General features: G+C 72.0%; 52 protein-coding genes, 1 tRNA gene, 1 other RNA gene and 1 pseudogene (2 of these 55 only partly in view). 11 read left to right on the forward strand and 44 right to left on the reverse strand.

The window, feature by feature from the left end; translation table 11 throughout:
- The 8 genes from I2501_RS30845 to clpS form a co-directional block, all read right to left on the reverse strand.
- Positions 1 to 649, reverse strand: the 5' portion of a protein-coding gene (locus tag I2501_RS30845; RefSeq protein ID WP_196197595.1) for an MBL fold metallo-hydrolase. It extends 98 nt beyond the left edge of the window; the window shows 649 of its 747 coding nt (coding positions 1–649); its start codon is at positions 647 to 649; the stop codon falls past the left edge of the window.
- A gap of 173 nt (positions 650 to 822) precedes the next feature.
- Positions 823 to 1,014, reverse strand: coding sequence for a MarR family transcriptional regulator (locus tag I2501_RS30850; RefSeq protein WP_196197596.1), 192 nt, complete (start codon positions 1,012 to 1,014; stop codon positions 823 to 825).
- 163 nt (positions 1,015 to 1,177) lie between these two features.
- A complete protein-coding gene (locus tag I2501_RS30855) occupies positions 1,178 to 2,146 on the reverse strand; it encodes a PLP-dependent cysteine synthase family protein (protein ID WP_196197597.1) in 969 nt (322 codons plus the stop codon).
- A gap of 1 nt (position 2,147) precedes the next feature.
- Complete coding sequence (locus I2501_RS30860) at positions 2,148 to 2,426, reverse strand: MoaD/ThiS family protein (RefSeq protein ID WP_196197598.1); 279 nt, start codon at positions 2,424 to 2,426, stop codon at positions 2,148 to 2,150.
- A gap of 118 nt (positions 2,427 to 2,544) precedes the next feature.
- On the reverse strand, positions 2,545 to 2,652 hold the full coding sequence (locus I2501_RS40795; protein WP_328806765.1) for a putative leader peptide: 108 nt from the start codon (positions 2,650 to 2,652) through the stop codon (positions 2,545 to 2,547).
- A gap of 122 nt (positions 2,653 to 2,774) precedes the next feature.
- Positions 2,775 to 3,203, reverse strand: coding sequence for a Mov34/MPN/PAD-1 family protein (locus tag I2501_RS30865; protein ID WP_196197599.1), 429 nt, complete (start codon positions 3,201 to 3,203; stop codon positions 2,775 to 2,777).
- A gap of 49 nt (positions 3,204 to 3,252) precedes the next feature.
- Positions 3,253 to 3,840: a DUF2017 domain-containing protein gene (locus tag I2501_RS30870; protein WP_196197600.1), complete on the reverse strand. Its 588-nt coding sequence runs from the start codon at positions 3,838 to 3,840 to the stop codon at positions 3,253 to 3,255.
- 20 nt (positions 3,841 to 3,860) lie between these two features.
- Entirely contained in the window at positions 3,861 to 4,211 is a 351-nt protein-coding gene (gene clpS, locus I2501_RS30875) for an ATP-dependent Clp protease adapter ClpS (protein WP_196197601.1), read from the reverse strand.
- 92 nt (positions 4,212 to 4,303) lie between these two features.
- On the opposite strand from clpS, the gene I2501_RS30880 reads away from it, so the two are divergent.
- The 3 genes from I2501_RS30880 to I2501_RS30890 all read left to right on the forward strand — a co-directional run bounded on the left by I2501_RS30880 (position 4,304) and on the right by I2501_RS30890 (position 7,149).
- Positions 4,304 to 5,662, forward strand: coding sequence for a nicotinate phosphoribosyltransferase (locus I2501_RS30880; RefSeq protein WP_196197602.1), 1,359 nt, complete (start codon positions 4,304 to 4,306; stop codon positions 5,660 to 5,662).
- Positions 5,663 to 5,827: 165 nt separating this feature from the next.
- A complete protein-coding gene (locus tag I2501_RS30885) occupies positions 5,828 to 6,421 on the forward strand; it encodes an isochorismatase family protein (RefSeq protein WP_196197603.1) in 594 nt (197 codons plus the stop codon).
- 407 nt (positions 6,422 to 6,828) lie between these two features.
- Positions 6,829 to 7,149 (forward strand): hypothetical protein, encoded by a 321-nt coding sequence (locus tag I2501_RS30890; protein WP_196197604.1) that lies wholly within the window; start codon positions 6,829 to 6,831, stop codon positions 7,147 to 7,149.
- Positions 7,150 to 7,174: 25 nt separating this feature from the next.
- On the opposite strand, the gene I2501_RS30895 is transcribed toward I2501_RS30890, so the two are convergent.
- The gene (locus I2501_RS30895) at positions 7,175 to 7,855 is read right to left on the reverse strand and encodes an RDD family protein (protein WP_196197605.1); all 681 of its coding nucleotides are present in this window, start codon (positions 7,853 to 7,855) and stop codon (positions 7,175 to 7,177) included.
- Between the two features lie 118 nt (positions 7,856 to 7,973).
- A complete protein-coding gene (locus I2501_RS30900) occupies positions 7,974 to 9,614 on the reverse strand; it encodes an RDD family protein (RefSeq protein ID WP_196197606.1) in 1,641 nt (546 codons plus the stop codon).
- Positions 9,615 to 9,896: 282 nt separating this feature from the next.
- Here I2501_RS30900 and I2501_RS30905 point away from each other — a divergent pair, with 282 nt between their 5' ends.
- Positions 9,897 to 10,349 carry an SsgA family sporulation/cell division regulator gene (locus tag I2501_RS30905; protein ID WP_196197680.1) on the forward strand — a complete coding sequence of 151 codons (453 nt, stop codon included), beginning with the start codon at positions 9,897 to 9,899 and terminating at the stop codon, positions 10,347 to 10,349.
- A gap of 90 nt (positions 10,350 to 10,439) precedes the next feature.
- Here the strand turns inward: I2501_RS30905 and I2501_RS30910 are convergent, their stop codons facing one another.
- The 4 genes from I2501_RS30910 to I2501_RS30925 form a co-directional block, all read right to left on the reverse strand.
- Complete coding sequence (locus I2501_RS30910) at positions 10,440 to 11,843, reverse strand: glycosyltransferase 87 family protein (RefSeq protein WP_196197607.1); 1,404 nt, start codon at positions 11,841 to 11,843, stop codon at positions 10,440 to 10,442.
- Between the two features lie 166 nt (positions 11,844 to 12,009).
- Entirely contained in the window at positions 12,010 to 13,515 is a 1,506-nt protein-coding gene (locus tag I2501_RS30915) for a glycoside hydrolase family 18 protein (RefSeq protein WP_196197608.1), read from the reverse strand.
- A 334-nt stretch (positions 13,516 to 13,849) separates the two neighbouring features.
- Entirely contained in the window at positions 13,850 to 15,232 is a 1,383-nt protein-coding gene (locus I2501_RS30920) for a sensor histidine kinase (protein ID WP_196197609.1), read from the reverse strand.
- Positions 15,229 to 15,927 (reverse strand): response regulator transcription factor, encoded by a 699-nt coding sequence (locus tag I2501_RS30925; RefSeq protein ID WP_196197610.1) that lies wholly within the window; start codon positions 15,925 to 15,927, stop codon positions 15,229 to 15,231. Before I2501_RS30925 ends, I2501_RS30920 begins: the two co-directional genes overlap by 4 nt.
- A gap of 110 nt (positions 15,928 to 16,037) precedes the next feature.
- Between I2501_RS30925 and I2501_RS30930 the strand changes: the two genes are divergently transcribed.
- A complete protein-coding gene (locus I2501_RS30930; RefSeq protein ID WP_196197611.1) occupies positions 16,038 to 16,577 on the forward strand; it encodes a hypothetical protein in 540 nt (179 codons plus the stop codon).
- Between the two features lies 1 nt (position 16,578).
- Here the strand turns inward: I2501_RS30930 and I2501_RS30935 are convergent, their stop codons facing one another.
- From I2501_RS30935 to I2501_RS30950, 4 genes are read right to left on the reverse strand one after another with little or no spacing between them, the layout of a single operon-like run.
- On the reverse strand, positions 16,579 to 17,820 hold the full coding sequence (locus I2501_RS30935) for an NAD(P)/FAD-dependent oxidoreductase (protein ID WP_196197612.1): 1,242 nt from the start codon (positions 17,818 to 17,820) through the stop codon (positions 16,579 to 16,581).
- Entirely contained in the window at positions 17,813 to 17,998 is a 186-nt protein-coding gene (locus I2501_RS30940) for a rubredoxin (RefSeq protein ID WP_456243085.1), read from the reverse strand. Before I2501_RS30940 ends, I2501_RS30935 begins: the two co-directional genes overlap by 8 nt.
- Positions 17,991 to 18,167 (reverse strand): rubredoxin, encoded by a 177-nt coding sequence (locus I2501_RS30945; RefSeq protein WP_196197613.1) that lies wholly within the window; start codon positions 18,165 to 18,167, stop codon positions 17,991 to 17,993. The genes I2501_RS30940 and I2501_RS30945 overlap by 8 nt, the downstream gene beginning before the upstream one ends.
- A complete protein-coding gene (locus I2501_RS30950) occupies positions 18,164 to 19,351 on the reverse strand; it encodes an alkane 1-monooxygenase (RefSeq protein ID WP_196197614.1) in 1,188 nt (395 codons plus the stop codon). Before I2501_RS30950 ends, I2501_RS30945 begins: the two co-directional genes overlap by 4 nt.
- Before the next feature lie 219 nt (positions 19,352 to 19,570).
- Here I2501_RS30950 and I2501_RS30955 point away from each other — a divergent pair, with 219 nt between their 5' ends.
- Complete coding sequence (locus I2501_RS30955) at positions 19,571 to 20,128, forward strand: TetR family transcriptional regulator (RefSeq protein WP_328806766.1); 558 nt, start codon at positions 19,571 to 19,573, stop codon at positions 20,126 to 20,128.
- A gap of 29 nt (positions 20,129 to 20,157) precedes the next feature.
- On the opposite strand, the gene I2501_RS30960 is transcribed toward I2501_RS30955, so the two are convergent.
- The 6 genes from I2501_RS30960 to I2501_RS30985 all read right to left on the reverse strand — a co-directional run bounded on the left by I2501_RS30960 (position 20,158) and on the right by I2501_RS30985 (position 27,430).
- Positions 20,158 to 21,552, reverse strand: a complete 1,395-nt coding sequence (locus I2501_RS30960; protein WP_196197616.1) for an FAD-binding oxidoreductase — start codon at positions 21,550 to 21,552, stop codon at positions 20,158 to 20,160.
- Between the two features lie 31 nt (positions 21,553 to 21,583).
- Entirely contained in the window at positions 21,584 to 22,978 is a 1,395-nt protein-coding gene (locus tag I2501_RS30965; protein WP_215910168.1) for a M1 family metallopeptidase, read from the reverse strand.
- A gap of 402 nt (positions 22,979 to 23,380) precedes the next feature.
- Positions 23,381 to 24,496: a 4-hydroxyphenylpyruvate dioxygenase gene (gene hppD, locus I2501_RS30970; protein WP_196197618.1), complete on the reverse strand. Its 1,116-nt coding sequence runs from the start codon at positions 24,494 to 24,496 to the stop codon at positions 23,381 to 23,383.
- 214 nt (positions 24,497 to 24,710) lie between these two features.
- The gene (locus tag I2501_RS30975; protein ID WP_328806767.1) at positions 24,711 to 25,529 is read right to left on the reverse strand and encodes a S16 family serine protease; all 819 of its coding nucleotides are present in this window, start codon (positions 25,527 to 25,529) and stop codon (positions 24,711 to 24,713) included.
- A gap of 77 nt (positions 25,530 to 25,606) precedes the next feature.
- Positions 25,607 to 26,260, reverse strand: a complete 654-nt coding sequence (locus I2501_RS30980) for an IclR family transcriptional regulator (protein WP_196197619.1) — start codon at positions 26,258 to 26,260, stop codon at positions 25,607 to 25,609.
- 495 nt (positions 26,261 to 26,755) lie between these two features.
- Complete coding sequence (locus tag I2501_RS30985) at positions 26,756 to 27,430, reverse strand: response regulator transcription factor (RefSeq protein WP_328806768.1); 675 nt, start codon at positions 27,428 to 27,430, stop codon at positions 26,756 to 26,758.
- A 300-nt stretch (positions 27,431 to 27,730) separates the two neighbouring features.
- Between I2501_RS30985 and I2501_RS30990 the strand changes: the two genes are divergently transcribed.
- A complete protein-coding gene (locus tag I2501_RS30990; protein ID WP_196197620.1) occupies positions 27,731 to 28,159 on the forward strand; it encodes an SsgA family sporulation/cell division regulator in 429 nt (142 codons plus the stop codon).
- A gap of 51 nt (positions 28,160 to 28,210) precedes the next feature.
- On the opposite strand, the gene I2501_RS40800 is transcribed toward I2501_RS30990, so the two are convergent.
- From I2501_RS40800 to I2501_RS31015, 5 genes are all read right to left on the reverse strand, one after another.
- A complete protein-coding gene (locus tag I2501_RS40800; protein WP_196197621.1) occupies positions 28,211 to 29,704 on the reverse strand; it encodes a sensor histidine kinase in 1,494 nt (497 codons plus the stop codon).
- A 64-nt stretch (positions 29,705 to 29,768) separates the two neighbouring features.
- Positions 29,769 to 31,562: a DEAD/DEAH box helicase gene (locus I2501_RS31000; RefSeq protein WP_328806769.1), complete on the reverse strand. Its 1,794-nt coding sequence runs from the start codon at positions 31,560 to 31,562 to the stop codon at positions 29,769 to 29,771.
- Between the two features lie 85 nt (positions 31,563 to 31,647).
- Positions 31,648 to 32,043: a type II toxin-antitoxin system death-on-curing family toxin gene (locus I2501_RS31005; RefSeq protein WP_196197623.1), complete on the reverse strand. Its 396-nt coding sequence runs from the start codon at positions 32,041 to 32,043 to the stop codon at positions 31,648 to 31,650.
- Positions 32,040 to 32,237 carry a ribbon-helix-helix protein, CopG family gene (locus I2501_RS31010; RefSeq protein WP_196197684.1) on the reverse strand — a complete coding sequence of 66 codons (198 nt, stop codon included), beginning with the start codon at positions 32,235 to 32,237 and terminating at the stop codon, positions 32,040 to 32,042. Before I2501_RS31010 ends, I2501_RS31005 begins: the two co-directional genes overlap by 4 nt.
- A 102-nt stretch (positions 32,238 to 32,339) precedes the next feature.
- Positions 32,340 to 33,722: an MFS transporter gene (locus tag I2501_RS31015; RefSeq protein WP_328806770.1), complete on the reverse strand. Its 1,383-nt coding sequence runs from the start codon at positions 33,720 to 33,722 to the stop codon at positions 32,340 to 32,342.
- 145 nt (positions 33,723 to 33,867) lie between these two features.
- On the opposite strand from I2501_RS31015, the gene I2501_RS31020 reads away from it, so the two are divergent.
- Positions 33,868 to 33,939 (forward strand) — tRNA-Cys (locus tag I2501_RS31020).
- 8 nt (positions 33,940 to 33,947) lie between these two features.
- Here the strand turns inward: I2501_RS31020 and I2501_RS31025 are convergent.
- From I2501_RS31025 to I2501_RS31055, 7 genes and pseudogenes are all read right to left on the reverse strand, one after another.
- Positions 33,948 to 34,850, reverse strand: coding sequence for an NADH-ubiquinone oxidoreductase-F iron-sulfur binding region domain-containing protein (locus I2501_RS31025; RefSeq protein ID WP_196197624.1), 903 nt, complete (start codon positions 34,848 to 34,850; stop codon positions 33,948 to 33,950).
- Between the two features lie 224 nt (positions 34,851 to 35,074).
- Positions 35,075 to 37,384, reverse strand: a complete 2,310-nt coding sequence (locus I2501_RS31030; RefSeq protein ID WP_328806774.1) for a xanthine dehydrogenase family protein molybdopterin-binding subunit — start codon at positions 37,382 to 37,384, stop codon at positions 35,075 to 35,077.
- Between the two features lie 1,684 nt (positions 37,385 to 39,068).
- Positions 39,069 to 39,528, reverse strand: a pseudogene (locus I2501_RS40985) ((2Fe-2S)-binding protein); the annotation flags it as partial.
- Positions 39,529 to 39,560: 32 nt separating this feature from the next.
- Positions 39,561 to 40,412 (reverse strand): FAD binding domain-containing protein, encoded by an 852-nt coding sequence (locus I2501_RS31040; RefSeq protein ID WP_196197687.1) that lies wholly within the window; start codon positions 40,410 to 40,412, stop codon positions 39,561 to 39,563.
- Between the two features lie 262 nt (positions 40,413 to 40,674).
- Positions 40,675 to 42,318, reverse strand: a complete 1,644-nt coding sequence (locus I2501_RS31045; protein ID WP_196197625.1) for a beta-N-acetylhexosaminidase — start codon at positions 42,316 to 42,318, stop codon at positions 40,675 to 40,677.
- 86 nt (positions 42,319 to 42,404) lie between these two features.
- Positions 42,405 to 42,692: a DUF3039 domain-containing protein gene (locus tag I2501_RS31050; protein ID WP_196197626.1), complete on the reverse strand. Its 288-nt coding sequence runs from the start codon at positions 42,690 to 42,692 to the stop codon at positions 42,405 to 42,407.
- A 66-nt stretch (positions 42,693 to 42,758) separates the two neighbouring features.
- Positions 42,759 to 43,337: a YqgE/AlgH family protein gene (locus tag I2501_RS31055; RefSeq protein WP_196197627.1), complete on the reverse strand. Its 579-nt coding sequence runs from the start codon at positions 43,335 to 43,337 to the stop codon at positions 42,759 to 42,761.
- A 282-nt stretch (positions 43,338 to 43,619) separates the two neighbouring features.
- Here I2501_RS31055 and murA point away from each other — a divergent pair, with 282 nt between their 5' ends.
- On the forward strand, positions 43,620 to 44,954 hold the full coding sequence (murA, locus tag I2501_RS31060; RefSeq protein WP_196197628.1) for a UDP-N-acetylglucosamine 1-carboxyvinyltransferase: 1,335 nt from the start codon (positions 43,620 to 43,622) through the stop codon (positions 44,952 to 44,954).
- A gap of 72 nt (positions 44,955 to 45,026) precedes the next feature.
- Here murA and I2501_RS31065 read toward each other — a convergent pair whose 3' ends face one another.
- From I2501_RS31065 to I2501_RS31085, 5 genes are all read right to left on the reverse strand, one after another.
- On the reverse strand, positions 45,027 to 45,797 hold the full coding sequence (locus I2501_RS31065; protein WP_196197629.1) for a GNAT family N-acetyltransferase: 771 nt from the start codon (positions 45,795 to 45,797) through the stop codon (positions 45,027 to 45,029).
- 105 nt (positions 45,798 to 45,902) lie between these two features.
- Complete coding sequence (locus I2501_RS31070; protein WP_196197630.1) at positions 45,903 to 46,184, reverse strand: HU family DNA-binding protein; 282 nt, start codon at positions 46,182 to 46,184, stop codon at positions 45,903 to 45,905.
- 415 nt (positions 46,185 to 46,599) lie between these two features.
- Positions 46,600 to 48,045 carry an NAD-dependent malic enzyme gene (locus I2501_RS31075; RefSeq protein WP_196197631.1) on the reverse strand — a complete coding sequence of 482 codons (1,446 nt, stop codon included), beginning with the start codon at positions 48,043 to 48,045 and terminating at the stop codon, positions 46,600 to 46,602.
- 491 nt (positions 48,046 to 48,536) lie between these two features.
- Positions 48,537 to 50,843 (reverse strand): HelD family protein, encoded by a 2,307-nt coding sequence (locus tag I2501_RS31080; protein WP_196197632.1) that lies wholly within the window; start codon positions 50,841 to 50,843, stop codon positions 48,537 to 48,539.
- 135 nt (positions 50,844 to 50,978) lie between these two features.
- A complete protein-coding gene (locus tag I2501_RS31085) occupies positions 50,979 to 52,115 on the reverse strand; it encodes a winged helix DNA-binding domain-containing protein (RefSeq protein WP_196197633.1) in 1,137 nt (378 codons plus the stop codon).
- 134 nt (positions 52,116 to 52,249) lie between these two features.
- On the opposite strand from I2501_RS31085, the gene I2501_RS31090 reads away from it, so the two are divergent.
- Complete coding sequence (locus tag I2501_RS31090; protein ID WP_196197634.1) at positions 52,250 to 53,482, forward strand: FAD-dependent oxidoreductase; 1,233 nt, start codon at positions 52,250 to 52,252, stop codon at positions 53,480 to 53,482.
- A gap of 88 nt (positions 53,483 to 53,570) precedes the next feature.
- Complete coding sequence (locus I2501_RS31095) at positions 53,571 to 54,140, forward strand: flavoprotein (protein ID WP_196197635.1); 570 nt, start codon at positions 53,571 to 53,573, stop codon at positions 54,138 to 54,140.
- 77 nt (positions 54,141 to 54,217) lie between these two features.
- On the opposite strand, the gene ssrA is transcribed toward I2501_RS31095, so the two are convergent.
- From ssrA to I2501_RS31110, 3 genes are all read right to left on the reverse strand, one after another.
- Positions 54,218 to 54,586: a transfer-messenger RNA gene (ssrA, locus tag I2501_RS31100) on the reverse strand.
- 128 nt (positions 54,587 to 54,714) lie between these two features.
- The gene (gene smpB / locus I2501_RS31105) at positions 54,715 to 55,203 is read right to left on the reverse strand and encodes an SsrA-binding protein SmpB (RefSeq protein ID WP_196197636.1); all 489 of its coding nucleotides are present in this window, start codon (positions 55,201 to 55,203) and stop codon (positions 54,715 to 54,717) included.
- Positions 55,204 to 55,274: 71 nt separating this feature from the next.
- Positions 55,275 to 56,238 carry the 3' portion of a S41 family peptidase gene (locus I2501_RS31110; RefSeq protein ID WP_236047568.1) on the reverse strand. The gene runs 206 nt beyond the window's last position, so only the last 964 of its 1,170 coding nucleotides appear in the window; the start codon falls outside the window, past its right edge; the stop codon is at positions 55,275 to 55,277.

Consider the following 56,238-nt stretch of genomic DNA (forward strand, 5'->3'; position numbering starts at 1 on the left):
GGATGTGGGTCAGCACCAGGCGGCCGGCGCCCGCACGCCTGGCCAGCTCCCCGGCCTGACGGCCGTTCAGGTGGACGTCGGCGAACTCCTCCTTGCCGTACGTGTACGCGGCCTCGGAGAGGAGCAGGTCGACGCCCTGGGAGAGGGTGACCAGCTGCTCGCAGGGCCCGGTGTCGCCGGTGTAGACGAAAGACCGGCCCGCGTGCGTGATCCGGAAGGCGTAGGCCTCGACCGGGTGCGCGACCCGGGCGGCGCTGATGGTCAGCGGCCCGAGCTCGAAGCTGCCGTCGCTGAGCGTGCGGAAGTCGAAGACCTCCTTCATGCCCGGCTGCTCGTCCATGTCGTAGGCGCGGGCCAGCCGCTCGGCCGTGCCGGTGGGCCCGTAGACCGGGACCGGGTCCGGGCAGCCCTCGAAGCGGTAGTTGCGGGCCACGTAGTACGCGCACATGTCCACGCAGTGGTCCGCGTGGAGGTGGCTGAGCAGCACCGCGTCAACGTCGTAGAGGCCGATGTACTTCTGCAGCGCGCCGAGCGCCCCGTTGCCCAGGTCGACGACCAGGGTGAAGCCGTCCGCCTGGACCAGGTAGCAGGAGCAGGGGGAATCCGCTGAGGGAAAGCTCCCGGCGCTCCCCACCACAGTCAGTTCCATGCCGTGCCCTCCGCGTGCTCACACCCGCCGCTCCATTGCGGCGGGGTCGTGGAGGTTCGAGAGTAGAGCGGCGGAACGTCACGGTCGCTGTCACCCGGGCCGGTTGTGTTCGGAATCACCAGGACGAGGCAGCGCGGCGCCCCGAAGCGGGTCCCCCGGGCTAAGCTCCGCCCTCAACGGCGGTTGTGTGGTCGCCGTCGTACCCATGAACGAATTGTGTCCGCGTACCAGCGCGGCTGACCGAACGAGGTCACCACGTCCGGTGCTGGGAGGATTCCCTGCCGACGGTACGACTTGACCGTCTCGGGCTGGACGCCGATGTGCGCGGCGATCTCCCGGTAGGACCACAGGTCAGCGGAGCTCATGGGTGCCTCCTCCGTCGGACGCGGAAAGCGCTGGATCTCCAGCGTTTTCCGGCCCAACGAGAAGAAGGTCACGGCATCCGCGCCTGTGGGCGTTCTGTAACGGTTTCAGGGCAGGAAACGGACAAAGAAACCGAGTCCGGCACAGTCCTACGAAGGGGGACTTCTACGCCCAGAGCTGGCCCTGGAGCGCCTCGACGGCGTCCTCGGTGGTCTCGGCGGTGTAGATGCCGGTGGACAGGTACTTCCAGCCGCCGTCCGCGACCACGAAGACCACGTCCGCCCGCTCCCCCGCCTGCGCGGCCTTGCGGGCGACGCCGATCGCCGCGTGCAGGATCGCGCCGGTGGAGACGCCCGCGAAGATGCCCTCCAGCTGCAGCAGCTCCCGGGTGCGCCGCACCGCGTCCGCCGAGCCGACGGAGAAGCGGGTGGTGAGCACCTCGGCGTCGTAGAGCTCGGGCACGAAGCCCTCGTCGAGGTTGCGCAGGCCGTAGACCAGGTCGTCGTAGCGCGGCTCAGCGGCGACGATCTGGACGCCCGGCACCTTCTCGCGCAGGTACCGGCCGACGCCCATCAGGGTGCCGGTGGTGCCGAGGCCCGCGACGAAGTGGGTGACGGTGGGCAGGTCGGCCAGGATCTCCGGGCCGGTGCCGGCGTAGTGGGCGCCCGCGTTGTCCGGGTTGCCGTACTGGTAGAGCATCACCCAGTCGGGGTGCTCGGCGGAGAGCTCCTTGGCGACGCGGACGGCGGTGTTGGAGCCGCCGGCGGCCGGGGAGGAGATGACCTCCGCGCCCCACATCCGCAGCAGCTCGCGCCGCTCCTCGCTGGTGTTCTCGGGCATCACGCAGACCATGCGGTAGCCCTTGAGCTTGGCGGCCATCGCCAGCGAGATGCCGGTGTTGCCGCTGGTGGGCTCCAGGATGGTGCAGCCGGGCGTGAGCCGGCCGGCCGCCTCGGCCCGCTCGATCATGTGGAGCGCGGGGCGGTCCTTGATCGAGCCGGTCGGGTTGCGGTCCTCCAGCTTGGCCCAGAGGCGTACGACACCCGCCTCGTTGCCCGGCACGGTCGCGCTGATGCGCGGCAGACCGACGAGGGGGGTGTTGCCGACGGCTTCGAGGGGGGTGTCGTACTTCATCTCAGCGCGCGCCGCCCGCGACGGCGGGCAGGATCGTCACGTTGTCGCCCGCGGCGACGGCGGTGTTGATGCCGTCCAGGAAGCGGACGTCCTCGTCGTTCAGGTAGACGTTGACGAAGCGCCGCAGCTCACCGGCGTCGACGAGGCGCTCGCGCAGGCCGGGGTGGCGGCCGTCGAGGTCGCTGAAGAGGGCGTCGAGGGTTTCGCCGCTGCCCTCGACGGCCTTGGCGCCGTCGGTGTAGGTGCGGAGGATGGTCGGGATGCGGACCTCGATGGCCATGGCTGCACTCCAGGGTGGTCGTCTCGGTGGGAGAGGCGGAAGGCTCGGCACGCGCGGCGACCGCGCCAAGGCGCGGACACGGGCGTTTCGTTCGATCGTTCGGGATCGTTCGGCAGGCTCAGGCGGCGGCGCGACAGATGGCGCTGGCAAGGCGGCACAGGTCGACATGCAGCCGCGCCACGAGGCGGGTGCCGGGCGCGCTAAGGCTCATGTCGACGGAACGCATGCGGTCATCGTATAGATTCCCGACCCCGGAACGGGATCCCCGTCCCATTCCACGGACGAATCCGTCTTGCATCCCGACACACGGAAGGGCCCGCCGGTCTCCGGCGGGCCCTTCGCGGGGGTTCAGGCGTAGCTCTCGACGACCTCGACGTCTTCCTCTGTGATCACACCGTCCACAATGCGGAACGAACGGAACTGGAAGGGCCCCTCCTCGGCGCCGCACTCGGCGGTGGAGACGAGCACGTAGTGCGCGTTGGGCTCGGACGCGTAGGACACGTCGGTCCGGGAGGGGTAGGCCTCGGTGGCGGTGTGCGAGTGGTAGATCACGACGGGCTCCTCGTCGCGGTCGTCCATCTCGCGGTAGAGCTTCAGCAGGTCACCCGAGTCGAACTCGTAGAACGTGGGCGACCGGGCGGCGTTCAGCATCGGGATGTATCGCTCGGGCCGGCCGGTGCCGACGGGTCCGGCGATGACGCCACAGGCCTCATCGGGATGATCGGCACGTGCGTGGGCCACGATCGCGTCGAGAAGCTCGCGGGTGATGGTCAACATGCGGCAAGGATAGGCAGGCGGGGAAGTCGCACCTTCCCCCGTCCAAAGCTCAGGACATCAGCACGTCCAGCAGGGACTCCTGCAGGCCCCCCAGCCACAGGTACGCCATGACCAGCGGCTTCCGGTCGTCCTCGTCCGGCAGGCGGTAGAGCGAGTCGTCGTCCTCGGAGACGTCCAGGCGGGAACCCAGCGTGAGGCGCAGGTCGTTCAGCGTGCCCAGGGCGTGCCCGCATGCCGCGGCGTCCAGCTTCACCACCGGCCGCCCGCGGCGATCCTTCTCCGCCGCGTCCAGCGCGCGCACCAGCGCGAGCGCGTCGTCGCGCTTCTTCGCGCGCAGGTCGTTCTCGGTGAACCTGCGGAACTCCGACGACGCCGACTCGGCGTCCGGGCCCTCCGCGTACGCGTCGGGGAAGAGCCGGGCCAGCGCCGGGTCCTCCGGCGGCTCGCTCGGGCCCTCGGCGAACAGCGCCGCCAGCGGGTCGTAGTCCGCCGCGGAGGAGTCGGACGCGTCCCCGCCCGGGCCGGGGCCGATCAGCTCCAGCATCTGCACGGTGAGGTTGCGCAGGATGGACGCCTCGATCGGGTCGAGGGTGAGCTGCGCGCCGCCGCCGTGGGCGCGCTTGAACAGACCAGTCATCTACTCGTGCCTATTGCCCGTCACTTGTCGTGCTGCAGCGTGGCCCACAGCCCGTAGCCGTGCATCGCCTGGACGTCCCGCTCCATCTCCTCGCGGGTACCGCTGGAGACGGTGGCACGCCCCTTGTGATGCACGTCGAGCATCAGTTGACGGGCCTTCTCCTTGGGGTAGCCGAAGTACGTCTGGAAGACGTAGACGACGTAGGACATCAAGTTAACAGGGTCGTTGTGGACGATCGTGACCCATGGGATGTCCGGATCCGGCACCGCGAAAGGGGCCTGCTCGGACTCGGTGCGCTCGATCTCAACCGGCGCGACGCTCACTACTTTGCACTCCCTCGGGCTCCTTGACTGCACTGTCCATGCTGCCATCCGGGCGATCCCAAAGCGATTCCGCCCCCGTCCGGGTGACCGCAACCCGACTAATCGTCAAAGTGACGAGTATGTGCGGTACGATGATGTCCATGGATGCTGCGCAGGAATCTCCTGTTCAGGCGCCGACGCCCACCGCCGCGTCGACCGCCCTGCTGACCGACCGCTACGAGCTCACCATGCTCCAGGCCGCGCTGCGCAGTGGCGCGGCGCACCGCCACTCGGTGTTCGAGGTGTTCACAAGGCGGCTGCCCGAGGGCCGCCGCTACGGCGTGGCCGCCGGGACCGGGCGGGTGCTGGACGCGGTCGAGAACTTCCGCTTCACCACCCCGCAGCTGGACTGGCTCGCCGACCAGGGCGTCGTCGACGACGACACGCTGCGCTGGCTGGCGGACTACCGCTTCACCGGCAGCATCCGCGGCTACGGCGAGGGCGAGTGCTACTTCCCCGGCTCGCCGCTGATGGTGGTCGAGGGCAGCTTCGCCGAGGCGGTGATCCTGGAGACGGCGATCCTGTCGATCCTCAACCACGACTCCGCCATCGCCGCCGCTGCCTCCCGGATGGCCGCCGCCGCGGGCGAGCGGCCGATGATCGAGATGGGCGCCCGGCGCACCCACGAGGCGGCCGCCGTCTCCGCCGCGCGCGCCGCGTACATCGCGGGGTTCAACGCCACCTCCGACCTCCAGGCGGGCTTCCAGTACGGCATCCCGACCACCGGCACGGCCGCGCACGCCTTCACACTGCTCCACGACACCGAGCGCGGCGCGTTCACCGCCCAGATCGACTCCATGGGCCGCGGCACCACGCTGCTGATCGACACCTACGACGTCGGCGAGGCCGTCCGCACCGCGATCGACGTGGCCGGACCGGAGCTCGGCGCGGTCCGGATCGACTCCGGCGACCTGCTGATGCTGGCCCACCGGGTCCGCCGCCAGCTGGACGAGCTGGGCGCGCACAAGACGAGGATCGTGGTCACCAGCGACCTCGACGAGTACGCCATCGCCGCCCTGGCCGCCGCCCCCGTCGACGCCTACGGCGTCGGCACCTCGCTGGTCACCGGCAGCGGCCAGCCGACCTGCTCCATGGTCTACAAGCTGGTCGCGCGCGGCGCCTCCGCCGACCCGGACGCCCCGTTGGTGCCGGTCGCCAAGCGCTCGGCGGGCGCGAAGGCCAGCCGTGGCGGCCGCAAGTGGGCGGCCCGACGCCTGGACGCTGAGGGCGTGGCCGAGGCCGAGGTCGTCGGCACCGGGCCGGTGCCGGACTCGCTGCGGGACAGCCTGCTCCACCGCGACCTGATCCGCGCCGGCGAGGTCGTCGGCCGCGAGCCGCTGGGCGACGCGCGCCGCCGCCACCTCCGGTCACGCGGCCAACTGCCGCTGTCGGCCACCCAGTTGTCCAAAGGCGACCCGGTCATCCCGACCGAGTACGTCGAAGGCCGAACCGAGCACTGAACGAGCGCTGAACCGAGCACTGAACCGAGGGACGAACGGGGGACGTTCGATGAGCAAGGAACGACGGCACCACAGGGTGGACAACTGGTCCAGTCCACCTCTCGCGCAACACCGCTTCCCTCCCTACGCTGCTTCCAACGGACCCCGCCTACCGCAGGATGTGCCATGCGCCGCGCACTGATCATCGTCGACGTGCAGAACGACTTCTGCGAGGGCGGCAGCCTGCCGGTCGCCGGTGGCGCGGAGGTGGCCGCGGCCATCACCGACCTGGTCGCCGAGAGCACCTCCGGCTACGACCACGTGGTCGCCACCCGCGACCACCACATCGATCCCGGGACCCACTTCTCCGCCGAGCCGGACTTCGTCCACAGCTGGCCGGTCCACTGCGTCGCCGGGACCGAGGGCGTGGGCTTCCACCCGAACTTCGCCCCCGCGGTCACCTCGGGCGGGGTCGAGGCCGTCTTCGACAAGGGCGCGCACGCCGCCGCCTACAGCGGCTTCGAGGGCCGCAACGAGCACTCCGTCGGGCTCGGTGACTGGCTGCGCCGGCACCACATCACCGAGGTGGACGTGGTCGGCATCGCCACCGACCACTGCGTGAAGGCGACCGCGCTGGACGCGGCCCGCGAGGGGTTCACGACGCGGGTGCTGCTGGACCTGACGGCGGGTGTGGCCAAGGCCACAACGGACGCGGCCCTCGACGAACTCCAGGCAGCGGGTGTGGAACTGACGGGCACTCCGGTGGTGGCCACCGACTGACCGCGCAGGTCGGGAGGGCGGTGAGGGCGGTCGCCCGAGCCGAGGGACGGGGTCGGCGCAGGGCCAGGGCCTGATTGAGAACTCCCGCCAGGCCCGGGCCGCCTGGCTCGGCCACCTGCTGCGTTGTCGAATCGCCCAAGTACAGCCCGGTACGAGGGCGATCCTCCGCCTTGCAGCTGACCGCGCCAGCCGCCCCGGGCTGATCTGACGCGAGTTCTCAATCAGGCCCTGGGCATGAGCCCGTGCGCCCCCCGTGCATCGGCCCGCGCGGTGACCTTGGGCTGATCGGCACATGCGCTGGGTATCTGCCGATCGACAGCACGTGTCCGCGCTCGAAACCACCCCCGGCGGGCCCGCATGTTCCGTGGCGCGGCCCGCAGTTCCCGATGCGAAGGACGGAACGTCCCATGCCACGTCCGGCTCTGTCCCAGCTCGCCGTCGGCACCCTCGCCGTCGTCGCCACCACCGTCGCGCTGCTGGCGCTCTCCGGGGCGCAGAGCGTCCTGGCGGTCACCCTGCTGGTCCTGCTCTGCCTCACCCTCGGCACGGTGACCGCCGCCCGCCGCGGTCGGCACGGCCCCGGCCGGCAGGCCACCCGGCGCAGCCGTCGTCCCACGCCCGCCGCGCGGAGCCGGCAGCAGGGCGCGCGGACGCAGGTGGTGGCTCGCGGAGACGCTCCGGCCACCCCGCCGCTGCGGGTTCCCGAGCCCGAGCGCGTCGCCCACTGAGCGGGTCCGGCGAACCGCGTACCCGTCAGACGGCGTCGACCACGACCGTCTTGGCGGCCTTGTCGTGCAGGCACTGCCGGTACGGGTGGTCCCAGGTGCACCAGGCGCCGTCCACGACCTGCCAGAGGCAGCAGAGCAGGGCCGGCAGGTCCCAGACCGCTGCCCGGGTCCAGCCCATGCTGCCGTACGGCGGTGACCCGTCGGCAAAGGCCGCGACGCGGATCCGCAGCGCCTTCTTGCCCAACGTCTGACCGCCTGCCCTGGTCAGCATCAGGCCCTCGTAGAGGAAGGCCGCGAACAAGGAGACCAGACTGGCCGTCAGGCTGAGGCCGCTGCGGTCGTGGTCGTTGGCCGCGGCGGCGATGATCGCCAGCGGGACGGCGATGATCGCCAGCACCAGCCAGTCGATGATGCGCGCGAGCAGCCGCTTGCTCAGGGCCGCCAGTGGCATCCCCGTCTGCGCCACGCCCGGTCCGGGCGGCGTGTAGTACGGCTGCCCGCCGGGTTGACCGCCGGGTTGGCCGCCGGGTTGGCCGCCGGGCGGGGTGGCGTACGGATTGCCGTAGGGATTGGCGTACGGGTCCGACTGCGGGGGCGGTGGAGGCGGCGGCGCGTCGTACGGCGAGCCGCCTGAACCGGGCCGGTCCTTGTCGAACGACGGCGGCTGCTCGGGCTCGCCGCGGTCCGGAGGCTCAGGTGTCGTCATACCAGGAGTGAATCACTCCAATTGGACAATTCCTTGTATCTTGGGGCGTTTCTCCTGTTCCCCGGATTGACGTGACATCAGCCCGACCGCGGTGCCGCCGAATCCCCTCGCACCCTGCTCACCGCTTCGCTACGAAGGTGCGCGTGAGCCGGTCGTGCCAGCTCCGTCGCAGCCTCTGGTCGGTGGCGCACGGGATCAACTCCAGCACCCCCAGCAGCACGAAGACCATCGTCTGGGCGAGCGCCGTCCGCAGCAGGCAGCGTCCGAGGCCGGGCCGCTGCCGGGTCTTGGAGTCGAGGACGCGCAGCCCGAAGACCGCCTTGCCCAAGGTCCGGCCCCATGCGGCGGTCGGGATCGCCTCGTAGACCACGCCCGTGGCCAGCAGCGCGGCCAGCAGGATCCCCGCGTTCGCCAGCACCGTCCCGTCGAGCAGCCACACCGTCTGCGGCGTGCCGCTCACCTGCGCGGCGTCGATCTTCGCCTGGAGATGCAGCACCACCCGCTGGACCAGCACCACGCCCAGCACGCCGACCAGCGCGTACTCCACGACGGCGTCCAACAGCCGGGCACCGAGCCGCGGCCCGAGCAGCGCGGGCCGCGCCTTCGCCTGCGCCGCGCGCACCCGCTTCGACGGCGCGCCGGCGGACTCGCTCGCGGCCCGGCGCGGACGCTCGGGGGCAGGGGCAGGGGCAGGCGCGGGAGCAGGGGCGGCGGGCGGCGTCACGCGTGGAACCTGCGGGACAGTCGGAGCGGTCGAGGCGGTCGGCGCAGGCCGGGTCGTGGGCGCGGGTCGCGGCTCCAGCGCGGGCTTCACGGCCGGGCCGCGCTCCGCGACCGGAAGGCCGCCCACTGCGAGCGCCTGACTGTCCGTCACTACCTCGTCCAGCTCGTGCACCCGCAGCGCCACATGCGGAGCGAGCGGGGCAGGCGGAACCGGCGGGGCGACGGGCTCGGGCGGGAGCGCCAGGCTGCCGAACGACGGGTGCCCGGTCCCCTCCCAGCCCGACGGCTGCCCCGCTCCCGGCAGCGCAGGCGGCAAAGCAGGCGGCAACGGAGCGGCCGGAAGCGGCGCGGACGGCTCGGCGTGGCCCTCGTGCGGGTCGGCCCAGGCCTCGGCCTCGTAGTACGACGCCGGCGGGAGATGGGCCCGCCGGGTCTGACTGAGCGCCAGCCGCAACGCGGAGGCGAGCTCGTCGTCCTCGTCGTCGCCGCCCTCGGCCCCGCCGTAGGCCGCACCCCCGGCGTCACCGTCGAGCGCGGCGGTGACGACCGAGCGCCCGCCCCCCGCAGGCGAAGGTGCGGGCACGGCCGGGGCGACGGGCAGCGCCTGCTCCTCGACCGGCGACGCCACAGCGGACGCAACCGACGGAGCCGCCTCGTCCGGCACGCCCCAGGACACCCAGCGCGGCACCTCCGGCTCCAGCAACCCGTGCTGGGCCTCCGGCGACGCGTTCCACACCGTCGCGGCAGCCCCGGCGGCGTACTCCGCAGCGGCCGGGACGGTCAGCGCGGCGGCGCCCGTCTCGTCCAGGAAGACCGGGCCCGTCTCCTCCGCGCGCGGCGGCGGAGGCGGGGCCACCCGCAGCGGACCCCGGGAGCCGGTGCGGGCCGGTGGCGGCAGCGGCACGCCGTCCGTGGGCGCGGGACGCGCGCTGCCGGGCGTCCAGCCGTCGCCGTCCCAGTAGCGAACGAAACCAGGGATCGAAGGGTCGGGGTAGTAGCCGGGCGCGGGGCGATCCCCGGGGGGCTGAACCGTCATAGATGCATACCCGCTTTGTCGACTCCGGTGGCGGCGGCTCGACGGTCGGCGGCCCGGCGTAGGTAGCCCGGGCGCGTCTGATCACGACGCGACGATCACGTCACGTCCTCACCGCGTCACCCAGAGTAGTACCGAGCTCGCGCGGCCCACGCGACTCGCGAGAAAAACTTCCCGAACCGCTGTAAGAACCGTCCCCGAGCGCTCTCTCCCCTTGTGAACGCCGCCGACACCGGCGACGTCACGCATCTCGGCACCAGCCGAGCGGACCCGAAGGAGCGCACCATGGCCGCCGACCACAGCAACGAGCACAGCAACGAGCGGACGCACGCGTGCGTGCAGCAGGAGGTGACGGTCCAACTGGTGCTCTCCCCCGAGCGCGGCGTGCCCGTCCCCGCGCTGCTGATGTACTGCGCGGACGACCCCTACGCCGTCCACATGACCTTCCACCTCGGCCAGGACTGCCCGGTGACCTGGGTATTCGCCCGCGAGCTGCTGGTCGAGGGCGTCTTCCGCGCCTGCGGCCAGGGCGACGTGCGGATCTGGCCGACCCGGGCCGACGGGCGCAACCTGATCTGCATGGCACTCAGCTCCCCGGCGGGTGACGCGCTGCTGGAGGCGCCCACCGCCCCGGTGGCGGCGTGGCTGGAGCGCACCCTGCGGCTGGTCCCGACCGGGACCGAGGAGGCAGCCCTCGACGTGGACGGCGCCCTGGCCGACCTGCTGGGAAGCGCGTGAACCCTCGACCCGCGCTGCGTGCGGCAGCCCGGCCAGGTCACTTAGGCCCAGGTCACCTGGCCCCTGCTCGGCAGACCCCGTTCCATCCGCCTAGCGCTCCACGGCCGACGACGACGTGGAGCGCTCCAGCCTGTCGCGACTGTCCGCGCCGCCACTGCCGACCCGCGAGTCCGACGACCCCCACAGCTCCCACACCGAGGCGAAACCGCCGCTGCGCCGCAGCGCGCGGCGGACGCGCTCTGCCATCAGCACCAGGAACGCCAGCCCGTACAGCGGGTAGAGCGACACCACCGGCCGCAGGTAGAACGGCAGGCTGAGCGTCGTCAGCTTTCCGTGCGGCACCAGCCACATCGCGTAGCAGCAGAAGACGAAGCCGGTGACCCACAGCAGCACCCGCCACTGCCGTCCGGCGAATCCGGGCGCCGCGACGCCGCGACGCTGCCTGGCGCGCTCCGCCGACACCTCCGCGCCGAGCAGGACCATCAGCGGCAGGCACCAGACCCAGTGGTGCGTCCAGCTGATCGGCGAGATCAGCAGCATGGTGACGGCGCAGGTGAGCACCGACCAGGCCCGGTTGCGCGGCAGCCGACGGCACCTGCGGTCCAGCAGCACGGACACCGCCAGTCCGCCCACGGCGACGGCGGCGACCAGCACCAGCGTCACGCTCCCGCTGTGCATGGTGAGTTCGAGCCGGTCGAGCAGGCCGCGCAGCGACTGGTTGTCGACAATCCATTCCTTGCCGACCCGGCTGGTGACGTAGAGGTCCTTGGTCCAGAAGGTCCAGGCCGCGTGCGGCAGCACGGCCGCCCCGAGCAGCACCGTGCCCGCGAAGGACGCGACCGCCGTCCCCGCCGCCCGGAAACGGCGCGTCAGCAGCAGGTAGACGATGAAGAGTCCGGGTGTCACCTTGAGCCCGGCCGCGAGCCCGATGGCGACGCCCTTGTAGCGGCGGCTGTCCGGCAGCGCCACGTCGAACAGGATCAGCCCCAGGATCAGCAGGTTGATCTGCCCGTAGCGCAGCGTCGTCCACACCGGCTCCAGCCAGACCCCGAACCCGGTGATCAGCAGCACCGCCGCCGGGCGCAGCGCCCGGCTCGGCCAGCCCGCGAAGCGGCAGCAGAGCACCGCGACCACCGCGAGCTGCCCGAGGTTGATCAGCGTGACGACGATCCGCAGCGCCGGGATCGAGAGCCAGGACACCGGCGTGAACAGCATCGCCGCGAACGGCGGATAGGTCGCGGGCAGCGTCGCCGGTCCGACCCGCAGCTGGTAGAGGTCGCGTCCGTGCACGACCGCCGCGCCCTCGGCCTGGTAGACCCGCGCGTCGATCATCGAGACGTGGGCCAGGTGCCGGATCACCACGTAGAGCAGCAGCGAGCCGAGCGCGGCGAGGGCCGCGTTCCGTGTGATGCGCGGAGGCGCCTCGCGCAGTGCCTCCCTGGCCGCCGACACGGCCTCGCGGACACCACCGGTTCCCCGTCTGACGCTCGTCACGCACTCACCCCTTGTCACCTACCTTGCGTGACAGTAGCCCATGAACCGGGCGTGAGTATGCGCGAGCATGGCAGAGGCGGCAAACCGGTCAGATCACCCGACCGGCTTGCCGCCCCTGCGTCAACCTGCCCTCGGCCGGTGCCCGACCGGCCCGAGGATCCGCAGGTCAGCCCGCGTACGCCCCGAACGCCTTGGTGAAGGCGAGCGGCGACTGCACGATGCTGCTGCAGGTCGGCGAGGCGTACGTCTGTGCACCACCCGAACACTCGGCATCACGAGCCGCGGACCACATCGACAGCCAGCCGAGGTGCTCGGTGGTGGCGAACTGGGCCAACTGAGTGGCGTCCGCGGTGGTGAAGACCTCGTCGCTGGTGTCGTTCACGCCGATCATCGGGGTGACCGCGACGTGCTGCCAGGCGGTGGCGTCGCTCCAGCCGAAGATCGACTTCAGCTGGGCCTCGGTCGCGGTGGCGGCGTCGATCGCGTACTGGCCCATCTTGCCGCTGGGGCTCGGGGCGGCGTAGTCGCCGTAGTCCATCGCCATCACGTTGACGGCCGAGACGTCGACCCCGGCGGTCTTGGCGTTGGTCAGCAGGTCCGTCCCGGACTGCACGAGACCGGAGGGCAGCACCGGCAGTGTGAAGGAGACGTCGAGCGTCTTGCCCTTGGCCTTCGCGTTCGCCTGGAGCTGGGCGATGGCCTGGTCGCGCAGCGAGATGCCGGCGGTGTCGCTCGCCGCCGCGCCCTCGACGTCGAAGTCGATCTTCGTCAGACCGTAGGCGTCGATCACCTTCTGGTACGCGGCGGTCAGCGCGCTGACGCTGCCGCAGGAGTCAGCCAGCTCGGTGCCGTTGGCCCCGCCGAAGGAGACCCGCACGTCACCGCCCATCGCGCGCAGCGCGGCTATCTGCCCCGGCACGCCGTCGTTGGTCAGCGCGGTGACGCCGCCCCACATCGGCGTGCAGCTGCCGCCGTCGACGATGAACGCGAGGTTGAAGTTCTTCACCCCGGTCGCCTTGGCCGTGGCGACCATGTCGTAGGCAGGGTAGAGCGACGTGTCGATGTACGGCGAGAAGCCGGCCCCGGAGGCCGATCCGGTGCTGGACGCCGACGGGGTCGGCGAGGCGCTGGACGGCGTGGGGGTGGGGGTGCGGCTCGCGCTCGCGCTGGCGCTGGCCGTCGGGGTGGGCGCGGGGGTGGGCTTGCCGGTCGTCGGCTGCCCGGACGGCGTCGGCGCGGACCCGGCGGAGCAGTCGGCGCCGTTGATGGTGCAGTTGGTGGGCGCTCCCGAGCCGTTGACGACGAATCCGACCACGGCGTGCTGGTTGGACGCGAGGGTGCTGTCCCAGCTGTCGGGCTTGACGGTGACGTGACCGCCGCTCGCGGTGTAGGTGGCGTTCCAGAGCGAGCTGATGCTCGCCCCCGCGGGGAGGTCGAAGGTCAGCGACCAGTTGCTGATGGTGCTGCCGGTCGGGTTGCTGACGTCGTACTGGGCGCTGTAACCGCTGCCCCAGTTGCTGGTCGTCGAGTAGACCGCGCCGACAGTGGCCGCGTTGGCCCCCGAGGCCAGCGCGACCGCACCTCCGGCCATCAACGCGACGCCTACGGCGGACGCCCCGAGCACCGCGCTGCGGCGCGGACGACGACGGGATCGGCGGGCGTGGTTCGTCATGCGGAGTACCTCCGGTGCGGTGGGATCAACCGATCGCGCGGCGGTGCCCCGTCACCGCCGCGCGATCCGACGTCCGCGACGCTAGCCCCTTGCCGGGGAGGGATCGGGGCCTCTGAGGCGGCGGTAGTACGGGCTTAGGGCGGGCTTAAGGAAGTGAGGCAATTCCACTTGTGCTGCCGCAGCTAGTTGCACCCCAGGGGCGCGGGGCTCTGCTGATGTGCGGCTCCGCCGCGTGGGCGCGACAAGCCACCCGAGGTGGTGAGTCCCTGATCGAGCAGGGCAATCCGCACAGGGTGGTTGCTCGCGCAGTTCCCCGCGCCCCTGGGGGTTGCAACTACCTGCCCGCGCGGATGCGCCTGCTCCGGCGCGGGGGTGGGACCGTGGCGCGCCGCAGGAGGCGAACCCGGACCTCCGCGCCGCCGAGCACGCTGCGGCCCAGCGCCACGTCACCGCCCGTGCTCTCCGCGACCCTGCGGACGATGTCGAGGCCGAGGCCGGTCGAGCCGTCGCGTTCCGGGCCGCCGCCGCGACGCATCGCCGCGGCGGGGTCGGGGATGCCGGGGCCCGCGTCGGAGACGAGGACGATGACGCCGTCCACGGTGCCGTGCACGTCGACCGCGAAGGCCGTGCCCTCCGGCGTGTGCCGGAAGACGTTGCCCAGCATCACGTCCAGCGCCGCGCCCAACTCCGAGGCGGCGACCGGGACCTGGACCGTTCCCTCCGCGCCTGCGAGCTGCCAGTCGCGCGCCTCGTCCTCGGCCAGCGCGGACCAGAACGCGACCCGCTCCCGGATCACCTCCGCCGCGTCGCAGGAGACACCGCCGCTGCCCACCGCCGGAGCGCTGCCACCGCTCTGGCCCCCGCGACCGCGCACCGCGCGGATGATCTGGTCGACCTCGCGCTCCAACTGCTCCACCGCCGCGCGGGTCTGGTCGGCCGGGTCGCCCTCGCCGAGGGACGCGGCGTTGAGCCGCAGCACCGTCAGCGGCGTGCGCAGCCGATGGGACAGGTCCGCCGCCAACTCCCGCTCGGCGGCCAGCAGGTGGACGACGCGGTCGGCCATCGCGTTGAACGCCTCGGCCGCCTCGCGCAGTTCGGGCGGGCTGTCGTCGGCCTGCGGGACGCGGACGGCGAGGTCGCCCGTCCCCAGCTCGCGCGCCGCCCCGGCCAGGCGTCGCGCGGAGCCGACGATCCGCATGCCGAGCCGGTCCGCGACCGCGACCGAGATCGCGACCAGCGCCACCGCGACGCCGCTGAGCACCAGCCACGCCGACGTCACGCCCCGGGTCAGCTCCGCGTCCGGGATGAAGACCTCGATCACCGCGACCTTGCCGTCGCTCACCGCGACCGGCTCCAGATACGCGTAGCCGCCGTCGACCCCTGTCGTGCCGCTGCGCCCGTCCGCCGCTGCCGCCTCGATCGCGCCCTCGCCGGCCCGTTCGCGGCCGACCAGCGTGAATCCCGTGCCCGCCGCTCGCGGCAGGTGGATCGCGATCAGTCCGGCCGAGCCGTCCTGCGTGCTGGCCAGGGCGCGTTGCAGCGCGTTCTGGTCGGTGGTGATGGCCAGCGCCGGTCCCACGGTCGCCGCCTGCCGCTCGGCCGCGGTGAAGGCGCGCTCGCGTGCGGTCTCACGGACCATCAGGCCGAGCGGGATCAGGAAGGCCAGCGCCACCATGGTGGTGACCGCGACGCAGACCTTGATCAGCGCCCATCTCATCGCTGATCCACCACGTCCGCCGGGACGTCCAGGCGGACCCCGACGCCGCGCACGGTGTGCAGGTAGCGCGGGCGCGACGCCGTCTCCCCCAGCTTGCGGCGCAGCCAGGACAGGTGGACGTCGATGGTCTGGTCGGTGCCGTACGGCTGGCGCCAGACCTCGGCGAGCAGCTCGCGCCGGGGGACGACCACACCGACCCGGCCCGCCAGGTAGGCGAGCAGGTCGAACTCCCGTCGGGTCAGGTCGAGCTCCCGGCCGTCGAGGACGGCCTCGCGTCGTTGCAGGTCGATGCGGAGGCCGCCCGCCTGGAGGATCTTCCCGCCGCCGCCCGAGGAGCCCGCGCGCCGCAGCACCGCGGCCATCCGCGCGGTCAGGTGCTCGGCGGAGAACGGCTTGACCAGGTAGTCGTCCGCGCCGTCGTTGAGCAGGCGGATGATCTCGGTCTCCTCGTCGCGCGCGGTGGAGATGATGACCGGGGTGTCGGTCAGGCCGCGGATCATCTTCAGTGCTTCGCCGCCGTCCAGGTCCGGCAGGCCGAGGTCGAGGATCACCAGGTCGCAGCCGACCTGCGCGACCTCACGCAGGGCCTCCAGCGCGGTACCGACACTGCGGACCGCGTGACCGGCGTCGGAGAGGTGACGAATCAGGGCAGACCGAACAAAGGGATCGTCCTCGACCACCAGCACTGTTGCCATGGCGGTGACGCTACGCCATGGGAGGTCCAGACCTGTACCTCCCGACCCGTCTCCGTAACTACCTCCGGACCCGCCTCTCGGAGCTTCCCTGGGCGCGGCATACTGACCCGGTGCGAAGAGAGCTGGTACAGGCGGGCGCGTGGGCAGTCGCCACCGGCGCGGCGGTGAGCGTCTCCTGGTTGGGCGTCCACAGCGTGCTGGCCGACGACGGTTACCAGCAGCCGTCCGCCCTGCCGCTCTCCGTCACCGGCGCCGGGTCCCGGACGCCCGCGCCGCTGCCCACCGCCCTCGGCACCGCGGGGCACTCCCCCACTCCGACGCCGAGCGCCAAGCGCTCCTCCTCGCCCTCCGCCGCACCGTCGGGCCGCCCGCACTCCTCGCCGTCGTCCTCGCCGGAGCCGACCACCACGGCTTCGGGGGAAGTGAAGAGCTTCACCCCCAACGGCGGCCGGATCGTGGTCGCCATGGGTGCGACCTCCGCCAGCCTCGTCTCCGCGACGCCCGACAGCGGCTGGTCCATGCACGTCTACACCGGCGACCAGTGGCTCCGGGTGGACTTCGTCGGCAGCACCGTCGACTCGATCTTCTACGTCACCTGGAACGGCACCGCGCCGATGGTGCAGACGTGGCAGGCCCCCGCTCCGAGCTGAGCTACGTCCGTTCCGGCCGCGTCGCCTCGCCCACCTCCTCCCTCAGCGCGCGGAACTCCGCCGGGCGTCCCGCGCAGACCGCGCCGACCAACTCGCCCGCGCGCGTCAGCCGCGCCGTGAAGTCGAACGCGTGGAGGTCGCCGTCGATCGCGACCCCGTCCGGGCCTTCGTCCGCGACGGCCGGATAGCCGCAGACCTGGACGGTGGTGCCGTAGTGCTGCGTCCACGCCCACGGCAGCGCCGTGAACGCGGTCGGCCTGCCGAGCATGTTGCGGGCCGCCGCCGCGCCGTGGTCCTGCGCGTCGGTCCAGTGCTCGACCCGGATGCCGCACCCGAGGAAGGCGTCGGGACGCCGGGTGACCTCGCCTGCCGCCCACACGCCGGGCGCGGAGGTGGCGCAGTACGCGTCGACGACGATCCCGTCGTCGACGGCCAGCCCGGCGGACGCCGCCAACTCCGTCGCGGGCTCGGCCCCGACAGCGAGCAGCACGGCGTCCGCGACGTGCTCGCCGCCGTCACCGCATCCGGCGACAAGGCGCTCAGTGCCGCCAACTCGCCGACGTTCGAGGCTCGTCACGCCCACACCCGTCCGCACCGTGACGCCGTTCGCCTCGTGCAGGGCGACCACCGCCTCCGCGACCGGTGTCGGCAGCGTGCGGCCGAGTGCGCTGGGCGCGGCCTCCAGGACCGTGACCTCGACGCCGAGCGCGCGGGCCGCGGCCGCGGCTTCCAATCCGATCAACCCGGCTCCGATCACCAGCAGCCGGCCGCCGTCCTGCAGCGCACCGCGCAGTCGCCGGGCGTCGTCCAGCGTGCGGAGCGCGTGGACGCCGGGCAGTCCGGCCGAGGCGAAGGCGGGTCGGCGGGGCCGGCTGCCGGTGGCGAGGAGCAGCCGGTCGTACGGCAGGCAGGTGCCGTCGTCGAGGGTGAGCTTGCGTCCCTCCGTGTCCAGGTCGACGGCACTGCGACCGATCGCCAGGTCGACGCCCTGTCCCTCCCAACTGCCCACCGGACGCAGCAACGTGCGTGCGGTGGGCTGGCTGCCCAGCAGCACCTCCTTGGAGAGCGGCGGTCGCCGGTAGGGGTGTTCGGACTCGGCGCCGACCAGTGTGATCGGTCCGGTGTGCCCTTCCGCCCGCAGCGTCAGCGCGGCGGTCGCCCCGGCAACTCCCGCGCCCACGACGACGATCGGGCCGTTTGGCAGCTCGGGCTCGGTTACCGGCTGCGCCCCGGGCTCAGTCACGGGACAGCTCGGTCATCTCGAAGTCGGCCTTGGCCGCGCCGCAGTCCGGGCAGGACCAGTCGTCGGGGATGTCCTCCCAGCGCGTGCCGGGCTCGATGCCCTCGTCCGGCCAACCCTGCGCCTCGTCGTAGACGAACCCGCAGACCAGACACTGCCACACCCGCATCGGCTCACTCACTTTCCTGCTCCTCGCCCTCGAAGTCGCTCTTCTCCCGCACCCCGCAGTCGGGACAGGGCCAGTCCTCGGGTATCGCACTCCACGGCGTCCCGGCCGGGAATCCCTCACGTGGCGCCCCGGTGCGTTCGTCGTAGACGTAGTCGCAGACCGGGCAGCAGTAGCTGCTCATGCGACGCCCTCCGCGCCCGCTCCGTACCGGGCGAGCAGCCGGGCGCGCTTGGACGGCTGGATGTTGGCCCGGGTCACGTCGCCCTGGTACGCCGCCAGCACCCGACGGTCCATCACCCGGAACCAGACGGGCGGGAAGTAGGCCATCACGATCATCCCCGCGTAGCCGGTGGGGAGTTCGGGCGCCTCCTCGAAGTGCCGCAGCGCCTGGTAGCGGCGGGTGGGGTTGGCGTGGTGGTCGCTGTGCCGCTGCAGGTGGTAGAGGAAGACGTTGGAGGCGACGTTGTCGCTGTTCCAGCTGTGCCTGGGCGCGCACCGCTCGAGCCGGCCGCTGTCGAGGCGCTGCCGCAGCAGGCCGTAGTGCTCGGTGTAGTTGATGACCTCCAGCAGGCAGAAGCCGAAGATCGCCTGCCCGACGAGGTACGGCAGCACGCCGGGCCCGAACGCGACCGCCAGCGCGGCGAAGAGCACCACCGACATGGCCCAGGCGTTGAGCACGTCGTTGCGGAACGTCCACGGACTGCGGTCGAGTCGGCGCAACCGTGCTGCCTCCAGCCGCCACGCGTTGCGCGCGCTGCCGAACACGGTGCGCGGCAGGAAGCGCCAGAAGCTCTCGCCCAGCCGCGCGCTGGCGGGGTCCTCGGGGGTGGCGACGCGGACGTGGTGGCCGCGGTTGTGCTCGATGAAGAAGTGGCCGTAGCAGGTCTGCGCCAGCGTGATCTTGGAGAGCCAGCGCTCCACCGACTCCTTCTTGTGGCCGAGTTCGTGCGCGGTGTTGATGCCGATGCCGGAGACGCCGCCGAGGGTGATGGTCATCCCGATCCGCGCGACCAGGTCGAGGCGGCCGGAGGCGATCAGGGCGCAGCCGAACACCAACCCCCCGTACTGGAGTGGAATGTAGAGGAAGGTGCACCAGCGGTAGTACCGGTCCTGCTCGAGCCAGGCGAGCGCGCTGTCCGGTGGGTTGACCGAGTCCTTGCCTATGACGTGGTCGATGAACGGGAAGAGTCCGTAGAGCACGATCGCGCCGGACCACCAGAAGACTCTCCAGCCCGTCGCCCCCACCAGGGCCCAGGCGAGGAACGGGAAAGCCGGGATGACCAGGCCCATCAACCAGTAGTAGCGCTTGGGATCCGTCCAGGTCGCCTCCAGCGGTTGTCCCGCGGTGGCGTCGGCGAGGGTCATGGTTCCGCCCCTTCAGGTCTCGGTGACAGCAGCCTCGTGTGCAGCAGCCTCGTGTGGCATGGGTGGACATCAGGCGATGTGACTGTCCAGTAGTTAGACACTTAGCCAGGAGAGTGTCAATGGATCGGACACGAGATCCCTCGAGGGAAAAGCCCCTAGAGTGGGCGCACCATGGCGACACGATTCCGACACAAAGTCCGGTCCCTGCTCAGGGAGCAGGTGCTCGACGCCGCATACGCGCAGGTGGCGGCGGAGGGTTGGGGCAAGCTCGGCATCGCCGGGGTGGCCCGCGCCGCCGGGGTGAGCCGGCAGACCGTCTACAACGAGTTCGGCACCAAGGACGCCATAGGCCTCGCCCTGGTGGAGCGTGAGGCCGAACGCTTCATGATCGGCATCGCCGCCGAACTGGACGCCCACCGCGAGAGCCTGGAGGCGGCGGCCACCGCGGGCGTCACCTTCGTACTGCGCGCCGCGGCGGACAACCCGTTGATCAAGGCCGTGATGACATCAGCCCGCGGCGGGGACGAGCACCTGCTCACCTATCTGACCACCCGCGGCGAACCGGTCTTCGACACCGCGACCGCCATGCTCGACGCCTACGCCACCGACGCCTGGCCGGAGGTCGACGCGGAGTCGCGGAGCCTCGCGGTCGAGGCCATCGTCCGGCTGACGGTCAGCCACATCGTGCAGCCGCTGGCCGCGCCCGAGCAGTCGGCGGCCAGGATCGCCAAGATCACCGCCCGCATCGCCTACCCCGACTGGCAGCGCCCCGGCTGAGCCGCGCTGCGTCTCGCAGCCGAGCAGGCTCAGAACAGCTTGCCCGGGTTCATGATCCCCAACGGGTCGAAGACCCCCTTGAGCTGCCGCTGCACCTCCAGGCCGACCGGGCCCAACTCCCGGGCCAGCCACTCCTTCTTGAGCAGGCCGACGCCGTGCTCGCCGGTGATCGTGCCGCCCAGGCTCAGCCCCAGGCCCATGATCGCGTCGAAGGACTCACGCGCCCGCGCGGTCTCCGCCTCGTCCTTCGCGTCGAAGACGACCACCGGGTGGGTGTTGCCGTCGCCCGCGTGCGCGCAGACGCCGATGGTCAGGTCGAACTCGCGCCCGATCCGGTCCACGCCCGCCAGCATCTCGCCCAGGCGGGAGCGCGGGACCGCCACGTCGTCGATCATCGTCGTCCCCAGCCGGTCCAGCGCGGGCAGCGCCAACCGGCGAGCCTCCAGCAGCAGTTCGGACTCACCGCTGTCCGCCGCCGGGACCACCTCGGTCGCGCCCGCCTCCCGGCACAGCTCGCCGACGGCCGCCAGGTCGGAGGCCGGATCCAGGCCGTCGAAGCCGACCAGCAGCAGCGCGGCCGTCGAGTCGGGCAGGCCCATCTGCGCCATCGCGTTGACCGCGCGGACGGTCGTGGTGTCCATCAGCTCCATCAGCGACGGCGTGTGCCCGGCTGCCATCACCGCGCACACCGCCCGGCACGCCTCGTCCGTCGAGGCGAACTCCGCCGCCAGCACCAGCTGCGGCGGCGGCGCGGGCCGCAGCGCCAGCACCGCGCCGACCACCACCCCCAACGTGCCCTCCGCGCCGACGAAGAGACGCGTCAGGTCGTACCCGGCGACGCCCTTGGCGGTGCGCCGACCGGTCCGCAGCAGCCGCCCGTCCGCCAGCACCACGTCCAGGCCCAGCACGTACTCCGCCGTCACGCCGTACTTGACGCAGCAGAGGCCGCCCGCGCCGGTGCCGATGTTGCCGCCGACGGTGCACGACTCCCAGCTGGACGGGTCCGGCGGATAGCTGAGCCCGTGCCTCCCCGCCGCCCGCGACAGCTCGGCGTTGATCACGCCGGGCTCGACCACCGCGATCCGGTTGACCGGGTCGAGCTCCAGGATCCGGTTCATCTTCACCAGCGACAGCGCGACGCAGCCCGCGACCGTGTTCGCTCCGCCCGACAACCCCGTCCGCGCGCCCTGCGGCACGACGGGGACGTGCAGCTCGGACGCGGTCCGCATGACGTGCTGGACCTGCTCGACCGTCTCCGGGAAGACCACGCAGGCGGGCAGGGCGGACTCGCAGAAGCCCGCCATGTCCGTCCGGTAGGACGCCGTGACGTCCGGGTCCTCCACGACGGCGGCCTCGGGGAGGCCCTTGCGCAGTCGGTGGATCAGATCCGTCACGCCCAGATCCGTCGTGCGCAGATCAGTCATGCGGCATGCGCCCCCAATCAGCTCTCCACGTTCACATCTTCGCCGGTTTGCCCGACGTGTACAGCCATGTCGCGAAGAGAGAATCAAGGTTCTTGCCGGAGACGGACGCGCTGAGCGCCTCGAAGTCGGCCGTCGTGCCGTGTCCGTGCCGGTGATCGGAGGTCCAGCGCTTCAGGATCGCGAAGAACGCGGTGTCGCCGATCGCCTCGCGCAGCTCCTCCAGCGTCATCGCACCCCGGGCGTAGCTGGGCTCACCGAAGAGGTGCTGGAGGTCGCCCGGATTGCCTGCCGGGTAAGCCCAGAGCGGGTCGTTGGCCGGCAGCGCGTAGAGCGCGGCGAGGCGCGCCTTGGTGGACTTGCCGCCGTGGTCGGCGTCCCACATCCACTCGGCGTAGGTGGCGAACCCCTCGTTGAGCCAGATGTCCTTCCACTGGGTCACGGTCACCGAGTCGCCGAACCACTGGTGCGCCGTCTCGTGGACCAGGGTGTCGATGTCGGGCGCCTCGTCGTAGACCGGCCGGGTCTGCGTCTCCAACGCATAGCCGATCTTGCTGTCGTGCGCGACGATCGCCCCCGCGGCGTCGAACGGGTACGGCCCGAACCGGGACTCCTCCCACGAGATCACGTCGGACAGCTTGTCCAGGACCGGGTAGGCGTCGTCGGCCTCCTGCGGGTCGACCGCGACGTAGACGGGCAGCTTCGAATCGGTCCAGTACTGGTCCACGTCGAACCGCCCGACGCTGGCCGTGGCCAGGTACGCGGCCATCGGCGCGGACTCGTGCCAGGCGAAGGTGCTCCGGCCGTTCGCCGTGCGCTGGGTGCGCAGCACGCCGTTGGAGACGGCCGTGTAGCCCACCGGAACGGTGACCGTGACGTCATAGGTCGACTTGTCGATCGGATGCGAGTTGCAGGGGAACCAGGTCATCGCCCCTTGCGGCTCCCCCGCGACGAACGCGCCCTGCTCCCCCGGCTCGGCGATCCACCCGTCGAGGGAACCGTCGGAGTCGGTGATCGGCGTCGGCTTGCCGCCGTACGTCACCTCGATGCTGAAGTCCGCGCCCTTGGCGACGGTGCGCCCGAGGCTGACCTCCAGCTTCTGCCCACTCCGGCTCCAGCTCACCGGCTGGCCGTCGACGACCACCCGGCGCACGTCCAGCCCGAGCAGGTCCAGCCCGAAGGCCCCCAGGTCCTGCGTGGCGGTCGCGGAGAGGACGGCGTCGCCCTCGAGGTGCTGGGTCTTGGGAACGTACGCGAGCGACAGTGCGTAGTGACGCACATGCAGCCCGCTGGTGCCGGCAAGCGGCAGATACGGATCCCCGGCGGTGGCCGACGCGCCGGCCGCGGCTGGTGCGGCAGGCGCGGCGGGTGCGGTGGGCGCGGGCGCGGTGGGCGCGGGCGCGGTGGGCGCGGCACCAGCACCGAGCAACCCACCGCAGGCGAGGATGGCAGCGGTAGCGAGAAGAAGACGGTTCGTCACCTGACTAACCGTAATTTCGACGGACCGTCAGCTACCTGCGGAGATAGCCCAAAAGGTGAGCCAGATCACACCTGACGACGACCTCGGAGGGACGTGGCAAACGTCCAGGGGCGCGGGGAACTGCGCGAGCAACCACCCTGTGCGGATGGCCCTGCTCGTTCGGCGACACACCACACAGGGTGGCTTGTCGCGCAGTTCCCCGCGCCCCTGACGTTTGCAACTACCTGCGGGAGCACAGGCCCGGCTTGTCGCGCCCACGCTGGGGGTCCCCCCGCCGAAGGCAGGGGGAGGAGCCGCATATCAGCAGAGCCTCGCGCCCCTAAGTAGTGCAACTGCCTGCGAGAGCACCTGTTACAGGTTCCCGCGGAGCTCCTGCTCGCGCTCGATCGCCTGGAAGAGCGCCTTGAAGTTGCCCTTGCCGAAGCCCATCGAGCCGTGCCGCTCGATCATCTCGAAGAACACCGTCGGCCGGTCCTGGACCGGCTTGGTGAAGATCTGCAGCAGGTAGCCGTCCTCGTCGCGGTCCGCCAGGATCTTCAGCTCGCGCAGCTCGTCCAGCGGGACGCGCGTCTCGCCGACCCACTCGCCGAGGGTGTCGTAGTAGGAGTCCGGGGTGTCCAGGAACTGGACGCCCGCCGCGCGCATCGCCCGCACCGTCGCGACGATGTCGTTCGTCGCCAGCGCGATGTGCTGCACGCCGGGGCCGCCGTAGAACTCCAGGTACTCGTCGATCTGCGACTTCTTCTTCGCGATCGCCGGCTCGTTCAGCGGGAACTTCACCTTGCGGGTGCCGTCCGCGACGACCTTCGACATCAGCGCCGAGTACTCGGTCGCGATGTCGTCGCCCACGAACTCCTTCATGTTCGTGAAGCCCATGACCTTGTTGTAGAAGGCGACCCACTCGTTCATCTTGCCGAGCTCGACGTTGCCCACGCAGTGGTCGATGGCCTGGAAGAAACGCTTCTCCGGGGCGGCCACGATCGGCTCGCGGGCCACGAAGCCCGGCAGGTACGGGCCGGTGTAGCGGCTGCGGTCGACCAGCGTGTGCCGGGTCTCGCCGTAGGTGGCGATGGCCGCCAGCACCACGGTGCCGTGCTCGTCGGTCAGCTCGTGCGGCTCGACCAGGCCGGTCGCGCCGTGGGCGACCGCGTGCTCGTAGGCGTGGCGGGCGTCCGGGACCTCGATCGCGAGGTCGATCACGCCGTCGCCGTGCTCGGCGACGTGGCGGTTCAGGAACTTGCCGCGCTCGCTGGTCTCCTTGATCACGGAGGTGAACACGAAACGGGCGCCGCCCGACTCCAGGACGTAGCTCGCCGTCTCACGCTCGCCGTTCTCCGGGCCCGCGTACGCGACCAGGCGCATCCCGAACGCCGTGGAGTAGTAGTGCGCGGCCTGCTTGGCGTTGCCGACGGCGAAGACGACGGCGTCCATTCCCTTGACCGGGAAGACATCGGTCTGACTGCTCATGGTGGTGCACCTCCGGTGGGTGAGGCCCGATGCGCGTACCGTCCCGCCGATCCACGAGCTGCGCAACCATGGCCCTCAACGGTGCGCAAGCTGTACAGCTCTCCCCCCTACCGGGGTCACGAGCTGCGCAGACTGCGTACCAATCTCCATTCTGGAGCAGCACCTGCCACCAGGCAGCGCCCTACCGCTGCCGTGGCGGCGCCTCACCGCCGCCTCAGCAGTGCGGAACGGAGCCCGAGCCGGTCTCCAGCGCCTCCAGCGACTGGATCGCCTGGTCCAGCGTGTTGACCGGAATCAGCTGCATGCCCTTGGGCGTGTTGACCTTCGCGTCGCCGCACTCGCTCGTCGGCACCAGGAAGACGGTCGCCCCGTCGGCCGCCGCCGCGTGCGTCTTGAGCGCGACGCCGCCGACCGCGCCGACGTCGCCGCTGTCGGTGATCTCGCCGGTCCCGGCGATGTTGCGGCCACCGGTCAGATCACCGGCCGCGCCGGGCTTGCCGCTGCCGTTGCCGTGGAGCTCGTCGATGATCCCGAGGGTGAACATCAGCCCGGCGCTCGGACCGCCGACGTCGGCCAGCTTGAGGGAGACCTTGACCTTGTCCGGCGAGAGGTCGAGGTAGTTCAGCGCCGCCATGGTGGCCGCCTGCTGGGACTGGTTCATCTGCTGCTGGTTGGTCGCGTTGACCTGCGAGACGGACTGTCCGGGCGCGTAGACCGCGCCGCGCGGCACGACGGCCTTGGTCGGGTCGAACCACGCCTGCGCGATCTCGCTCAGGCTCGGGCTGTAGTTCGGCAGGGTGGCGGAGATGGTGACCATCCGGAGCTGGCCGTCGGTCTGCCGGGTGGGATGGCCGGTGATCGTGATCACCTCGGCCCCCTGGAAGCTGGCCAGGGTGTTCACCGAGATCCCCGGCTCCAGCACGGCATAGGGCAGGTGCACGGTCGTCGCGACGACGATCGGGGCGACGACGAAGGCACCGCAGAGCGCGAGCCGCGACCAACGCGGTGCGAGCCAGCTCAGATAAGGGGACACCCGGGAATTCTAGGCGGACGGGACAACCGCAGCCCCAAGGGGCACGTCGCGCGGGCGGGACCGGGCGCCGTTCGGAGTCACCGCAGGGCTTCGGCGACCTCGGTCGCCGCCTCGACGACGCGGATGCCCAGGCGCTCCGGCATGGTCTCGCCGAGGAGGAGGACGCCGACGCTGCCCTCGATCCCGCTGAGCCCGAGCAGCGGGGCTGCCGCGCCCCCCGCCACACCGCCGCGGTCCTCCGGGACGGTGGTGACGAACTCCGGATCCGGTCGCGTGCCGTACCGCAGACCGCGCGCGGAGACGATCGCGCGCCCTGCGGCGTTGTCGTCCAGCCCGTGGCGGACGCCGGTCCGGTAGGCGACGTGGAAGTCGGTCCAGCTGGGTTCGACCACGGCGACGACCAGCGCCTCGTTCCCGTCGACCAGGGTCAGGTGCGCGGTCGACCCCAGATCCTCGGCCAGGCTCCGCAGCGCGGGCAGCGCGGCCTCGCGCAGCAGCGGGTGGACGCGGTGCGAGAGGCGGAGCACGCCGAGTCCGACGCGGGCGCGGCCGCCGATGTCGCGGCGGACCAGCCCGTGCTGCTCCAGCGTGGCCAGCAGGCGGTAGACGACGGTGCGGTTGACCGCGAGTCGCGCGGCGAGCTCGGTGACGGTCAGGCCGCGCTCCGAATCCGCCAGCAGTTTGAGGACACGAACGCCGCGGTCCAGCGTCTGCGAGGTCTCTGCGGTCACGATGCGCGCCTCCTTCCGGGGATTCGGCTCCACCGGACGAACGTCGGCAGGTGCGAGGACCGTAATGACGATGCACCGCTCTGCGGAAGTCCCCGTCCAGATTTCGGTCACCATTCGTTATCCAAGAAGGGCCGAGAATTGGGCAAAGGTGCCCAAACGGAGAGTCTCCGGACGCCCGCGCGCCCGCCGTCCGGACACCCACCGGCGTCGCCGCCGCGCCGATCACCCGTGCCACGCCAGGGACTTCACCCCTTGCGCCCCTCCCACCACCGGGCAACGGTCACGTTCGGAAAACGATTCGTTCGCACATCGACCATATTCGCGATGCTCCGTTGGTAAGAACGGTGACAATTCGACGGAGAATCTCACTTCGTGGATCGGTTCACGATCTTTGAACGACGATCCGAACCTGCACGCGGACCGACGCCCGGCCGCACCGGACACGAACTGACGGGGCGCCAAAAGCCGCGCGACGCTCGGATGATCTGGGGCGGTCTAGCCGAGACGGAGCAGTCCTTCACGAACCGCGGTCGCCACGGCAGCGCCGCGCGTGTCCACTCCGAGTTTTGCGTAGATGCTCGCGAGATGGCCTTTTGTCGTGGCCTCGCTGATGTAGAGGCGGGCGGCGATCTGACGGTTCGGCAGGCCCTCGCCGAGCAGTTGCAGCACCTCCACCTCGCGGGAGGAGAGCGTGGGCGCGTTGCCGCGGACGCGTCTCAGCACGCGGCGGACCGCGCTCGCGCCGAGGACGGTCTCACCACGCGCGGCGGCGCGGATGCCGGCCAGCAGGGCCTCCGGGTCGGTGTCCTTACCCAGGAAGCCGACGGCGCCGGCGTCGATCGCCGCGAAGATGTCGGGGTCGCCGCTGTGGGCGCTGAAGACCAGCACAGCGGGGGGTTCGGGCAGTGCGTCCATGCGTCTGACCAGGTCGAGCCCGGCGGCGGTGCCCTGGCCGAGGTCGAGGTCGAGCAGCACGACGTCGACCCGGTCCGCAGGCACGGCGGCACGTTCGACGAGGGCGAACGCCTCGGCGGAGCTCCCGGTCTCGGCGACGAGGCGCATGTCGTACTGGTCCTCGATCAACACCCGCAGACCGAGCCGGATGGCGGGGTGGTCGTCGACAACCAGGACGCGCACACGGGCGTCAGCGTCCGGACCGCGAACTGCCACTTCCGCATCAACTCCTCGCCCTGGTTTCGGGACCAGTGTAGGGGGCACCCACCTTCAGCCGGGCGGGAATGGTTGGTTTCGGCCACTTACCAGTTCTTCACTCTCGCTGTCCAGGTTCGATCGGTTGGTTTTTCTGCACCCGTTCAGATCGGTTTGATCCCGATGCAAGGGGGATGAACGGGTTGTGACCAATCAGTAATGATCGTGGTCATGTTCAATCGCAAAGGTTCATGCACACCATCGGGCTGCACGACGGGGGGATTCCGTCCGGCACCCGCCGAAAGGTACGGACTGTCACTTATGAACAGCACGCTGCGTGGTCAGATCATCATGGAACTGGCAACCCGTTCAGGCATCAGTTTCCAGATCCCGGTCCGGCTGACCTTCGACCGCTCCACTCCCTGGGCCGTGGGCCTGACGTTCCTCCTGCCAGGCGACGACCCGGTCAGGTGGACCGTCTCGCGGGAGCTGCTGCTGGACGGTCTGAGCGATGTCGCGGGAGACGGCGACATCCAGGTGCGGCCGGTCGAATGGCTGGACCAGGACCTGATCGCGATCTCCCTGCGCTCGCTGGACGGCGAGGCCGAACTCCTGGCCCCGCTGGCCGCGTTGCACGCGTTCCTGCTGCGGACGGACCTGATCGCGCCCTTCGGCGAGGAGTTCCCGGAGGAGTGGCTGGACCGGGGCATCGCCGGCCTGCTCGGCACCGGCGCGGAGCTGCGCCAGTAGCTCCACCGGCAGTCGCGCGTACGGCCCCGGTCGTGGCCGAGGCCTGCGCGCCTACGCCATCTGCCGTGAGGCGAACGCTCCTTGGGGCAGACTGACCGACACCACGGTGCCGATGCCGACCCAGGAGGAGAGCGCCAGCTCCCCTCCTGCGCGCCGGACCCGGTCCCGCATCGCGCCGAGCCCGACGCCCACGGCCTCCACGGCCTCCATGGCCTGTTCCAGGTCAACGCCCGCCGTCGCGGGGGCCGTTGCGCCCGCCGTGTTCGCCGCAGCCGCAGCCCCAGCCGCTGCCACGCCCGCAGCCGCGCCCGCGCCCGCGTCTCCACCCGCGCCCGCCGCGTGCACCTCGCGCGCGGTGCACGGGGCACCGGCCACCAGGCCGGGCGGCAGGCCCACTCCGTTGTCGCGGACCTCCAGGGTGAGCTCGCCGTCCGCGTACCGGAGCGTCACGTCGACCCGCGTCGCCCAGGCGTGCCGCAGCGCGTTGTTGACCGCCTCCTGGGTCACCCGCAGCATCGCGCTCTCACGCGCCGGGGACAGCCGGAACGGCGTGCCGAGCACCAGGAAGTCCACTCGCGGCACGCGACTGCGGGCCGCGCTCCCCCATGCCTGCTCCGAGGCGGCCAGGCTCCGCCGCACCAGCGCGACGTAGCGCCGGACGGCCGCGGGCAGGCCGCCCTCACCCAACTCGCTGTAGGCGATGCCGTGGACCATGTCGCGGGCCTGGCCCAGCGCCACCGAGTTGATCTCGGCCGCCGCCCGCAACCGTGTGCGGGCCTTCTCCGCCTGGGCAGCCGACGGCAGCGACTCGTCCGCCGCCTTGAGCAGCATCGCCACGGCGGAGAGCTCCTGGGCGACGGTGTCGTGGATGTCCTGGGCCATCCGGCCGCGCTCCTCGACCCTGCCCTCCTCGCGCCCCTCGTCCCGGCCGCTCTCGTGGCGCGCCTGACTGTCCTCGTGGACCCGGCGCAGCTCCTCGACCAGCGCGCGGTCGCGGAGCCTGAGCAGGCGGATCAGCATCAGGCTGCGGGCCAGGCCGAGCGCCATCCCGGCGGCGACCAGCAGCCCGAGCGTGGGCAGGGAGCCGCTGGCGCCGTGGGCCAACGTGCGCATCACCAAGGCTGCGGCCGTCAGCCCGCCGACGACGTAGAACGGGCGGACCGGGAGGACCAGCAGGTAGACGAAGTAGAGCGGCGCGACCAGGATCTCGTACTCCACGCACACCACGGCGAGGGCGAGCCAGAGCGCGGTGAGGGCGACCAGCCAGAGCACCGCCTCCGGGCAGACCTCGCGGGCCGGGACCCACCGTCTCGCGTCCGCGCCGCTGCGACGGCAGACCTCCGGAGCCAGGGCGTAGACGGCGGCGAAGACCAGGCTCAGCGGAAGGGTGTGCGAGCAGGGACCGCTCCCGCCCCAGAGCCGGACCTGCACGGTGAGCGCCAGCAGCAGGGCGAGCACCAGCAGGTGCACCGGCGCCAGCAGCCCGCGTCCCGCTCGGAGGAGGCGGCGACGGGCCCTCTCCCACACGATGGCTGGCTGCGTCACCCTGTCCCCCTTCGCGGACCTGCCTGTTCGGCATACCCCGACGGTTGTACAGCCTACTTCGACCTCAATCGATCTTCGTCGCCCATTCCTTGATCTTTCCGATCCGTGTCTGGAGTTGGTGCGCCGACGCCTGGGCGGTGAGCGGTCCGCCGCAGATCCTGCGCAGCTCGTTGTGGATGGTGCCGTGCGGCTGGCCGGTGCGGTGGTGCCAGGCGCCGACCAGGCCGTTCAACTCCTTGCGCAGGTCCATCATCTGCTGGTGCGTGACCACCGGACGGTCCTCGGCCGGCATCTCCAGCAGGTCCGCCTCCTCGGCGGGCTTGGTCTTGCTGCGCTGGATCTGCCGGGTCTGCCGACGCTGCAGCAACAGCCGCACCTGGTCCGGCTCCAACAGGCCGGGGATGCCGAGGTAGTCCGACTCGTCCTCGGAGCCGGCATGCGCCTGCATACCGAACTCGGCGCCCTCGTACAGGACGCGGTCGAAGACGGCGTCGGACTCCAGCGCCTCCCAGGCCATCTCGTCGAGGCCGCCGTCGGCCTCGTCCTTCGTCTTCTCGGCCTCGGCGAGGAGCGCGTCCTCCTCGGAGAAGAGGCCGTCCTCGTCCTTCTTCTGCCGGTCGAGGATGTGGTCGCGCTGGACCTCCATCTCGTTGGCGAAGGTCATCAGCGTCGGCACGGTCGGCAGGAAGACCGACGCGGTCTCACCGCGCTTGCGCGCACGCACGAAACGGCCGACGGCCTGGGCGAAGAAGAGCGGCGTGGAGATCGAGGTGGCGTAGACGCCCACGGCGAGCCGGGGCACGTCGACGCCCTCGGACACCATGCGGACCGCGACCATCCAGCGCGAGGTGCCCTGGGAGAAGTCGGTGATCCGCTGGGAGGCCTCCGCCTCGTCGGAGAGGACCAGGGTGGCGCCCTCGCCGGTGATCTCGCGGATCATCTTGGCGTAGGCGCGGGCCGACTCCTGGTCGGAGGCGATCACCAACGCGCCCGCGTCCGGGATGGACTTGCGCACCTCGGTCAGCCGAACGTCGGCGGCCTTCAGCACGTTGGGCATCCACTCGCCGAGCGGCGAGAGCGCCGTGCGCCAGGCCTGGGCGATGGCGTCCTTGGTCATCGGCTCGCCGAGCCTGGCCGCGACCTCGTCACCGGCCTTGGTGCGCCAGCGCATGTTGCCGCTGTAGGAGAGGAAGATCACCGGGCGGACCACGTGGTCCGCCAGCGCGTTGCCGTAGCCGTAGGTGTAGTCGGCGAGGCTGCGGCGGATGCCGTCGCCCCCGGCCGCGTAGGTGACGAACGGGATCGGGTTGGTGTCGGACCGGAACGGCGTACCGGTCAGCGCGAGCCGCCGGGTGGCCGGCTCGAAGGCCTCCAGGCAGGCCTCACCCCAGGACTTGGAGTCGCCCGCGTGGTGGATCTCGTCGAGGATCACCAGCGTCTTGCGGTTCTCGGCCCGGTTCCGGTGCAGCATCGGGTTGACGCCGACACCCGCGTAGGTGACGACGACGCCGTCGTAGTCGCGCGGCAGCGGACCGCTGCTGTAGGCCGGGTCCAGCTTGATCCCTATCCGGGCGGCGGCCTCGGCCCACTGCTTCTTCAGATGCTCGGTCGGCGCGACGACGGTCAACTGCTGCACCACGTGGTTGTGCAGCAGGTACGACGCGAGCGTCAGCGCGAACGTGGTCTTGCCTGCGCCGGGCGTGGCGACCGCGAGGAAGTCGCGGGGCTGCTGCTCGACGTACTTCTCCATCGCGGCCTGCTGCCAGGCACGGAGTTTGCCTGCCGTACCCCAGGGCGCACGACCGGGGAAGGCGGGGGACAGATGGTGCGACGCATGGGAAGAGGCGGCGGTACTCACGGTCTCCGACGGGGTAGGCGGCTGGACAGGGCTGTCGGCACCCGCCCGATCCACCCCAGGCCCTCGGTCCGACAACCCGGCAAGCTTACCGGCGTGGCGGTTGGGTCTCGTGGAGCTCACGCAATCGACGGGCGATGTCGGCCACATCGTCGGCGGCGCCGGAGGCCACGTCGACCACGAGCTTGAAGGCCTCGTCCTGCTCGATCTCCAGCATCTCCGCGCCGTTGAGGTCCAGGAAGACAACGGTGCAGAGCCACGCGGTCCGCTTGTTGCCGTCGACGAACGGATGGTTGATGGCGAGGGACTGCAGCAGCGCCGCGGCCTTCTCGAAGAGGCCCGGATAGGCCTCGACGCCGTACATCTGGGAGCCCGGACGCGACATGGCCGATTCGAGCAGCCCCAGATCCCGCAGCCCCATCCGTCGCCCTCCGCAGGCGAGCTCGGAGAGGTCGAGGGCCTCCTGAACGGTGAGGTACTTCATTCGCCGAGCCTGCGCAGCAGCTCGGCGTGGCGGACGGCGTACTTGGCGCCGATGCGCTGGATCACTTCCTGGTCCCCCGTTTCTTCCAGATACCGGTCGATGGCCTGGAGCACTATCGCGTGCATGCTGCGGCCCTCACGCTCCGCGCGCTCGCGGAGGGCCTCCTGCTGGTCGTCACGGAGACGGAGATTCATCGCCATGCAACGAGGCTAACGCCGATGACCCCAGAGTGGTACCACTCGATCGGATGGTTCAGCTGCACCATCCCAGGGGCGGTGCACCTCCCCCTTGGCCGGTCACCGGGCCGCGCGGCCCGCGAGCGACGCGCCGATCGCGGCTATGGACGTCATCGCGACGAACACCGCCGTGAAGGCGGACGTCGTGCCCGTGCCGAGCGCGGTGAACAGCATTCCCGCGAGCGCCGTGCACAGGATGTTGCCGAGGGCGTCGCTGACCTGCAGCGCAGCGGAGTTCGCGCCGGTCTCCCGCGGCGCGGAGAGCTGGAACATCAGCACGCTGATGGTGGCGATCGCCATCCCCATGCCGAGGCCGCCCAGCACCCACGACCCGGCGACCAGCGCCCCCGGCGCGTCCGGCTGCGCCGCGACCGTGACGCCCGCGATGGCCACCGCCGCCGCGCCCAGCCCGCAGCGGACCAGGGTGACCCGGTGCCGCTCCGCCCACGGCCGACCCTGCAGCCAGGACCCGACGGCCCAGGCGATACCGCCGCCCGCGAGCGAGAGACCAGCCAGGGTCGGCGAGTAGTGGTGCTGGGTGACCAGCATCAGCGGGACGAACGCCTCCGCCGAGATGAACGCGCCCGCCGCGATCCCGCGCAGCAGGATCACCGTCGGCAGGCCGCGCCCGGCGCGGAAGGTCCCGCGCGGCAGCAGCCGCAGCGCGGACGGCACCAGCAGGGCCGCGCCCACCGCGGCGTACGCCAGCGACCAGAGACTCAGCCGCTGCCCCGCGTACTCCAGCACCCCCGCGCCCGTGGCCAGCGCGAAGGCCAGCCGGATCCGGCGCCGGTCCAGCGGCTGCCCCGCCTTGTCGCCCGGCGCGAGGCCGCGCAGTTGCGGCAGCATCAGCACCAGCGGCCCGACGATCAGAACCGGGATGGACAGGAAGACCCAACGCCAGCCCAGATGCTGCGTCACCGTCCCGGACACCAGCGGCCCGACCACCGACGGCAGCACCCAGGACGCGGCGAAGGCCGCCAGCACCTTGGGCTGCAGCCGCTCCGGGTAGCGGCGTCCGACGACGACGTAGAGCGCGACGATCACCAGCCCGCCGCCGAGGCCCTGGATCACCCGGCCGCCGACGAAGGTCCACATGGACGTCGCGGTCCCGGCCACCACCAGCCCGACGCCGAAGACCCCGATCCCCGCGCCGAGCGGCGCCAGCGGGCCGCGCTTGTCGCACCACTCCCCCGAGACCACCATCGCCAGCAGGCTCGCGGTGAAGAAGCCGGAGAAGGCGAACGCGTAGAGCCCGACCCCGTGGAGCGCGCGGGCCGCGACCGGCATGGCCGTGTTGACGGCGGTGGCCTCGAAGGCGATCAGCAGGACGCAGGCCACGATGCCCACGGTGAGCATCCGGTACGGCCGCGTCAGGATCCCGACGGAGCTGTCGGCTTGGTCAGCACGGTCGGCGTCGGTGGCGCGGTCGAGGGTGGTCACTGATCGAGTGTAAGGGGTGGATCCCCAATACGCCCCTGTCAAATGTTGCGCCGGATCACGGTCGCCGTTCCCCCCGTGAACTCTGCGCCGTACCCGTCGACCTGCCGCTGGGCAGCCCGTAACGTCGTTCTCGCAAGCACAACTCGCCCGTGTGCCCGAGTGGTTGAGGGAACCGCCTGCAAAGCGGTTTACGCCGGTTCGATTCCGGTCATGGGCTCTGCGCCGTCACGTGGACGGCAGTACGGACGCGCCGCACCGCCCTGCGGCGTGCGCCTCGAACTCCTGCGGGAAGACGGCCAGCGCGCTGCGCAGCAGCCGTGCCGCGTCGGCGGCGTGACGGCAGTGGCCGCGCGCGTCCGACTGGGTCGACCAGCGCACCACCGCGTCGAACGCCGCCGGCCGGGTCAGGTCGGAGAGTGCGGAGACGATCCGGGCCAGGTCGACGCGGCAGCTCCGCTCCTGGAGCCGCAGCAGCCGCAGCGTCTCGTCCACCCCGCAGAGCCCCTCGGGGAACGCGGTCAGCACACGCGGCTCGCCCACCGGCACGCCGAGGCTGCCCGTCTCCCACCGCGCGGCCAGCGCCCGCTCCGTGGCGACCCAGGTCCCGCGCGAGCCACCCACCAGCACGGCCTGGGCGCTGCGCGCCGCCCCGCCGAGGAGCGTCCGCACGGGCGTCCCGACCGCCGTCTCGACCACCTGCGGCAGGGTCTCCCCCGCGTGCACGGTGCAGAGCACGCTCCCCGGCGCGTCCGGCGTCCCGACCGCCCGGAACCAGGCCGCGCCGTACCGCGCCAGCAGCGCGATCTGCGCGAGCGCCTCGGCGGGGAGGGCGAGGACGGGCGCGGCGGCGGTCCGGTGCAGCGCGGTCGTGACGTGGTGCAGGCCCTCGTCGACCAGGCGCGGGGAGCGCCGCAGCAGTGTCTCGCTGTTCCGACAGTCCGGGTCCCCGTCCCCGGCGACCACGACGACACCGCGCGCGGGCCGCGCCACCGCGAGCGCGAGCCCGTCCAGCCCGGCCTCGCCGAGCAGCCCCGGCAGATCGTCCAGGTCGGGCACCGGCCCGTCCACGGCGTCCGTGGCGAGGAGCCGCGGCAGGGTCACCCGGTGCGGGAGGGTCGCGACGGTCATGTGGCTACTTCTTCCGGGCGACCACGACGGTCCCACCGGTCGGCGTGAGCCGCCGGAGCGGGGCCTCACCAGGGCGCTTGGTTGCTGCAGTGAGGATCATGGTGGTGCTCCCGTCGTTCGTTGACTACAGGAACACCGTGCACGTCCGGAATGAGAGCGTGATGAGCAGAGGGCCACATTTGCGCTAAGAGGTTGTTGCGACCTCCGGGGGCACAAGGTGACCGCTACTGCACCCAGACGTCCTCGGGACAGATCGGCAACCGCGTGACCGCCATCCCCGTCGCCGCCCGCACCGCCGACGCCACCGCCGCCGGGGCGACGACCGCGCTGGCCGCGCCGACCGCCTTCGCGCCGAAGGGGGCCACGACGTCGTGGTCCTCGATCAGCGCGGCGACGCGGATCTCCGGGGCGTCCAGGGCAGTCGGCAGGCGGTAGCCGACGAAGGACGGGGCCAGCAGGCGGCCGTCGCCGACCGCCAGGTCCTCCATCAGGGCCAGGCCCAGACCCTGCGTCACGCCCGCCTCGATGCGGGACTCGATCTGGCGCGGGTTCAGCGCGTGGCCGACGTCCTGGGCCGCGGTGACCTCGACGACCCGGACCGTGCCGAGCTCGATGTCGACGTCCACGACGGCCCGCATCGCGCAGAAGCCGATGCTGACGAACGCGTCGCCCTGGCCCGTCTCGGGGTGGAGCGGCTCGGTCGGGTGGGGGCGGCACTGGGCCGTGGCCCACAGGTCCTTGCCCTCCAGCGCCTCCAGCACCGGCATGCCGAGCACACCGTCGTAGGAGGTGATCCGGCCGTCCTTGATGCTGAGCAGCTCCGGCGACATCGCGAACCGTGCCGCCAGCGGCTGCAGCAGCTGCTGACGTACCATCAGCGCCGCCCGCTCGACCGCGCCGCCCGCGACCCACGTCTGCCGTCCGCGCGCGGACGGGCCCGCCGCCGGCTGGTCGGTGTCGACGGGGGCGATGTAGACCTCCTCGACCCCCAGGATCTCCTGGACGATCTGCTTGGCCAGCGTCGCGAAGCCGGAACCGGGGTCGACCGCCGCGCAGATCACGGAGGCCTGCGAGCCGGTGACCCGGACCGACGCCGTGGCGACCTCGTCCGTGCCCTCGATGCCGAGCATGTGCACCATGCCGACCGCGTATCCGATCCCGCGCCGCACCGCGGCCGGGTCGCCCGCGCCGCCGGGGCCCTCGGGGAGCAGCCACTCCTCGTCCGGCTGGTCCACCGGCAGCGGCGGGAGCGGCTCGTCCGCGACGGCGTCGAGCAGCTCGCGCACCGGTGCGGGGCAGGTGACGGACTGGCCGGTGGGCATCAGGTCGCCGGTGGCCATGACGTTGCGGCGGCGGATCTCCAGCGGCGTCAGGTCGAGCGCCGCCGCGAGGCGGTCCAGCTGCGACTCGTACGCGAAGCAGACCTGCAGCGCGCCCTCGCCGCGCATCCGTCCGGCGGGCGGGTTGTTGGTGCGCACCGCCCAGGCGTCGACGAAGACGTGCGGGACGACGTACGGCCCGGCCGCCATCGCCGCGGCGGCGGCCAGCACCTCGCTGGAGACGTCCGCGTAGGCGCCGCCGTCCAACAGGATCTGCGCCTCGATCTTGACCAGGCGGCCCTCGGCGTCGGCGTGGTGGCGGTAGCGCAGCAGCGCCGGGTGGCGGTGCGGGTGGGTGAGGAAGGACTCCTCGCGGGTCAGCGCCATCTTGACCGGGTGGCCGGTGCGGATCGCCAGCAGCGCCAGCATGGACTGGAAGCCGAGGTCGTCGCGGTCGGTGGTGGCGCCAGGGATGCCGCTGACGACCAGGCGGACGCGGTCCGGCTCGATGCCGAGGCAGGCGGCGGCGCGGTCCCGGTCACCGTGCGGGTCGGTCGAGGCGACGTGCAGCTCGACGCCGCCGTCGGGGCGCGGCACGGCGAGCCCGGCTTCCGCGCCGATGGGCGCCGGGTCCTGACGGCCCACCTGGTACATGCCCTCGACGACGACGTCGCCGACCACGTCCGGGTCGCCGAAGCGGATCGGCAGCTGGCGGAAGATGTTGCCGTCCGGGTGCAGCGGCGGGGCCTGGAACGCCTGGTCCGGGTCGGTCAGCGCGGGCAGTGGCTCCCACTCGACGAGGATCGCGGCGGCGGCCAGGCGCGCGGTGTCGGGGTGGTCGGCGGCGACGGCGGCGTAGGGCTCCCCGTGGTGGCGGACCACGTCGGCGGCGAGCACGGGACGGTCGGCCACGACGGGACCGGTGGGCGCGCCGTTGTGGCTGCCGTCCGGACCGGTCGGGAGGTCGTCCGCGGTCAGCACCGCGTAGACGCCGGGGACGGCGAGCGCCGGGCCGGTGTCGATGCTCTTGATCCGCGCGTGCGCGTAGGGCGAGCGGGCGAGCGCGCCCCAGAGCAGGCCCTCCGCCCAGAGGTCGGCCGCGTAGGGGAAGACGCCCATCGCCTTGGCGGCGGCGTCCTCACGCACCGGCGACACCCCGATGCCCGTCGGGGGCTTCGGCGCCTCGGCGGTGTCCGGCTGGGCACCCGCCGCCACGGCCGCGCCGGCCGCCGGGGTGATCAGCAGGCTGCCGATCGCCCCACCGGTCGCGCTGCCGGGCGCGCCCGCAGGCACGGTGGTGAGGTTGGTCAGGGTCTCCTCGCCGGTCCCGGCGGTGCCGCCGGTGCCGGACGGAGTGGAGGGGGTGGTCACGAACCGCTCTCCTGGCCGTGCTGGTGGGGCAGGACGTACACGCCGGTGGCCGGATCGGGCGCGCCGGGCCCGTGCGCGCCGAACTCGTCGGCCGCGAACTGGCCGGTGTCGTGGTGGCCGCCGGTGTCGAACTGGCCCGTCTGGTAGGCGGACGCGTCGAACTGGCCGGTCGGGGACTGCCCCGGCTCGAACGCACCGGCCTCGAAGTGCCCGGTCTGGAACGCGCCCGCCTCGAACGTGCCCGTCTCGTAGCCGCCGTTGCCGGTCTCGTAGGCGCCGGTCTCGTACTGGCCCGTCTCGAACTGGCCGCCGCGGAACGCGCTCGCGTCGAACTGGCCGGTCTGGAACTGGCCCACGTGGAACTGTCCGGTGTCGAACTGCCCGGTGTCGAACTGCCCGGCCGGGTACTGCTCGTACGCCTCGGGTTGCTCGTACACCTCGGCCTGCGTGGCCGCCGGTGCCGCCGGGGGTGCGTCCACGGCGACCGCGCCCGCCGCACCGTGGGCTGCCGCGCCGTCGGTCGCCTCGCCGCGCTGGACGTCGATCCGGAAGGCGCCCGTACTGTCGGGGTTCAGGCCCGCGAACGCGCCGAACGCGCCGTTGTCCTGGACTCCGTGGCCGTCGGCGGCCTGGTGGTCGACGCCGTGGTGGTCGACGGCCTGGCCGTCGGCACCCGTCGCGCGCTGGCGGTCGGCGATGCCCTTGGCCATCAGCCCGGCGCCGAGCACCGCGCCCACGCGCCGCGCGCCGCCCTCCGCTTGACCGGCCGGGAGGCTCTCCGCCGCGGGCGGGCCGCCCTGACCGGGCGTGCGCAGCGATCCGGCCGCGCCGTGCGCGTCCGCGCCGTCGGCCCGGCCCGCGAACGACGCCTCGAACGAACCGCCCTGGTACGCGGCTTGGCCGACGTGGCCGTCGCCGCCGTGGCCCGCGTCCGGATAGGTCTCGCCGTAGCCCTCGTAGCCGTAGCCGTCCTGGCCGGCCCCTTGGTACGCCGCCTGGTCGTAGCCGCCGTGCTGCGCCGGGACGTCCGCGCGCACCTCGGTGTGCAGGTCGGTGTGCAGGTCGGAGTCGACGTAGACCGGGAGTTCCGCCTCACCGTCGCCCTCGCCGTACCCCTGCTGCGCGTACTCGGCCCCGGCGGTGTACTCGGCACCCGCCTCGCCGTAGCCCGGGTACTCGGGGACCGGGTACTCACCGGCCGGGTACTCCGCACCCGTGTACCCGCCGGCCGCGTACTCGGCGCCCACGCCCGCGTCCGCGTAACCCGGGTACTCCGGTGTCGCGTACTCCGCCTCGGGCGCGGTCGGCACGGGCGGTTCGGGCATCGACTCGGCGAACGGCTCGGCGAACTGCCCGGAGAACGGCTCGGTGGCCTCCCCCGGAATCGGGAGCGGGACCAACTCCTCGACCGGAGAGGCCGCCTCGACCACTCCCTCGACCGGTCCGTCCCCGAAGAATCCGGAGTCACCGCCGCTCGTCGCCGAATCCGGCGACTCCTCGTCCGCCGCGTCGGCCCGCGACTTCGCGCAGGTGCGGACCGCGGCCAACGCGCCCTGGTAGCCGGTGCAGCGGCACAGGTTGCCGCAGAGGGCCTGGCGGGACTCCAGTTCGGTCGGGCGGTGGTTGCGCTCCAGCAGGTCGTGCACGGCCATGGCCAGGCCCGGGGCGCAGAACCCGCACTGGACCGCGCCGCTCTCGGCCAGCGCCTGCTGCACGTCGGACGGGATGCCCTCCTCGGCCAGCCCCTCGACGGTGCGGACCTCCACGCCCGCCGCCAGCGCCGCCGGGACCAGGCACGCGGCCGTCAACTGGCCGTCCACCTGTACCGAGCAGGCGCCGCACTCGCCCTGGTCGCACCCGCTCTTGGCCCCGGCCAGCCCGAGCCGCTCGCGCAGCACGTAGAGCAGGCTCTCGCCGATCCAGGCGTCCGCGACCGGACGCTCGATGCCGTTGACCCGGAGCGTGTACGAGGCGCGCGGCGAGTCGTCGCCGGACCCCAGCGGGGATGTCAGATAGTCCGTCACGTCAGCGCCCTCCCGAGTGCGCGGCGGGCCAGTACGGACACAGTACGCCGCAGCCGCTGGGCCGCGGGGTCGGGGTTGGCCGGGAGGCCCGACTCGGCCTCGGCGTCGGGGACGCAGGCGGAGGCCACGTACTCGCCGAACGCGGCGGCCACGCCCGGATCGACGGTGCGTTCACCGTCCCAGTCGATGCAGCCGGCCACCCACTGCTCGGCCTCCAGCGGCCGCAGCGGCACAGGGGCGACCGCGCCGACCGCGCAGCGCACCGCGCGCCGGGCCGGGTCCAGCACGAGTGCCACGGACGCCGTCGCGCGAGCGGGACCTGTCCGGCCGGTGGACTTCAGGAAAACCTGGGGTGCATGGAGCAGCGGAACTCGGACAAAAGCCAGCAACTCGCCCGAACGCAACGGGTCCAGGCCGGTCAGCAGATGACTGACCGCCACCTCGCGCGCGCCGTCCGCGCCGATCAGGGTGAGGGTGGCCTCCAGCGCGGCCAGCACCGGCAGGGTGTCCCCGGCGGGGTGGGCGCTGATGATGTTGCCGCCCAGCGTGCCGACGTTGCGGACCTGCGGCGGCCCGACGGTCCTCGCCGCCTCGGCCAACGCCGGGATCAGGGCGGCGAAGTCGGGACGGGCCATGCGCGCGTGGGTGAGTCCGGCGCCGAGCAGCGCCGCGCCGTCCTGGTACTGCCAGCCTCTGAGCTCGGTGATCCGCCCCAGCCCGAGCAGCGCCGTCGGGCGCAGCAGACCGGCGTTGACGGCACCCATCAGGTCGGTCCCGCCCGCGACCGGCACCGCGCCGGGCGACGCCGCCACCGCGCTGACGGCCTCGTCCAGCGAGGCCGGGAGCATGATCGTCTGGTTCACTCGTGTCCCACCGTGCTCGGGCTGCTCACACCGCCACCCTCCTGGCCGTACGGTACGTGCAAACGCACCTGCTGCGCACCCTCCTCGTGGCGGCGTGGGGCACCACTCTGGCACACACGGGTCAACGTGAGGTGACGGGTCACCCCCGGTCCCGCCCGAGGGTGACCCATGGCGCGTCCCCGCCCGAAGTGCCCACCAGCAGTGCTAAGACCGCACCTTGTCGCTCGGGCGGATGTCACTCGGGCGGTTATCCCTCGGGGGTGGCGTCGTTGGGGCGACCGAGTACGCCGGGGCGGCGCTGCCAGGGGTGCGGGCCGTCGGCGGGACGGTACTCGACGCCGAGCGCGTCCAGCCGGGCCCGGTGCGTCTCCATCCGCGCGGCGAACCCGGCGTAGTCGCGGGCCGCGGGCTCGCGCGGCAGGTCGGACCAGGCGACCTCGGCGAAGGCGGCCAGCCTCGGGAAGGCGTGGTAGTCGACCGCGCGGACGTCGTCCATGAACTCGGCCCAGAGGTTGGCCTGAGTGCCGATCACGTGCCGGGCGGCCTCCGCGTCCTGACGCAGCTCCGGTGGCAGCGGCTCGAAGCGGTACACGTCCTCCAGCGTCCGGACATAGCCGACCGGCACCGGCTCGTCGGGGCTGCCGGACTCGCGGTGGTCCAGGTAGACGTGTTCCTCGGGGCACATCACGACGTCATGTCCCGCCTGCGCCGCGGCGATTCCGCCCGTGTACCCGCGCCAGGACGACACCGCCGCCCCCGCCGCTAGACCGCCCTCCAGAATCTCGTCCCAGCCGATCAGCCGTCGTCCGCGCGCGGCCAGCCAGCGGTCGAAGTGGCGGATGAACCAGCTCTGCAGCTCGTCCTCGTCGGCCAGGCCCTCCTGCTTGATCCGGGCCTGGGCGGACGCGCTGGCCCGCCACTGCTCCTTGGGGCACTCGTCGCCGCCGAGGTGGACGAACGTGCTCGGGAAGATCTCCAGGACTTCGGTGAGAACGTTCTCGTAGAAGCGCAGCGTCGCGTCCTCGACGTTCAGCACGTTGGGGTTGATGCCCCAGTCGGTGAAGGTGCGGAGCTGCGCGGTGTCGACGACGTCGTGGTTGCCGAGCTCGGGGTAGGCGGCGATGGCCGCCTGCGAGTGGCCGGGGATGTCGATCTCGGGGACCACGGTGACCTGCCGAGCCGCCGCGTAGGCGACGATCTCCCGCAGGTCGTCCTGGGTGTAGAAGCCGCCGTGCGGGCGGTCGTCGCGGCGGTTGCCGTCGCGGAAGCCGACCATCGAGCGATCCCGCCAGGAGCCGACCTCGGTCAGCCGGGGGTAGCGCGCGATCTCGACGCGCCAGCCCTGGTCGTCGGTCAGGTGCAGGTGCAGCACGTTGAGCTTGTGCGCGGCCAGCAGGTCGACGTAGCGCAGCACGTCCGCCTTGGGCAGGAAGTGCCGGGCCACGTCCAGCAGTACCCCCCGCCAGCCGAAGCGCGGCGCGTCGAGGACGGTGACGTGCGGCAGCGCCCAGCCCTCACCGTCCTCGCGCCGGAGCGGCGAGCGGCGGTACGCGTCCGCGCCCAGCAGCTGGCGCAGCGTCTGGGCGCCCCAGAACAGGCCCGCCGCGCTGCCGCCGTCCAGTCGGACGCCGTCGGCGTCGACGGTGAGGCGGTAGCCCTCGGCCTCCAGGGCGTCGTCGAGCGCGAGCCGGATCCCGGAGCCGTCGCCAGCGCCGTCGCCGGCGACAGCGGGCAGCAGCGGCAGGCCGGTGGCCGCGCCGAGCTCGGCGCGCAACCAGGCGGTCACCCCCTCCGCACCGGGAGCGGCGGAAAGCGGGGTGCCGGGCGTCAGCGCGAACGCGCCCGCAGCTGCGGGCTGGGCAAGTGACAGCGGCGCGGGGAGTAGGTGCATGGCGCCCATCCTGCCGCGCCGCCGTCACCCGGAACAGTGCGCGACGGCCGGATCGTCAGGAACCTTTACGGGTCCCGATACGACTCCTACTTGCCCTTGTCACCCTTGTCGCCCTTGCCGCCACCGACGTCCATGCCCTCCCAGATCTCCTTGCAGAGCGGGCAGACCGGGTACTTCTTGGGGTCGCGGCTGGGCACCCAGACCTTGCCGCAGAGCGCGACGACGGGGGTGCCGGAGAGGGCGCTCTCCATGATCTTGTTCTTGTCGGCGTAGTGCGCGAAGCGCTCGTGGTCGCCGTCGCCGTGGGAGGTCTGCGGGACCTCCTCGATCAGAGTGCCGGTTCCGAGGCCGCGCTCGGGCTCAAGGGTGCTCATGCCGGCCAAGTCTAGTTCGACGGCGCGGGAGCAGACCGGTGCCCCGCGTCGGCTGAGACGAACGGCTCAGTTCAGCGTCGGGTCGTCCGGGTACGTCGCCACCAGGGCCAGCTCGCCGCGCTGGCGCCGCAGCACCGCGCGCCAGAGCCGCTCCGGGTCCGGGGAGGAGACGTCGCCCGGCTCGGAGTCCACCACGTACCAGGCGCCCTCCGTCAGCTCGTCCTCCAGCTGGCCGGGGGCCCAGCCCGCGTAGCCGGCGAAGACGCGGAGCGCGCCCAGCTCCGCCGCCAGCAGCTCCGGCGGGGCCTCCAGGTCGACCAGCCCGATCGCGCCGTGGACCCGTCGCCAGCCGAGCACGCCGTCGTCCCCCTGCTCCCCCGGCACCACCGCCAGGGCCAACGCGGAGTCCAGGCCGACCGGTCCGCCCTGGAACACCACCGCGGGATCGCCCGCGAGGTCCGCCCAGACGTCCAGCACCGAGCCGACCTCCACCGGCGTCGGCCGGTTCAGCACCACCCCGAGACTGCCCTCGGCGTCGTGGTCCAGCAGCAGCACCACGGCCCGGTCGAAGTTCGGGTCGGTCAGCGCGGGCGTCGCCACCAGGAGGCGGCCGGTGAGCGGGACGGGCTCCGTCATGGCAGACATGATCCCGCACCTGAGGCGCTCCGGGCATTCGAACGCGTCCCTCGGGGGCGCGTACGGGCTCCCACGAGGGGCGCGGGACGGTTCGTCTGAGACCTTGCCCACAGGCACCCCGACCCGCTAGCACCGCCCACACGCACTCCCGCCAGCGACGCGGCGTCTTCACAGCGATTCCACGACAGCAAGGAACCGCTCCGGTGACCATTACCATCTCTCACGGTGCCAGCACCCTTGTGCACCTTCCTGTCCGTTTGAGCTCCACGACCACCCCAGGATCGCGAGAACATGACCGACGATGTCCTGATCGTCCACGGCGGTACACCGCTGGAGGGCGAGATCCGCGTCCGCGGAGCCAAGAACCTTGTGCCCAAGGCCATGGTGGCCGCGCTGCTGGGCCATGAGCCCAGCCGGCTCCGCAACGTGCCGGACATCCGCGACGTCAAGGTGGTCCGCGGCCTGCTCCAGCTGCACGGGGTCATCGTGCGCCCGGGTGACGAGGAGGGCGAGCTGGTCCTCGACCCCACGCACGTCGAGAGCGCCAACGTCGCCGACATCGACGCCCACGCGGGCTCGTCCCGGATCCCGATCCTCTTCTGCGGCCCGCTGCTGCACCGTCTCGGCCACGCCTTCATTCCGGGCCTGGGCGGCTGTGACATCGGCGGACGCCCGGTGGACTTCCACTTCGACGTGCTGCGGCAGTTCGGCGCGGTCATCGAGAAGCACCCGCAGGGCACCGTGCTCAACGCCCCGCAGCGGCTGCGCGGCTGCAAGATCGAGCTGCCCTACCCCTCGGTCGGCGCGACCGAGCAGGTGCTGCTGACCGCCGTCCTCGCCGAGGGCGTCACCGAGTTGCAGAACGCGGCCATCGAGCCGGAGATCGTCGACCTGATCTGCGTGCTGCAGAAGATGGGCGCGATCATCTCGATGGGCACCGACCGGACCATCCTGATCACCGGCGTCGACCGCCTGGGCGGCTACAACCACCGCGCCCTGCCGGACCGCCTGGAGGCGGCCTCCTGGGCCTGCGCCGCGCTGGCCACCGGCGGTGACATCTACGTCCACGGCGCCCGCCAGCTGGAGATGATGACCTTCCTCAACACCTTCAGGAAGGTCGGCGGCGCCTTCGCGGTGGACGACGAGGGCATCCGCTTCTGGCACCCGGGCGGCGAGCTCAAGGCCATCGCCCTGGAGACGGACGTGCACCCCGGCTTCCAGACCGACTGGCAGCAGCCGCTGGTCGTCGCGCTGACCCAGGCGTCGGGCCTGTCCATCGTCCACGAGACGGTCTACGAGTCGCGGCTCGGCTTCACCTCGGCGCTGAACCAGATGGGCGCGCACATCCAGCTCTACCGCGAGTGCCTGGGCGGCACGCCGTGCCGCTTCGGCCGCCGCAACTTCCTGCACTCGGCGGTCGTCTCCGGCCCGTCCAAGCTCCAGGGCGCCGAGCTGGTCATCCCCGACCTGCGCGGCGGCTTCTCCTACCTGATCGCCGCGCTGGCGGCCCAGGGCACCTCGCAGGTCCACGGGATCGACCTGATCAACCGCGGCTACGAGAACTTCATGGACAAGCTCCGCGCGCTCGGCGCGGACATCGAGCTCCCCGCGGAGGCGACGGTCTGACGACCGCTCCGCTCCCGCACGCACACGACGCGCCGTCCGGCTCCGGGCGGCGCGTCGTGTTTTGGCTGATGTTCAGACCCGGTAGCGGGTGAAGACGTGCACCCGACCCACCTGGACGAAGCCGCGCCGGGCGTACCAGTGCTGCGGCCAGTCGTCCGGGTCGGCGAGCAGGAAGAACAGGTCCGCGTCCGCGGCCCGGTGCAGGGCGGTGGCGAGGACGACGTCGGCGTACCCGCGCCGGGTGTGGGCGTCGGCCGTCACCAGGTCCTCGAACTGCGCGACCTCCCCCGACCGGTAGAGGTCGGCCCAGGACGCCGCGTCGCCCGCCTGCCGGACCCCGAGCAGGAGCACCTCGTCCGCGCCGCGCAGCCGCGCGCTCCTGCGGTCCACCAGCTGACGGACGGTCTCCTCCGGCTCGTGCGGCATCCAGACCCGCGTCTGCCGGGTCAGCGCCGACCGCACCTCGTCCAGCGTGAGCTCCTCGGCGGCCCGTACGGGCTCCGGACGCGGGCCCTGGTGGATCATCACCACCTCGGCGCCGCGGGCGTATCCAGCGGCCGCCAGCGGCCCTGCGCAGGCCTCTCCGTGGCGCTGGGACAGCACCGTGATCCGCCGATGCCCCGCACCGGCGAGCAGTTCGTCCGCCAGCGCGGGCAGTGCGGCGGGGTCGGGGGTGCCGTCGACCACCAGCTGGTTGTGCTCGTGCGAGCCCGCGTAGGCCGGGTCCCGGACGGCGAAGCCGCCCTCGAAGTCCTTGCACACGGCCGCCTGCCGCCGGGCGAACCCGGCGAGGAAGGCGGTGGCCCGGTCGAACTGCTGCTCGGCTGACGTCGGCGCTGACATCCGCTCAGTATGCATACGTCCGCTGCACCGGTCACCGGAAATACAAGCGAGCCGGCCACCCCGCTGACGCGGAGTGACCGGCTCGTGCTGCTTGACGCCCAGGGCTCACTTGCCCTTGGCGGCCTCCTTGAGCTTGGAGCCCGCCGAGACCTTGACGCTGTAGCCGGCCGCGATCTGGATCGGGTCACCGGTCTGCGGGTTGCGGGCGGTACGGGCGGCACGGTGGGTGCGCTCGAAGGTCAGGAAGCCGGGGATGGTGACCTTCTCGTCGCCCTTGGCGACGACGTCGCCGACGACCTCGGCGAAGGCGGCCAGGACGGCGTCCGCGTCCTTGCGGGTCACCTCGGCGCGCTCGGAGAGCGCGGCCACCAGCTCACTGCGGTTCATGTGTACTCCATTGTGGTCTGTCGCGTTGCGATCCTCGGCTGCCCCGGAGGACCGCCACCTCGGCTGCCGAGCCGAGCGCCACGGAAGTGGCGTCCCAGCAGGCGAGGGGTGTGCTGAGCACGAATCCTGCCCCCATTCCCGCCGGGAAAGCGAATCCGGCACCCGCGAGAGTCACACGAACAGCGCCACGAACACGCCGTCCGGACTCTCGCCGGACACTCTAGGCGGACGATTCCACACCTTTCGGAACCGACGCGCCGTTGCCACCGTATCGGTTGCTGTGCGTAGTCCCCAAACGTGAAACGGCCATTTCGCGGACGGGGGAACCACGCAATTTGTCAGGGGCGCGGGGCTCTGCTGATCTGCGGCTCCTCCCCCTGCCTTCGGCGGGGGGACCCCCAGCGTGGGCGCGAGGTCAGCCGTGAACGACCGGGATCGCCCCGGTCTCGGTCACCGCAGGGGCCTGCGCCGAGCCCGCCTCGTGGGCGGCCTCGCGGACCGCCGCCGCGACCGTCTTCGCGACGTCCGGGTGGAAGACGCTCGGGATGATGTAGTTGGCGTTGAGCTCGTCCGCGCCCACCGTGCCGGCCAGCGCGCGCGACGCGGCCAGCATCATCTCGGTGTTGACCGTCCGGCTCTGCGCGTCCAGCAGGCCGCGGAAGACACCCGGGAAGACCAGCACGTTGTTGATCTGGTTCGGGAAGTCGCTACGCCCCGTGGCGACGACCGCGGCCGTCTGGCGGGCCACGGCCGGGTCGACCTCCGGGTCGGGGTTGGCCAGCGCGAAGACGATCGCGTCGTCCGCCATCGCCGCGATGTCGTCGCCGTCGAGGACGTTCGGCGCGGAGACGCCGATGAAGACGTCGGCGCCGTGCACGGCCTCCTTCAGCGAGCCGGTGCGGTTGCTGCGGTTGGTGTTCTCGGCGATCCAGCGGAGCGAGTCGTTGAGGTCGTCGCGGCCCAGGTGGACGACGCCCTTCACGTCCGCGACCGTGGCGTGCTGCACGCCCGCCGCCATCAGCAGCTTGAGGATCGCGGTGCCGGCCGCGCCCGCGCCGGACATGACGACGCGCACGTCGCCGATGTGCTTGCCGACCACCTGCAGCGCGTTCATCAGCGCGGCGAGGACGACGATCGCGGTGCCGTGCTGGTCGTCGTGGAAGACGGGGATGTCCAGCGCCTCACGCAGCCGCGCCTCGATCTCGAAGCAGCGCGGGGCGGAGATGTCCTCCAGGTTGATGCCCGCGAAGCCCGGGGCGATGGCCTTGACGATGGCCACGATCTCATCGCTGTCCTGGGTGTCCAGGCAGATCGGCCACGCGTCGATGCCGGCGAACCGCTTGAACAGGGCCGCCTTGCCCTCCATGACCGGCAGCGCGGCCTTCGGGCCGATGTTGCCGAGGCCCAGCACCGCGGAGCCGTCGGTGACCACGGCGACGCTGTTGCGCTTGATGGTGAGGCGGCGCGCGTCGTCGGGGTTCTCGGCGATGGCCATGCAGACGCGGGCGACGCCCGGCGTGTAGATCATGGACAGGTCGTCACGGTTGCGGATCGGCAGCTTGCTGGACATCTCGATCTTGCCGCCGAGGTGCATCAGGAAGGTGCGGTCGGAGACCTTGCCGATGGAGATGCCCTCGATGGTGCGGAGCTTCTCGACGATCTCCTCGGCGTGGGCGACCGAGACGGCCGCGATGGTGACGTCGATCCGGAGCGCCTCGAGGCCGGACGCCGTCACGTCGAGACCGGTCACGGTCCCGCCGGAGGACTCCACGGACGTGGTGATCTGGCTCACCGCGTTGCCGCGGGCCGGGACCTCCAGCCGCACTGTGATCGAGTTGGACACACTGGGGACCGCCGCCATCGACGTTGCCTTCTTCCTGTACCCGCTGTTCGACTGTGCTGTGGAATGAGTCGTCCCGATCGTCCCACCTACTTGCCGGTAGGCGGAAATATTGTTCCGCAGCGTGGACGAAACCTGAGATGCTCCGGCCTCGGCGTCCGACTCCCACAGACCATCCTGCCTGCGCATCCGCCGGTCCGGCGCCCCGCAGCGACACTCCGCCGAGAGTTCGCCGCGCGTTCGGGACGGAGGCACTTCAGGACAGATGTGGAAGAGGGGAATGCGTTCCGGGGGACCTTTGTTACTCTGGCTGTACGGCACCGGCTCGATCCAAGCCCCCGGGCCCAACCTTCGTCGCTACGAGCGACCACTTGCCGCGAGGCGAGCATGGCGGGTCGGTGCCGTATCAGACGCTCCGTCAGTCAGGGCTCCCTACCGATCCGGTAGGGAGCCCTGACTGCGTGCGCCGAACTGATGCCGCATCAGCAGCGTCAGCGCGGGTCAGCCCGCGCTCAGCCGTGCAGCAGCGCCGGGACGCCGGCCGAGTCCGGCAGGTCCAGCGGGCCGCTCAGCACGGTCAGCCGCTGCGTCGCCCGCGTCAGCGCCACGTAGAGCACCCGCAGGCCCGCCTCCGACTCCCCCGCGATGCCCGACGGGTCGGCGACCACGGTGGCGTCGTACTCCAGGCCCTTGGCCTCCAGGCTGCCCAGCGCGACGGCGCGCTCGCCGAGGCCCGCGATCCACTCGCGCGCCTCCTCGCGCCGCTCCATCGGCACCACGATGCCGACGGTGCCCTGGACCTCGTCCAGCAGCCGCGCCACCTCCGACCGCGCGGCCTCGCCCATCGCGTCCTCCGTCGCGACCGCCGCGAAGCGCGGCAGCGCCCCGGTCGAGCGGACCGCGACGGGTGGCTCGGTGCCGGGCGCGGCCTGGGCCAGGATCCGCGAGGCGACCTCGGCGATCTCGGCCGGGTTGCGGTAGTTGGTGGTCAGCGTGAAGCGTCGGCGCGGCTTGGACCCGAGGGTCTCGTCCATCGCCGCCTGCGCCTCCGCCGGGTCGATCCAGGACGACTGGGCCGGGTCGCCGACGATGGTCCAGGTCGCGTTGCGGGCGCGGCGGCCGACCATCCGCCACTGCATCGGCGTCAGGTCCTGCGCCTCGTCCACGATGACGTGGGCGTAGTCGCGGCGATCGGCGGCAGCCGCGGCGCGCTGCTCCTGCTCGCGGCGCTGGCGGTCGCCGTAGGTGGTGACCTCGTCCAGGCCGGTGAGCGCGTCGACCGGGTCCACCTCGCGCACCCGCGGCCGGTACGGCTCGCCGAGCTGCACCTGGAGCTCGTCCAGCAGCGCCACGTCGGCGACGCTGACGCCGCCGCGACCGCGCCGGTCCAGATGCCGCCAGGAGTCGACCAGCAGCCGCAGCTCAGGCCGGGTGAAAGCGCCACGGGCCAGGCCGCCGAGGCGGCGCTGGTCGGCGAGGGCGGCCAGCACCGCGCGCGGCGTCAGCGCGGGCCACCACGCGTCCAAGAAGTCGAGGAAGACGTCCTCGTCGGTGACGTACTCCTCGAACGCCTCCCGCTGCCGCTGGAGCTCCTCGCGCTCGTAGCGGTCCGCCGGGGTCGGGCGACCGCGCCGCAGCTGGGTCCAGAGCGCGTCGAGCAGCACCCGCCGGGCACGCGGCCGGAGCAGGTTGACCGGCGTGTTGCCGCCGAGCACCGTGCGGCGGAGTCCGCGCAGGTTGTCGGCGTCCAGCTTGAGCACCTCGCCCAAGGCGACGACGCGCAGCTCGGAGGGGGTGTCCGGGCCGTCGAGCGCGGCACGAGCGGCCCGGCGCAGCAGCGCGACCATCCGCGAGGAGCCCTTGAGCCGGGCGGTCTCCGGGATGTCGTAGCGGTCGGCCTCCTCGCCGTCGACCAGGCTGCCGATGGCGCGGATGGCGACCTGGCCCTCCTCGCCCAGCGCGGGCAGCACGCCCTCGGTGTAGGAGACGAGCAGCGGCGTCGGGCTGACCACCAGGATGCCGCCCGCGTACCGGCGGCGGTCGTGGTAGAGCAGGTAGGCGGCGCGGTGCAGGGCGACGGCGGTCTTGCCGGTACCCGGACCACCCGTGACCAGGGTGGCCCCGGCCGCCTGGGCGCGGATCACCTCGTCCTGCTCCTGCTGGATCGAGGAGACGATGTCGCGCATCGTGTGGCTGCGGGCCCGGCCGAGCGTCGCCATCAGCGCGCCGTCGCCGACGACGGTGATCGGGCGCCCGTCGAGGCGCGGCTCCAGGTCGGGGCGGAGCAGGTCGTCCTCGACGCCGAGCACCTTGCGTCCGCGCGAGCGGATCACCCGGCGGCGCACCACCCGGCCGGGCTGACGCGGGGTGGCCCGGTAGAAGGGCGCGGCTGCGGGCGCGCGCCAGTCGATGACCAGCGGGCCGTACTCGGCGTCGAGCACGCCGAGGCGGCCGATGTGCAGGGTTTCCGCGATGTCCGGGTCGGCCGGGTCGAGCGGGGTCTGCGAGGGGAAGCCGTCCTCCTCGGGGCGGTCCGGCGCCTGGAGGTCGATCCGGCCGAAGAGGAAGTCCTCGAACTCGTTGGTGAGCCGCTGGAGATGGCGTCCGGCCTGGTAGGCCTGGGCGTCGCGCTCGGCGAGCGCGCCCGGCGTCCCGGCCAGGAACTTGCGGTTGGCGTCGTCCAGGATGAACTCGGCCTCGGCGAGCTTCTCGCCGAGCCGCTGGTAGACCGTGTCGAGGTGGGCCTGCTCGACCGCGATCTCGCGGTCGAACACCGTCTCCTCCGCGGTCCCCGACAAGGATTCGGACTTCTCGGGCATCTCTGCCGCCGCAAGGCTGCGGTCGGCCCTGTGGTCGGCCGTGTGTTCGGTCGTGTGCTGCGTGGGCGAGGCCAATGAGATCCCCTGTGGTCCAACGTGGGCGCTGCGTTTCCCCGAAAAAGGGAACTGTTGATCCTACGCCCTCCGGGCGCTCGGGTGGAGGGCCACCGTCCGCTCGGTTGCGTCGGGAGCGAGGAAAGTCAGCAGCTCAGCGGCCTCGGCCTCGATCCGTTCACGCACGGCCGCCGCCTGCCGGGCGAACAACTCGATCTCCAGCGCGGCCGGTTCGCCCTTCCGCTTCGGCCGTGCGTACGACCACGCGCCGGCGAGCCGCCCGTCCACCAGCAGCGCGGGACGGTAGCCGTTGCCCCGGGAGAAGAGCTCGGCCCGCTCGCGCTCATCCAGGACCCGGCTGCGGTCGGCGTGTCCGATCAGCACGTTGTCGTAGTCCGGCAGGAAACGCGGCGGCGCGGGGGTCTCCGGGTCGGGACGCGGCGCGTCGGGGAGGTCGAAGAGCTCCCGGCCGGTCACGGCGTCGGCGAAGACCGCGAGCTGTGGCCGCAGCCGTTCGAACACCTCGCCGAGCCGGGTCACCCCGCTCCAGCTCTGCGCGTCCTGGACGCTCGCGGGCCCGAACCCGGCGAGGTAGCGCAGCACGATCGCCTCGACGTCGGGCCGCTGCTGCGGACGGCCGAGCCAGGACTCGACGGTGGTGAGGGTGGCCGCCAGACTGCGGCCCCACTCCCCGCGCGGGGTGACCTGGACCAGCGAGAACTTGTAGCGCACCGCCGTGCTGAGCGCGGCGGGCTCGCACCCGGGGAACCGCTCGGCCAGCGCGGCGCCCAGCCTGGCAGGCGTCAGCGGATCAGCGTCCAGCAGCTCACGGGCGGCGGCCCAGAGCGCCTCGGGCTCGACCCCGGCCAGCGGGCCGCGGAAGACCACCCGCTCGCCGTACGGGGTGGCGTCGTGCACGGGCTGGGTGAACGCCCGCAGGGTGAGCGCGTCCTCGACGTCGTGCAGGTGGATCGTCCCGCGCAGCGTCGACAGCCGGACGGTGCGCCGCTCGGCCAGCAGCGCGGAGGCCTCGGCAGGGTCGAAGTCGGCGATCCGCGACCACAGGGCGGTGTAGGGGTTCAGCGGGATCTGCGACTGCAGGCCGACCAGCCGCCCGATCACGTCGAGCGGCGTCCGGCGCACGCGGGACAGCAGGAACTGACGCTCCATCAAGGCCCGATTCAGGGCACGTCGGTCGAGTGCGCGGGGGGTCGCCATGGGACCCAGCCTAGGCAGCCGCGGCGGCCCGCGCGGTGCTAGCGGTGCGACTTCCCCTCCGGCACTCGACACCCTCCGCATAGACAGCCACGAACTAGTTGACAGGAGACTAGTTTCATTGCGACTATCGATCCATGGACAAGACGACCACCACCCAGCTTCAGGCGGGCACCGCGTCGCAGCGGGTCCGCACCGCACTGGTCATCGGGGGCGGCATCGCCGGCCCCGTCGTCGCGACGGCCCTGCAGCGGGTCGGCATCCGCGCCACCGTCTGCGAGGCCTACGCCGGAACCGCCGACGGCATCGGCGGCGGGATGGGGTTCGCCCCCAACGGCCTCGAAGCCCTGGACGCCGTCGGCATCGGCGACGCGGTCCGCGCCGTCAGCACGCCGATGGAGGGCATGGTCATCGAGAGCTGGAACGGCAAGCACCTCGGCGAGTTCGGCAACCTGCCCGGCGTCCCGGCGCAGCGGTTCGTGCAGCGCTCCGACCTCTACCGGGTGCTGAACGACGCGGCCGAGGCCGCGGGCGTCACCACGCTGACCGGCAGGCGCCTGGTCGACGCGGTCGACGACGGCACCCAGGTCACCGCGCGCTTCGAGGACGGCAGCACCGCCACCGCCGACCTGCTGATCGGCGCGGACGGCATCCACTCCACGGTCCGGCGGCTGATCGACCCGTCCGCGCCCGACGCGGAGTACGCGGGCACGCACAGCTTCGGCGGCTGGGTCGAGGACAGCGGCCTGCCGGACACCGGCGGCAAGATGTACATGTCCTTCGGCAAGCGGGCCTTCCTCGGCTGGCAGGTCTTCGAGGACGGCCGCTGCCTCTGGTTCGTCAACCTCCCCAGCACGACCCCGGTCACCGTGGCCGAGCAGCGCGCGAAGGGCGCGGAGTTCTGGCTCCGGACGATGGTCGAGCTGTTCCGCGAGGACGCCAACCCGGCCGTCCGGCTGCTGGAGCGGACCGATCCCGGGGAGCTGATGTTCGCGGGCAGCATGGAGTTCATGCCCTCGGTCCCGACCTGGAGCCGCGGCCGGATGGTCCTGGTCGGCGACGCGGTGCACGCCCCTTCGTCCAGCTCGGGCCAGGGCGCGTCGCTGGCGATCGAGAGCGCCGTGCAGCTCGCCCGCTGCCTGCGCGACCTGCCGGTCGACCAGGCGCTGGCCACCTACGAGCAGCTGCGCCGACCCCGAGTGGAGCGGATCATGAAGGCGACGGCCCGCACCAACGCCCGCAAGGCCGCGGGCCCGGTCGGCCGCGTGGTCAGGGACGCGCTGCTGCCGCTGATGTTCAAGCTGATGAAGCCGGAGAAGTCGGCCTGGCAGTACGTCCACCCGATCGACTTCGCCGCACCTGTCGCCTGAGCAGGCACTTCAGGACGGTTTGGGTACAGCCTGAGGCCGAAGGGTGAATCACTTGCAAGATCCACCGATCGCCATGTTGGGTGGTGCCATGACAGGAGAACACACCCTCTATCTCCTCGGCACCGGTGCCCAACCCGTACTGAACATCGCCGTCGCCGTGGAGCGCGCCCAGGCCGACGGTTGGCAGGTCTGCCTCGGACTCACCCCGACCGCGGCCGGCTGGCTCCACCCCTATCTGCCCGGCCTGGAGGCCCTCACCGGACATCCCGTCCGCGCCCACTACAAGCTGCCGGGCGAGGCGGACGTCTGGCCCGCCGCGGACGTCGTGCTGCTCGCCCCGGCCACCTTCAACTCGATCAACCGCTGGGCCCTCGGCCTGACCGACTCCTTCGTCCTCGGCTACGCCGCCGAAGCGCTCGGGCGCGGCATCCCGACCGTGGCGCTCCCCTGCGTCAACGGGGCCCTCGCCGCACACCCGCAGTACGCCCGCTCCCTGGACACCCTGCGCACCGCGGGCGCCCGCGTCCTCACCCCCGCCCCGCTCTCCCTCACCGCCCCGGGCCAGGACGACACCCCGGGCTTCGACTGGCCCCTCGCCCTCTCCGAGGCCCGCGCCGCCTACCAGACCTTCCAGGCCGCCCGCACGAGCGGGATATAACGCGCCGCGAAACGCAGAAAGCCGCCCGGAGGACCGGGCGGCTTTCTGTTCGCATGGGCTGCATCGCTGGGATGCGGTGGTGGAGGTGGCGGGAATCGAACCCGCGTCCTGTGGTGCGGAACCAGGGCTTCTCCGAGCGCAGTCTGCTGTGCTTTTCTCGGCCCCGGGAGTCACGCAGACAAGCTCCCGACGGGCTCAGTCACTGTTTGGTGTTCCGTGCGCCCCCGCGACCGGGCCGAACGGTGGAGTCTCCTAGATTAAGCCAGGATCCGGGACGGAGACGCGCCCGGTCTGACTCCTTCGATGCTCGCTCAGGCGGCGAGGGCGAAGGTATCGCGCTTGGTGTTGGCGATTATGTTTTGCGACACGTGGTTAACGAGATCATTGCCGCGTTCCTCGGCTCGCTTCTCCTGCCTCGACATCCCCAGTCGAAACCGATCACCCCCATGCAAGGGTGCTGTTCAGTTGTCAAAGCGTCGGCTTTCGCCGTCGCCGTCCCACCTGATCCGGGGAGACCCGGAGGAACGTTGTCCATGCTACGGCGCACCGACTGGCAAGGTCCAGTTCATTAACCCTAGGCCCGCTGGCGGCGGCGGACCGCGGCCATGGCGCGGTCGGTCTCCCTGCGGTCCTGCTTCTCACGCAGCGTCTGCCGCTTGTCGTGCATCTTCTTGCCCTGGGCGAGCGCGAGGAGGAGCTTGGCCCGGCCGTCCTTGAAGTAGATGGAGAGCGGCACCAGCGTGTAGCCGGTCTCCTTCAGCTTCTGGTCCAGCTTGTCGATCTCCCACTTGTGCAGCAGCAGCTTGCGCTTGCGCCGGGCGGCGTGGTTGGTCCAGGTGCCCTGGGCGTACTCCATGATGTGGACGTTGTGGAGCCACATCTCGCCGCCGGTCACCTCCGCGAAGCCGTCGACCAGGGAGGCGCGGCCGGCACGGAGCGACTTGACCTCGGTGCCCATCAGCACCATGCCGCACTCGTACTCGTCGATGATGTTGTAGTCGTGCCGCGCCTTCTTGTTCGAGGCGATGAGCTTGTTGCGCGGGTCGTCTTTCTTCTTCGCCATAGTGCGGGCCATTCTCGCACTTCGTACCCACTGCGGGCACGGGCCTTTTCCCGCACCCCGCCGGGGAGGCCCTACTGGCTGTTCACGTCGGAGAGATCGTCGAGGACCGTGAGGGCGGTGTTCTCCGCCGCCTGCGGGGTGGCGTTCGTCGGGACCTCGACGTCGGGCTGGATGCCCTGGCCGTCCGGCGAGTGGCCGGACGGGGTGAGGTAGTTGCCGACCGTACGCTCCTGCACCACGCCGTCGGAGAGGGTCTGCGGCTGCTGCACCGCGCCCTTGCCGAAGGTGGGCCTGCCGACCACGACCGCGCGACCGCGGTCCTGGAGCGCGCCGGTGACCAGTTCGGCGGCGCTCATCGTGCCGCTGTCGACCAGCACCACCAACGGCGTCGAGGTGTCGCCGCCGGACGCGGCCTGCAGCACCTGCTGCGGCGCGCCGCCGCCCGACCGGTAGCGGGCGACCGGTCCGCCGTCCAGGAAGACCGACGCCGTGGCGACCGCCTCGCTGACCAGGCCGCCGGAGTTGCCGCGCAGGTCGAGCAGGATCCCGCGCCCGTCCGTCGCCGGATGCAGCTCCAACTGCCGTACGGCAGCTTGGACCTGTTCGGAGACACCGAGGGTGAAGGCGTCCATGCTGATCCGGGTGACCCCCTGGGCCGGGTGGTCGACGTGGACGTCGTCCTCGTCCAGCAGGGCCCGGTGCAGCGTCACGACCACCACGGCGGACGTAGGCGTCGAGCCCTCCTGGAGCTGCAGCGCGACCGGCGAGCCGACCGCGTCGGACGAACCGCCGCGCAGCAGGCTGACCACCTCGGTGACGGGCAGCCCGGTCACCGGCGTCCCGCCGACCGCGAGCAGCCGCTCGCCCGCGCGGACGCCGCCGAGCGCGGCGGGACCGCCGGGAAGCGTCCTCGTGACGCTCACCTCGCCCTGCGGCGAGCGGGCCACCCAGAGCCCGACGCCGACGTAGTGGCCGTCCAACTCCTGGCTGTAGGCAGCGAACTGCTGCGCGGTGTAGTCGGCGGCCCACCGGTCC

It is taken from the genome of Streptacidiphilus fuscans (assembly GCF_015690355.1).
Classification (GTDB): Bacteria; Actinomycetota; Actinomycetes; order Streptomycetales; family Streptomycetaceae; genus Streptacidiphilus; species Streptacidiphilus fuscans.

Coding starts and splice junctions, on each gene's coding strand:
- I2501_RS31055 (WP_196197627.1), bottom strand. CDS start 43,337: ATGTCTGCCATGACGGAGCCCGTCCCGCTCACCGGCCGCCTCCTGGTG.
- I2501_RS31025 (WP_196197624.1), bottom strand. CDS start 34,850: ATGACCGTCGCGACCCTCCCGCACCGGGTGACCCTGCCGCGGCTCCTC.
- I2501_RS31010 (WP_196197684.1), bottom strand. CDS start 32,237: ATGAATCTCCGTCTCCGTGACGACCAGCAGGAGGCCCTCCGCGAGCGC.
- I2501_RS30900 (WP_196197606.1), bottom strand. CDS start 9,614: ATGACGGTTCAGCCCCCCGGGGATCGCCCCGCGCCCGGCTACTACCCC.
- I2501_RS30860 (WP_196197598.1), bottom strand. CDS start 2,426: ATGGCCATCGAGGTCCGCATCCCGACCATCCTCCGCACCTACACCGAC.
- I2501_RS30880 (WP_196197602.1), top strand. CDS start 4,304: ATGGATGCTGCGCAGGAATCTCCTGTTCAGGCGCCGACGCCCACCGCC.
- I2501_RS31090 (WP_196197634.1), top strand. CDS start 52,250: ATGGACAAGACGACCACCACCCAGCTTCAGGCGGGCACCGCGTCGCAG.
- I2501_RS30865 (WP_196197599.1), bottom strand. CDS start 3,203: ATGTTGACCATCACCCGCGAGCTTCTCGACGCGATCGTGGCCCACGCA.
- I2501_RS31050 (WP_196197626.1), bottom strand. CDS start 42,692: ATGAGCACCCTTGAGCCCGAGCGCGGCCTCGGAACCGGCACTCTGATC.
- I2501_RS30850 (WP_196197596.1), bottom strand. CDS start 1,014: ATGAGCTCCGCTGACCTGTGGTCCTACCGGGAGATCGCCGCGCACATC.
- clpS (WP_196197601.1), bottom strand. CDS start 4,211: ATGGCAGCATGGACAGTGCAGTCAAGGAGCCCGAGGGAGTGCAAAGTA.
- I2501_RS30950 (WP_196197614.1), bottom strand. CDS start 19,351: ATGACCCTCGCCGACGCCACCGCGGGACAACCGCTGGAGGCGACCTGG.
- I2501_RS30890 (WP_196197604.1), top strand. CDS start 6,829: ATGCCACGTCCGGCTCTGTCCCAGCTCGCCGTCGGCACCCTCGCCGTC.
- I2501_RS30925 (WP_196197610.1), bottom strand. CDS start 15,927: ATGGCAACAGTGCTGGTGGTCGAGGACGATCCCTTTGTTCGGTCTGCC.
- I2501_RS31065 (WP_196197629.1), bottom strand. CDS start 45,797: ATGTCAGCGCCGACGTCAGCCGAGCAGCAGTTCGACCGGGCCACCGCC.
- I2501_RS31045 (WP_196197625.1), bottom strand. CDS start 42,318: ATGCACCTACTCCCCGCGCCGCTGTCACTTGCCCAGCCCGCAGCTGCG.
- I2501_RS31075 (WP_196197631.1), bottom strand. CDS start 48,045: ATGGCGGCGGTCCCCAGTGTGTCCAACTCGATCACAGTGCGGCTGGAG.
- I2501_RS30885 (WP_196197603.1), top strand. CDS start 5,828: ATGCGCCGCGCACTGATCATCGTCGACGTGCAGAACGACTTCTGCGAG.
- I2501_RS30895 (WP_196197605.1), bottom strand. CDS start 7,855: ATGACGACACCTGAGCCTCCGGACCGCGGCGAGCCCGAGCAGCCGCCG.
- smpB (WP_196197636.1), bottom strand. CDS start 55,203: ATGGCGAAGAAGAAAGACGACCCGCGCAACAAGCTCATCGCCTCGAAC.
- I2501_RS30920 (WP_196197609.1), bottom strand. CDS start 15,232: ATGAGATGGGCGCTGATCAAGGTCTGCGTCGCGGTCACCACCATGGTG.
- I2501_RS30960 (WP_196197616.1), bottom strand. CDS start 21,552: ATGACTGATCTGCGCACGACGGATCTGGGCGTGACGGATCTGATCCAC.
- I2501_RS30915 (WP_196197608.1), bottom strand. CDS start 13,515: ATGACGAACCACGCCCGCCGATCCCGTCGTCGTCCGCGCCGCAGCGCG.
- I2501_RS31095 (WP_196197635.1), top strand. CDS start 53,571: ATGACAGGAGAACACACCCTCTATCTCCTCGGCACCGGTGCCCAACCC.
- I2501_RS31040 (WP_196197687.1), bottom strand. CDS start 40,412: ATGCTCCCGGCCTCGCTGGACGAGGCCGTCAGCGCGGTGGCGGCGTCG.
- I2501_RS40795 (WP_328806765.1), bottom strand. CDS start 2,652: ATGCGTTCCGTCGACATGAGCCTTAGCGCGCCCGGCACCCGCCTCGTG.
- I2501_RS30870 (WP_196197600.1), bottom strand. CDS start 3,840: ATGACTGGTCTGTTCAAGCGCGCCCACGGCGGCGGCGCGCAGCTCACC.
- I2501_RS31080 (WP_196197632.1), bottom strand. CDS start 50,843: ATGCCCGAGAAGTCCGAATCCTTGTCGGGGACCGCGGAGGAGACGGTG.
- hppD (WP_196197618.1), bottom strand. CDS start 24,496: ATGAGCAGTCAGACCGATGTCTTCCCGGTCAAGGGAATGGACGCCGTC.
- I2501_RS30855 (WP_196197597.1), bottom strand. CDS start 2,146: ATGAAGTACGACACCCCCCTCGAAGCCGTCGGCAACACCCCCCTCGTC.
- murA (WP_196197628.1), top strand. CDS start 43,620: ATGACCGACGATGTCCTGATCGTCCACGGCGGTACACCGCTGGAGGGC.
- I2501_RS30945 (WP_196197613.1), bottom strand. CDS start 18,167: ATGAGCAGCTACTGCTGCCCGGTCTGCGACTACGTCTACGACGAACGC.
- I2501_RS30905 (WP_196197680.1), top strand. CDS start 9,897: ATGGCCGCCGACCACAGCAACGAGCACAGCAACGAGCGGACGCACGCG.
- I2501_RS31005 (WP_196197623.1), bottom strand. CDS start 32,043: ATGAAGTACCTCACCGTTCAGGAGGCCCTCGACCTCTCCGAGCTCGCC.
- I2501_RS31085 (WP_196197633.1), bottom strand. CDS start 52,115: ATGGCGACCCCCCGCGCACTCGACCGACGTGCCCTGAATCGGGCCTTG.
- I2501_RS30990 (WP_196197620.1), top strand. CDS start 27,731: ATGAACAGCACGCTGCGTGGTCAGATCATCATGGAACTGGCAACCCGT.
- I2501_RS31070 (WP_196197630.1), bottom strand. CDS start 46,184: ATGAACCGCAGTGAGCTGGTGGCCGCGCTCTCCGAGCGCGCCGAGGTG.